50 protein-coding genes (2 of these 50 cut by a window edge) are annotated in these 56,954 nt (G+C 69.1%); 24 read left to right on the top strand and 26 right to left on the bottom strand.

Annotated features, from left to right (window positions below; genetic code table 11):
- The 4 genes from E9232_RS00865 to E9232_RS00850 all read left to right on the top strand — a co-directional run.
- On the top strand, positions 1–459 hold the 3' portion of the coding sequence (locus tag E9232_RS00865) for a response regulator transcription factor (protein ID WP_309791538.1). The gene continues 300 nt to the left of window position 1, outside the view; only the last 459 of its 759 coding nucleotides appear in the window; its start codon lies beyond the left edge, outside the window; it ends in the stop codon at positions 457–459.
- Positions 460–709: 250 nt separating this feature from the next.
- Positions 710–901, top strand: coding sequence for a hypothetical protein (locus E9232_RS00860; RefSeq protein ID WP_309791536.1), 192 nt, complete (start codon positions 710–712; stop codon positions 899–901).
- Positions 902–984: 83 nt separating this feature from the next.
- Positions 985–2,535 carry a calcium-binding protein gene (locus E9232_RS00855; RefSeq protein ID WP_309791535.1) on the top strand — a complete coding sequence of 517 codons (1,551 nt, stop codon included), beginning with the start codon at positions 985–987 and terminating at the stop codon, positions 2,533–2,535.
- A 364-nt stretch (positions 2,536–2,899) separates the two neighbouring features.
- Entirely contained in the window at positions 2,900–4,039 is a 1,140-nt protein-coding gene (locus E9232_RS00850) for a branched-chain amino acid ABC transporter substrate-binding protein (protein WP_309791533.1), read from the top strand.
- Positions 4,040–4,177: 138 nt separating this feature from the next.
- Here the strand turns inward: E9232_RS00850 and E9232_RS00845 are convergent, their stop codons facing one another.
- The 8 genes from E9232_RS00845 to E9232_RS00810 all read right to left on the bottom strand — a co-directional run bounded on the left by E9232_RS00845 (position 4,178) and on the right by E9232_RS00810 (position 12,177).
- Complete coding sequence (locus E9232_RS00845; protein WP_309791532.1) at positions 4,178–4,594, bottom strand: hypothetical protein; 417 nt, start codon at positions 4,592–4,594, stop codon at positions 4,178–4,180.
- A gap of 157 nt (positions 4,595–4,751) precedes the next feature.
- Complete coding sequence (locus E9232_RS00840) at positions 4,752–5,294, bottom strand: hypothetical protein (RefSeq protein WP_309791531.1); 543 nt, start codon at positions 5,292–5,294, stop codon at positions 4,752–4,754.
- 59 nt (positions 5,295–5,353) lie between these two features.
- Positions 5,354–6,121, bottom strand: coding sequence for an ABC transporter ATP-binding protein (locus E9232_RS00835; RefSeq protein ID WP_309792234.1), 768 nt, complete (start codon positions 6,119–6,121; stop codon positions 5,354–5,356).
- An 11-nt stretch (positions 6,122–6,132) separates the two neighbouring features.
- The gene (locus tag E9232_RS00830) at positions 6,133–6,972 is read right to left on the bottom strand and encodes an ABC transporter ATP-binding protein (RefSeq protein ID WP_309791530.1); all 840 of its coding nucleotides are present in this window, start codon (positions 6,970–6,972) and stop codon (positions 6,133–6,135) included.
- On the bottom strand, positions 6,969–7,898 hold the full coding sequence (nikC, locus tag E9232_RS00825) for a nickel transporter permease (RefSeq protein ID WP_309791528.1): 930 nt from the start codon (positions 7,896–7,898) through the stop codon (positions 6,969–6,971). Before nikC ends, E9232_RS00830 begins: the two co-directional genes overlap by 4 nt.
- Positions 7,895–8,893: an ABC transporter permease gene (locus E9232_RS00820; RefSeq protein ID WP_309792233.1), complete on the bottom strand. Its 999-nt coding sequence runs from the start codon at positions 8,891–8,893 to the stop codon at positions 7,895–7,897. The genes nikC and E9232_RS00820 overlap by 4 nt, the downstream gene beginning before the upstream one ends.
- Positions 8,894–8,972: 79 nt before the next feature.
- Positions 8,973–10,562 (bottom strand): ABC transporter substrate-binding protein, encoded by a 1,590-nt coding sequence (locus tag E9232_RS00815; RefSeq protein ID WP_309791526.1) that lies wholly within the window; start codon positions 10,560–10,562, stop codon positions 8,973–8,975.
- 22 nt (positions 10,563–10,584) lie between these two features.
- Positions 10,585–12,177 carry an ABC transporter substrate-binding protein gene (locus tag E9232_RS00810; protein WP_309791524.1) on the bottom strand — a complete coding sequence of 531 codons (1,593 nt, stop codon included), beginning with the start codon at positions 12,175–12,177 and terminating at the stop codon, positions 10,585–10,587.
- A gap of 271 nt (positions 12,178–12,448) precedes the next feature.
- Here E9232_RS00810 and E9232_RS00805 point away from each other — a divergent pair, with 271 nt between their 5' ends.
- Genes E9232_RS00805 through E9232_RS00790 form a run of 4 tightly spaced genes read left to right on the top strand, consistent with a single transcriptional unit; the run spans position 12,449 to position 15,702 of the window.
- On the top strand, positions 12,449–13,051 hold the full coding sequence (locus E9232_RS00805; protein ID WP_309791522.1) for a helix-turn-helix domain-containing protein: 603 nt from the start codon (positions 12,449–12,451) through the stop codon (positions 13,049–13,051).
- Entirely contained in the window at positions 13,048–13,563 is a 516-nt protein-coding gene (locus E9232_RS00800; protein ID WP_309791521.1) for a GAF domain-containing protein, read from the top strand. Before E9232_RS00805 ends, E9232_RS00800 begins: the two co-directional genes overlap by 4 nt.
- A gap of 37 nt (positions 13,564–13,600) precedes the next feature.
- On the top strand, positions 13,601–15,187 hold the full coding sequence (locus E9232_RS00795) for an ABC transporter substrate-binding protein (RefSeq protein ID WP_309791519.1): 1,587 nt from the start codon (positions 13,601–13,603) through the stop codon (positions 15,185–15,187).
- The gene (locus E9232_RS00790) at positions 15,187–15,702 is read left to right on the top strand and encodes a GNAT family N-acetyltransferase (protein WP_309791517.1); all 516 of its coding nucleotides are present in this window, start codon (positions 15,187–15,189) and stop codon (positions 15,700–15,702) included. Before E9232_RS00795 ends, E9232_RS00790 begins: the two co-directional genes overlap by 1 nt.
- Before the next feature lie 40 nt (positions 15,703–15,742).
- Here E9232_RS00790 and E9232_RS00785 read toward each other — a convergent pair whose 3' ends face one another.
- The gene (locus tag E9232_RS00785; RefSeq protein WP_309791516.1) at positions 15,743–18,034 is read right to left on the bottom strand and encodes a TonB-dependent hemoglobin/transferrin/lactoferrin family receptor; all 2,292 of its coding nucleotides are present in this window, start codon (positions 18,032–18,034) and stop codon (positions 15,743–15,745) included.
- Positions 18,035–18,490: 456 nt separating this feature from the next.
- On the opposite strand from E9232_RS00785, the gene E9232_RS00780 reads away from it, so the two are divergent.
- Together E9232_RS00780 and E9232_RS00775 are read left to right on the top strand one after the other, a co-directional pair.
- A complete protein-coding gene (locus tag E9232_RS00780) occupies positions 18,491–20,695 on the top strand; it encodes a phosphocholine-specific phospholipase C (RefSeq protein WP_309791514.1) in 2,205 nt (734 codons plus the stop codon).
- Between the two features lie 399 nt (positions 20,696–21,094).
- Entirely contained in the window at positions 21,095–23,284 is a 2,190-nt protein-coding gene (locus tag E9232_RS00775; RefSeq protein ID WP_309791513.1) for a phosphocholine-specific phospholipase C, read from the top strand.
- A gap of 60 nt (positions 23,285–23,344) precedes the next feature.
- Here E9232_RS00775 and E9232_RS00770 read toward each other — a convergent pair whose 3' ends face one another.
- The 6 genes from E9232_RS00770 to E9232_RS00745 all read right to left on the bottom strand — a co-directional run bounded on the left by E9232_RS00770 (position 23,345) and on the right by E9232_RS00745 (position 30,018).
- Positions 23,345–24,283, bottom strand: a complete 939-nt coding sequence (locus tag E9232_RS00770; protein WP_309791512.1) for a Gfo/Idh/MocA family protein — start codon at positions 24,281–24,283, stop codon at positions 23,345–23,347.
- Between the two features lie 28 nt (positions 24,284–24,311).
- A complete protein-coding gene (locus tag E9232_RS00765; RefSeq protein WP_309791511.1) occupies positions 24,312–25,259 on the bottom strand; it encodes an ABC transporter permease in 948 nt (315 codons plus the stop codon).
- Positions 25,256–26,245, bottom strand: coding sequence for an ABC transporter permease (locus tag E9232_RS00760; RefSeq protein WP_309791509.1), 990 nt, complete (start codon positions 26,243–26,245; stop codon positions 25,256–25,258). Before E9232_RS00760 ends, E9232_RS00765 begins: the two co-directional genes overlap by 4 nt.
- The gene (locus E9232_RS00755) at positions 26,242–27,720 is read right to left on the bottom strand and encodes an ATP-binding cassette domain-containing protein (RefSeq protein WP_309791508.1); all 1,479 of its coding nucleotides are present in this window, start codon (positions 27,718–27,720) and stop codon (positions 26,242–26,244) included. The genes E9232_RS00760 and E9232_RS00755 overlap by 4 nt, the downstream gene beginning before the upstream one ends.
- Positions 27,721–27,859: 139 nt before the next feature.
- Positions 27,860–28,933, bottom strand: a complete 1,074-nt coding sequence (locus tag E9232_RS00750) for an ABC transporter substrate-binding protein (RefSeq protein WP_309791507.1) — start codon at positions 28,931–28,933, stop codon at positions 27,860–27,862.
- Positions 28,934–29,088: 155 nt separating this feature from the next.
- Positions 29,089–30,018 (bottom strand): LysR family transcriptional regulator, encoded by a 930-nt coding sequence (locus E9232_RS00745; RefSeq protein WP_309791505.1) that lies wholly within the window; start codon positions 30,016–30,018, stop codon positions 29,089–29,091.
- A 133-nt stretch (positions 30,019–30,151) separates the two neighbouring features.
- Here E9232_RS00745 and E9232_RS00740 point away from each other — a divergent pair, with 133 nt between their 5' ends.
- The 8 genes from E9232_RS00740 to E9232_RS00705 all read left to right on the top strand — a co-directional run bounded on the left by E9232_RS00740 (position 30,152) and on the right by E9232_RS00705 (position 38,224).
- Positions 30,152–31,006 carry a dimethylarginine dimethylaminohydrolase family protein gene (locus E9232_RS00740; protein ID WP_374710585.1) on the top strand — a complete coding sequence of 285 codons (855 nt, stop codon included), beginning with the start codon at positions 30,152–30,154 and terminating at the stop codon, positions 31,004–31,006.
- A gap of 9 nt (positions 31,007–31,015) precedes the next feature.
- A complete protein-coding gene (locus E9232_RS00735) occupies positions 31,016–32,200 on the top strand; it encodes an aminotransferase (protein ID WP_309791502.1) in 1,185 nt (394 codons plus the stop codon).
- A gap of 34 nt (positions 32,201–32,234) precedes the next feature.
- Complete coding sequence (locus tag E9232_RS00730) at positions 32,235–33,335, top strand: ABC transporter substrate-binding protein (protein WP_309791501.1); 1,101 nt, start codon at positions 32,235–32,237, stop codon at positions 33,333–33,335.
- Between the two features lie 64 nt (positions 33,336–33,399).
- The gene (locus E9232_RS00725; RefSeq protein WP_309791499.1) at positions 33,400–34,452 is read left to right on the top strand and encodes an ABC transporter ATP-binding protein; all 1,053 of its coding nucleotides are present in this window, start codon (positions 33,400–33,402) and stop codon (positions 34,450–34,452) included.
- Positions 34,449–35,354: an ABC transporter permease gene (locus E9232_RS00720; protein WP_309791498.1), complete on the top strand. Its 906-nt coding sequence runs from the start codon at positions 34,449–34,451 to the stop codon at positions 35,352–35,354. Before E9232_RS00725 ends, E9232_RS00720 begins: the two co-directional genes overlap by 4 nt.
- Positions 35,355–35,356: 2 nt before the next feature.
- Positions 35,357–36,154 (top strand): ABC transporter permease, encoded by a 798-nt coding sequence (locus E9232_RS00715; RefSeq protein WP_309791496.1) that lies wholly within the window; start codon positions 35,357–35,359, stop codon positions 36,152–36,154.
- Between the two features lie 45 nt (positions 36,155–36,199).
- On the top strand, positions 36,200–37,180 hold the full coding sequence (locus E9232_RS00710; protein WP_309791495.1) for a heparin lyase I family protein: 981 nt from the start codon (positions 36,200–36,202) through the stop codon (positions 37,178–37,180).
- 63 nt (positions 37,181–37,243) lie between these two features.
- Complete coding sequence (locus E9232_RS00705; RefSeq protein ID WP_309791493.1) at positions 37,244–38,224, top strand: heparin lyase I family protein; 981 nt, start codon at positions 37,244–37,246, stop codon at positions 38,222–38,224.
- Positions 38,225–38,299: 75 nt separating this feature from the next.
- Here E9232_RS00705 and E9232_RS00700 read toward each other — a convergent pair whose 3' ends face one another.
- From E9232_RS00700 to E9232_RS00680, 5 genes are all read right to left on the bottom strand, one after another.
- The gene (locus E9232_RS00700; RefSeq protein WP_309791492.1) at positions 38,300–40,582 is read right to left on the bottom strand and encodes a phosphocholine-specific phospholipase C; all 2,283 of its coding nucleotides are present in this window, start codon (positions 40,580–40,582) and stop codon (positions 38,300–38,302) included.
- A 217-nt stretch (positions 40,583–40,799) separates the two neighbouring features.
- Positions 40,800–41,717, bottom strand: a complete 918-nt coding sequence (gene ppk2, locus E9232_RS00695; protein WP_309791490.1) for a polyphosphate kinase 2 — start codon at positions 41,715–41,717, stop codon at positions 40,800–40,802.
- 439 nt (positions 41,718–42,156) lie between these two features.
- A complete protein-coding gene (locus E9232_RS00690) occupies positions 42,157–42,804 on the bottom strand; it encodes a hypothetical protein (protein ID WP_309791489.1) in 648 nt (215 codons plus the stop codon).
- Between the two features lie 208 nt (positions 42,805–43,012).
- The gene (locus E9232_RS00685) at positions 43,013–44,425 is read right to left on the bottom strand and encodes an adenylate/guanylate cyclase domain-containing protein (protein ID WP_309791488.1); all 1,413 of its coding nucleotides are present in this window, start codon (positions 44,423–44,425) and stop codon (positions 43,013–43,015) included.
- Positions 44,426–44,554: 129 nt separating this feature from the next.
- Entirely contained in the window at positions 44,555–46,075 is a 1,521-nt protein-coding gene (locus E9232_RS00680; RefSeq protein ID WP_309791486.1) for a helicase HerA-like domain-containing protein, read from the bottom strand.
- 80 nt (positions 46,076–46,155) lie between these two features.
- Between E9232_RS00680 and E9232_RS00675 the strand changes: the two genes are divergently transcribed.
- Complete coding sequence (locus E9232_RS00675) at positions 46,156–46,686, top strand: SixA phosphatase family protein (RefSeq protein WP_309791485.1); 531 nt, start codon at positions 46,156–46,158, stop codon at positions 46,684–46,686.
- Between the two features lie 101 nt (positions 46,687–46,787).
- On the top strand, positions 46,788–46,943 hold the full coding sequence (locus E9232_RS00670; protein WP_309791483.1) for a hypothetical protein: 156 nt from the start codon (positions 46,788–46,790) through the stop codon (positions 46,941–46,943).
- A 54-nt stretch (positions 46,944–46,997) separates the two neighbouring features.
- Here E9232_RS00670 and E9232_RS00665 read toward each other — a convergent pair whose 3' ends face one another.
- From E9232_RS00665 to parA, 3 genes are all read right to left on the bottom strand, one after another.
- Entirely contained in the window at positions 46,998–47,447 is a 450-nt protein-coding gene (locus E9232_RS00665) for a nucleoside 2-deoxyribosyltransferase (protein WP_309791480.1), read from the bottom strand.
- Positions 47,447–48,220, bottom strand: a complete 774-nt coding sequence (hisN, locus tag E9232_RS00660) for a histidinol-phosphatase (protein ID WP_309791478.1) — start codon at positions 48,218–48,220, stop codon at positions 47,447–47,449. The genes E9232_RS00665 and hisN overlap by 1 nt, the downstream gene beginning before the upstream one ends.
- An 83-nt stretch (positions 48,221–48,303) precedes the next feature.
- A complete protein-coding gene (gene parA, locus E9232_RS00655) occupies positions 48,304–48,918 on the bottom strand; it encodes a ParA family partition ATPase (RefSeq protein ID WP_309791476.1) in 615 nt (204 codons plus the stop codon).
- Positions 48,919–49,067: 149 nt separating this feature from the next.
- Between parA and E9232_RS00650 the strand changes: the two genes are divergently transcribed.
- Positions 49,068–50,048, top strand: coding sequence for an L-threonylcarbamoyladenylate synthase (locus E9232_RS00650; protein ID WP_309791475.1), 981 nt, complete (start codon positions 49,068–49,070; stop codon positions 50,046–50,048).
- An 11-nt stretch (positions 50,049–50,059) separates the two neighbouring features.
- On the top strand, positions 50,060–51,472 hold the full coding sequence (locus tag E9232_RS00645) for an FAD-binding oxidoreductase (protein WP_309791473.1): 1,413 nt from the start codon (positions 50,060–50,062) through the stop codon (positions 51,470–51,472).
- Between the two features lie 165 nt (positions 51,473–51,637).
- Here E9232_RS00645 and E9232_RS00640 read toward each other — a convergent pair whose 3' ends face one another.
- From E9232_RS00640 to E9232_RS00630, 3 genes are all read right to left on the bottom strand, one after another.
- On the bottom strand, positions 51,638–52,123 hold the full coding sequence (locus tag E9232_RS00640; protein WP_309791471.1) for an RrF2 family transcriptional regulator: 486 nt from the start codon (positions 52,121–52,123) through the stop codon (positions 51,638–51,640).
- Between the two features lie 133 nt (positions 52,124–52,256).
- Positions 52,257–52,673 (bottom strand): cupin domain-containing protein, encoded by a 417-nt coding sequence (locus E9232_RS00635; RefSeq protein ID WP_309791469.1) that lies wholly within the window; start codon positions 52,671–52,673, stop codon positions 52,257–52,259.
- A 359-nt stretch (positions 52,674–53,032) separates the two neighbouring features.
- On the bottom strand, positions 53,033–54,250 hold the full coding sequence (locus E9232_RS00630; RefSeq protein WP_309791468.1) for an OpgC family protein: 1,218 nt from the start codon (positions 54,248–54,250) through the stop codon (positions 53,033–53,035).
- A gap of 189 nt (positions 54,251–54,439) precedes the next feature.
- Here E9232_RS00630 and E9232_RS00625 point away from each other — a divergent pair, with 189 nt between their 5' ends.
- Positions 54,440–55,357 carry a dienelactone hydrolase family protein gene (locus E9232_RS00625; RefSeq protein ID WP_309791466.1) on the top strand — a complete coding sequence of 306 codons (918 nt, stop codon included), beginning with the start codon at positions 54,440–54,442 and terminating at the stop codon, positions 55,355–55,357.
- Positions 55,354–56,954, top strand: the 5' portion of a protein-coding gene (locus E9232_RS00620) for an acyl-CoA dehydrogenase (RefSeq protein ID WP_309791465.1). The gene runs 181 nt beyond the window's last position; 1,601 of the gene's 1,782 nt are visible here — the first part of the coding sequence; it begins with the start codon at positions 55,354–55,356; the stop codon falls past the right edge of the window. The genes E9232_RS00625 and E9232_RS00620 overlap by 4 nt, the downstream gene beginning before the upstream one ends.

The following is a 56,954-nucleotide window of genomic DNA, read 5'->3' as shown; positions in this document are numbered from 1 at the left end:
GTGCCGGAACCGGCCTTCCTGAGGACCGAGTTCTACAACGACTATGTGAAGCCGCAGGGCGGGCACAGCGGCCTCTACTGGGTCGACTTCGACCAGCACGGCCTCAGCGCCCATCTCTCGCTGTGGCGGTCGCGGCGCAAGCCCGACTGGGACGACGAGCAGGTCCGGCTGCTGCGGCATCTCGGCTCGCATATCGGCCGGGCGCTGAAGATCCAGCGCCGCCTCATGGTGATCGCTGCGCACGGCCCCGACGCCCCGGCCCCGTTGCTGGCCCCGCGTGAGCGCGACTGCCTGGCCTGCGTCGCCCGCGGCGCTTCCAGCAAGCAGGCAGCCCAGCGGCTCGCGCTGTCGGTCCACACCGTCAACGACTATGTCGCCTCGGCGATGCGCAAGCTGCAGGCGACCAACCGGACCGAGGCCGTTGCCATGGCGCTCACGCTCGGCCTGCTCGACGCCTGAACCCGGCCTCGGCAATCCCCGATTCCTGGGGGATTGAGACCACCTTCCCATCCCTGGACAATACCATCCACAAGCTTCGCACCGGCCGGACGACGACCAGCAGGATCGTCCCGTGACCGGATACCCCGCGGCCAAGCGGGCTCTCGATCCAGGGAGGCGAGGCAGAACAGGGACCTGCCATTGAATATCGCGCGGACCGCATGCGGCGGCCGGCGGGGCGGTCTGCTTGGCCGCCGGTCAGGAGAACTCAATGCCTGTTCACGTCGGCCCCGGCGGGGCCAGCGACACCGGGTGGATCGACGGCGACGACGCGCTTCGACTGCGTCTGGACCTGTTGCCGGACATCTGGTCCGACACCGGCGACCCGGCGGATGCGATCCCTTGGTTCGAGGATGTGAGATTCGGGCCGGCCGAGGCCTGCCCGACGCCGGAGCCCGCCTGACATCCGGCCCGGCCGCCCCAGCTGAGAGCCGCGGCGCCGGCCAATCCGCGCCGCCCCCTTTTCCCTGATCACAGGAGACATCCATGGCGACCATCACCGGCGATGACGGCGACAATTTCCTCTCCGGCACCGGCGACAACGACTCGATCCACGGCTATGGCGGCAATGACTTCCTTGCCGGCAATGGCGGCGACGACTATCTCGAAGGCGGCACCGGTGCGGACCAGCTCAACGGCGGCGACGGCATCGACACCATCGGCTACACCGGCGAACAGGGTGGGGTCCATGTCGATCTCGGCACCGGGTACGGCTATACCGGCGAGGCAACGGGCGACCTGATCGCCTATGTCGAGAACATCGAGGGCACCGGTTTCGACGACATCCTGGCCGGGTCCTCGGTGGGCAACGTCCTCGGCGGCAATGACGGCAACGACAGCCTCGCCGGCGGCGACGGCGGCGACTGGCTGTATGGCGGCAGCGGCAACGACCATCTCGATGGCGGCACCGGCGACGACTATCTCGGCGGCGGCGATGGCGACGATGTGCTGAATGGCGGCGCCGGCGCCGACTCGTTCGATGCCGGGACGGGCACCGACACCGCGAGCTATGCCGGCAGCAGCGCCGCGGTGTCGATCATGCTCGACGCCGGCGACGGCTACAGCAGCTGCCATGGCGGCGATGCCGAGGGCGACCGCCCGTTCTCGATCGAGAATGTCGACGGCAGCCAATGGAACGACATCCTGGTGGGCGACGCCGGCGCCAATGCCCTGTCCGGAGCCGCCGGCGACGACAGCCTCGCAGGCGCCGCCGGGGCTGACCATCTCGACGGCGGGGCCGGCAACGACACCGTCGTGTACTGGAACACCGGCAGCACGGCAGGGCTGACGATCGACCTGGCCACGGGCGTCGGCCATAACGGCGATGCCGAAGGCGACACCTTCACCGGCATCGAGAATGTCACTGGCGGCCCGGGCAACGACGTCATCAACGGCAATGATGGCGCCAACACCCTCTTCGGCTGGAACGGCAACGACGTGCTCCGCGGAGCCGCCGGGGCCGATCGGCTCGACGGCGGGACCGGCACCGACTCGGTGATGTACTCCGAAAGCGCGGCCGCGGTGACGATCAACCTGACCAGCGGCGCCGGCAGCGGCGGCAACGCCCAGGGCGACGTGCTGGTGGCGATCGAAAACGTCTATGGCAGCAGCCACAACGACGCGCTGATCGGCAATGCCGGCGCCAACGGCCTGGTCGGGAACGCCGGCAACGATGTGCTGGCGGGCATGGGCGGCAAGGACACCCTGGCCGGGGGCGCCGGGGCCGACCGCTTCTACTACGCCGCCCTGTCGGACAGCCCGGTCGGTGTCAATGCCGACCGGATCACCGATTTCAGCCATGCCCAGGGCGACCGCATCGACCTGCACGGCATCGACGCCGACACCACGGCCGCCGGCGACCAGGCCTTCCACTTCATCGGCAGCGCCGCCTTCACCCACCATGCCGGCGAGCTGCGCGAGAACGTGGCCGGCGGCGTGACCACGGTCAGCGGCGACGTCAACGGCGACGGCACGGCGGATTTCAGCGTCACCCTGACCGGCGCGATCACCCTGGTCACGGGCGACTTCCTGCTCTGATTTCCGATGGCAACGCGGACCTCGAGATCCGCTGCAGCGGCGAGATCCACTTCACCGCCGGCGACTTCTACCTGTAGCCACCGCACCAGACCTGCACCTGTCTTCAATCCGCCGACAGTTTCGTTTGTAGCCATCGAGGATGGATTTGACATGGCTTGGTAATCGCAAAAATGAACTCTGCCATCCCTGAGATGCCGGAGATCGCAATTGCCGTCCTTGAGCGTCTGTCGGTGCCGACAGAGAAGGCTCGGGACGGACACGCCATCGCTGTTGGGGGAAGCGGGTTTCAGCGGCTGCGGCCATGGCCCGGACCAACGCGACACCCGGCGGTAGGCGCCGCCGATCCAGACCGAGGAGGGTCACTTTGAGATCACGTTTTGCGAGAATTCTGCTGGCCGCGGCTGCCCTGGGCACGCTGGCCGCCCACGCCCCGGCGATGGCCGATGTGAAGCTCGGCGTCGCCGGGCCGCTGACCGGCCCGAACGCCTCGGTGGGCGAGCAGTTCCGCCGCGGCGCCGAGGCCGCGGTCAGGGTCCTGAACGCCGCCGGCGGCGTCAATGGCGAGCAGGTCACCATCGTCTATGGCGACGACGCCTCGGACCCGCGCCAGGGCGTGGCGGCGGCGAATGAGCTGGTCGACCAGAAGGTCGTGGCCGTGATCGGCCACTACAACTCCTCGGTCTCGATCCCGGCCTCGACCATCTATGCCGAGGAAGGCGTGCTGCAGATCACCCCGGGTTCGACCAACCCGCAGCTGACCGAGCAGGGCATCAAGACGGTGTTCCGCACCTGCGGCCGCGACGACCAGCAGGGCGACGTCGCCGGCAGGTTCCTGGCCACCGCCTACAAGGGCGGCAAGGTCGCGATCCTGCAGGACCAGACCACCTACGGCAAAGGCCTGGCGGACGCGACCAGGGCGCGGATGAACGCCCTGGGCCTGACCGAGGTGCTGTATGAGGGCATCACCGTCGGCGAGCGCGACTTTTCGGCGGTGGTGTCGAAGATGAAGGCGGCGAATGTCGACGCCGTGTTCTTCGGCGGGCTGCACAACGAGGCCGGGCTGATCCTGCGCCAGATGCGCGACCAAGGGCTGAAGGCGCAGTTCCTGTCCGACGACGGCACCGTGTCGCAGGAGTTCTGGGGCATCACCGGCCCGGCCGGCGAGGGCTCGCTGGTCACCTTCGGGCCGGAGCCGCGGGACGTGCCGCAGGCCAAGGACGCGGTCGCCAAGTTCCGCGCCGACGGCTACGAGCCGGAAGGCTACACCCTGTATGCCTACGCCGCGGTCGAGGCCTGGGCCGAGGCGGCGAAGAAGGCCGGTTCGGTCGACGGCACCAAGGTCGCCGCGGCGCTGCATGACGGGTCGGCCTACGACACCGTGATCGGCAAGCTGAGCTTCGACGCCAAGGGCGACCCGGCCGGCAGCAACTACGTCCTCTACGCCTGGAAGGACGGCAAGATGATGCAGCTGTCCGACGAGCAGGTGGCCAAGCTCGGGAAGTAAGCGGCGCCGGAGGCGCGGTCCGCCGCGCCTCCGGACCATCCGATCAGGAACCGCTGTAGCCGAGTGCGTGCCGCAACTCGGCCTTCGCTGGCTCGTATTCGGCGACGAAGTCCGGGCGCTGCAGCAGGTCGTAGGCGATCACGGTGTTGGGGCCCCCTCCGGAGGAGTCGCATCGGGATCGTAACTCTGCGTGAACTCCGCTCCGCCGATCGTCCCGCCCTCGTGGATCGCGATCCGCGAGTGAACGGCCAATCCCGTGCCATCGGCAACCCAGAGGCGGACGTCTCTCACGATATGCCGAAGCGGCATCCGACGCTTGTATGTGTACACCGTCGTCGCGATCCCGCCCCAGTCTTCGGAGCCGACACGCCGGCAGTCGAAGACGGCGGCCTTGCCGTCGACGACGAGCGGCACCAGCTGGCGCGGTCCGGACCGCCAGGAGCCGGCCCCCTTACGGGCATACTCTTTGTCGCCAAACGCCTGCAGATCCGACGAATAGGACTTGCCATCATGGGTCACGGTTCCGTGCTGCTGAAGACGCGGCGCGGCATTCATTCTAGTGATCACATTCAGCACAGGACCGCATGGATCCGCATCGGCCCAAACTAGGTCGGGGACCGTCACCAGCGCAGCCATCACCATCGCGATTGAACGAAGAGTCACGATTCCGAGCCCTCTGCTTTGGGGCGCGCCCCGAGGCTGAGCATCCCGTCTAGCTGCATACCCCAGGGGCGGCAACGATGCGCCGGGCGCGTTGCGACGGGTCGCCGACCGACAGGCACTGCGCGCCATCGGGGATCTTCGCCCCGGCGGGGCATGCCACCATCCTGGCGCTGTCATCGGCCAGGGCAATCCTGGCATCGGCTGCGCTGGCGACGCCCAGCCTGCCGGCCGGGTCGATCCACAGCGGATCGGACTTGCCGGCATAGGCGGCCAGCAGCCAGTCGCCGTCCAGCCCGCTGACGGTGTAGTCCCAGGGCAGGCGCCAGCTGCGGACGACCTCGCCCTTGCCGTTCAGCTCGACCACCGGGACGGTGGCGAACACGCCCGACGGCTTGAAGTCGGGGATGTGGTCGACCCGCAACCGGGCGATGGCGCCGCATGGCCCGTCCTCGACCTTCTCCAGGGCGGGGTGGGCTGGCGTCGCGCCCTCGCGGACCGAGAAACCCAGCGAGACCGGGGCGGTGACCGGCTGGGGCGCGGCCGCCATGACCAGCGGGGCCAAAGCGAGGATCAACCAGTGTCGGACGCGCATGATCGGGGACCTCACCGATTGGACCGGGCCACCAACCATCGGGCAAGACCCCCGGTTCCTCAAGCGGCGAAATCCTCGATCCGGTCGGCGGCGGCACGGTCGTAGCCCTGGCTGGCCTGCAGCAGCTGCGCGGTGTAGGGCTGGGTCACCGTGCCGTCGCGCAGCTGGGCCACGGTCAGGGTCTCGACGATGCGGCCGCGATTCATCACCGCCAGCCGGTCGCACATCACCGACACCACGGCGAGGTTGTGGCTGACCATCAGATAGGTCAGCCCGCGTTCGGCCCTGAGGCGCTTGAGCAGGTTCAGGATCTCGGCCTGCACCGAGACGTCGAGCGCCGAGGTCGGCTCGTCCAGCAGCAGCAGCCGCGGCTCCAGCACCAGGGCGCGGGCGATGGCGACGCGCTGGCGCTGCCCGCCCGACAGCTGGTGCGGATAGCGGAAGCGGAAGCTGGGTCCCAGCCCGACCTCCGCCAGCACCCGCTCGACCCGGCTGTCGCGGTCGTCGAAGCCATGGATCGCCAGCGGCTCCATCAGCGTCGAATCCACCGTCTGGCGCGGATGCAGCGAGCCATAGGGGTCCTGGAACACCATCTGGCACTGCTTGAAGAAGCCCTTCTGACGCCGCCGGCCCTGGGCCTGGCCGTCGACCACGATGCGGCCAGTCCAGTCCGGGTTCAGCCCGCACAGCGCCCGCAGGATGGTGGATTTGCCCGACCCGCTTTCGCCGACCAGGCCGAAGCTTTCGCCCGGCGCCACGGTCAGCGAGGCATCGCGCACCGCATGGGTGTCGCCGAACATGACGTCGAGCCCGGTGATCGCAATCATCGCTTCCATGCTCACGCCTCCAGCCAGGCCGGGTCGCGCCGCAGCACCGGCAGGAATTCGCGAGCGTCGCCGATCTGCGGCAGCGAATCGAGCAGCCCGCGGGTGTAGGGGTGCTTGGCTTGGTGCAGCTCCGCCGCCCGGCAGCTTTCGACCACCCGGCCGGCATACATGATCAGGATGCGGTCGCAGAAGCTGGCCACCAGATTGAGGTCGTGGCTGATGAAGATCAGCCCCATGCCGCGCTGGGTGACGAGGTCGTCGATGATCGCCAGCACCTGCATCTGCACCGTGACGTCCAGCGCCGAGGTCGGCTCGTCCGCGATCAGCAGGTCGGGGTCGGGGATCAGCATCATCGCGATCATGATGCGCTGGCCCATGCCGCCCGAGACCTCGTGCGGGTACAGGCCCCACACCCGCTCCGGGTCGCGGATGCGCACCGCCTCGAACATCTCCAGCACCCGCCGCTTGGCCTCGCGGCGCGAGGCGCGCTTGTGGATGCGGTAGGCCTCGGCCACCTGCTCGCCCACCGTCACGACAGGGTTGAGCGAGAATTTCGGGTCTTGCATCACCATCGAAATGCGGCGGCCGCGGATGTCGCGCATCCGCCGCTCGCTCTGGCGCTGCAGGTCGATGCCATCGAACACCAGCCGGTCGGCCTCGACCCGGCCGGGCGGCGTTACCAGCCGCAGGATCGAGCGGCCGGTCATCGACTTGCCCGACCCGCTCTCGCCGACGATGCCCAGCTTCTCGCGCCCCAGGGCGAAGCTGAGTTTGCGCACCGCCCGCACCTCGCCCTTCGGCGTGTCGAAGGTGACCGAGAGGTTCTCGACCTCCAGCAGCGGGGCGCTCAAGACTGGCCCCCCTGCTTCGGGTCGAGGATGTCGCGCAGCCCGTCGCCCAGCAGGTTGAAGCCCAGGCTGACCACGAAGATGGCGATGCCGGGCATGGTGGCGACCCACCATTGGTCGAGGATGAAGCTGCGGCCCTTGGAGATCATCGCCCCCCATTCCGGCAGCGGCGGCTGGGCGCCGAGGCCGAGGAAGCCGAGGCCGGCCGCGGTCAGGATGATGCCGGCCATGTCGAGCGTGACCCGGACGATCACCGAGGACAGGCACAGCGGCACCACATGCCGGGCGACGATGCGGGCGCTGGAGGCGCCCTGCAGCCGCACCGCGCTGATGAAGTCGGCGTTGCGGATGGTCAGCGTCTCGGCCCGGGCGATGCGGGCATAGGGGGGCCAGGAGGTGATGGCGATGGCGATGATCGCGTTCTCGATGCCGGGCCCGAGGGCGGCGACGAAGGCCAGCGCCAGGATCAGCTTGGGGAAGGCCAGGAAGATGTCGGTGATGCGCATCAGCACCGCATCGACCCAGCCGCCGAGATAGCCGGAGACCGTGCCGATCAGCAGGCCGACCGGCGCCGCGGTGATGGCGACCAGGACCACGATCAGCAGGGTCAGCCGCGCGCCGTAGATGATGCGCGACCAGATGTCCCGGCCGAGCTCGTCGGTGCCCAGCCAATGGGCGGCGCTGAAGGATTGCAGCCGGTTGGCCAAGTCCTGTTCGATCGGCGACTGGTGGGCCAGCAGCGGTGCCGCGGCGGCCGCGACCAGCAGCAGCAGGACGATGACCAGGCCGACCATCGCCAGCTTGTTGCGGGCCAGGCCGAGCCACAGCAGGTACAGCCGGCCGAGCCGGGCCTGGCCGCGCGACCGCGGGGTGTCGCTGAGCAGCCAGCCGCGCCAGGTGTCGGGCCGGGGGGAAGCCAGATCGGTCATCGCGCCCTCGGGTCCAGCATGCGGTACATCAGGTCGGACAGCATGTTCAGCCCGATATAGACGACACCGACGACGATGGTGCCGCCGAGCACCGCGTTCATGTCGGCGTTCAGCAGCGAATTGGTGATGTACTGGCCGAGGCCCGGCCAGGCGAACACCGTCTCGGTCAGCACCGCGCCTTCCAGCAGCCCGGCATAGGACAGGGCGATGACGGTCAGCAGCGGCACCTGGATGTTGCGGAAGGCGTGGCGCCAGATCACCGCCCGTTCCGACACGCCCTTGACCCGCGCGGTGACGACGTATTCCTGGCGCAGCTGGTCGAGCATGAAGGACCGCGTCATCCGGCTGATATAGGCCAGGCTGTAGTAGCCGAGAAGCGCCGCCGGCAGGATCAGATGGTCCAGCGCGTTCCAGAACACGTCCCATTCGCCGGCCAGGATGGCGTCGACTGTGATCACCCCGGTCACCGGGTCGACCAGCCCGTCATAGAACACGTCAAGCCGCCCCGGCCCGGCCACCCAGCTGAGCTTGGCGTAGAACAGCAGCAGCCCGACCAGGCCGAGCCAGAAGATCGGCACGGAATAGCCGATCAGCCCGACCACCCTGACCAGGTGGTCCGGCCATCGGTCGCGATGGACCGCCGCCATCACCCCGGCCGGCACCCCCGCCAGGATGCCGATCAGCACGCCCAGCGTCGCCAGTTCCAGCGTCGCCGGGAACACCCGCTCGATGTCCTCGAGCACCGGCCGCGAGGTCAGCACCGAGGTGCCGAGATCGCCCGACAGCACGTCGCCGACATAGCGGCCGAACTGGGTCCACAGCGGCTGGTCGAGGCCGAGTTCGAGCCGCGCCTTCTCGTAGACGTCGCGCGGCGCCCGGTCGCCGACCACGGCGAGCACCGGGTCGATCGGCACCACCCGGCCGATGAAGAAGGTGACGAGGAGCAGGCCGAAGAACGTCGTCACCACCGAGGTGACGACGCCGGCGACCCGCATGGCGAGGCTGCGGCGGAACCGGCGGCGCATGCCGCCGGGCCGGGTCGGGACCGGCTGGAGGTTGGTGGCTGTCACGGGATCAGGGCTTCCTGCCGGTCCAATACTGATTCCTGTCATAGGTCGCCGACCAGGTGAGGCCCTCGACCGTCTTGCGGCTGGCGATCACCTCGGAGAGCTGGAACATGAAGGCGAAGGGCGATGCCTGCTGGTGGCGGCGCTGCAGATCGGCATAGATCTGCGCCCGCTTGGCGCTGTCGCGCTCGAGCACGGCCTGCTGGGCCTCGGCGGTCAGCGCCGCATCCTGCCAGCCATTGGCCCAGGCCGTGGTCTTCGACGCCGGGTTGTCGCCATTGTCGGTGTTGATGGCAAAGGTCCCGGCATTGGAATCCGGATCCTCATAATCGGGCCCCCAGCGGCCGATATAGACGTCGTGGTTGCGGGCGCGCTGCTTGGTCAGGACCTGCCTGGCGTCGCCCGGGATCAGCTCCAGCGTCACGCCGGCCCGGGCGAAGCTGGCCTGGACCGCCTGGGCGATGTCGATGTAGGGCGACTGGTTGATCACATCCATCGTGGTCTTGAAGCCGTCCGGCAGGCCGGCCTGGGCCAGCAGCGCCTTGGCCTTGGCGACGTCGAGGGTGAAGGGCGCGTCGTCGATCGCGCCCAGCATGCCCGCCGGCACCAGGGTCTGATGGACGGTGGCGAGGCCATGCATGATGGTCCCGACGATGCCGTCATAGTCGATCAGATACTTCAGGGCCTGCCGCACCTCCGGCTTGTCGAAGGGCGGGTGCAGGACGTTGAGGCTGACATAGAAGATCGACATCTTCTGCACCGGCTCGAGCGTGATGTCGGCATTGCCCTGCAACGACTTCAGCTGGTCCGGGGTCAGGTTGCGGGCGACGTCGACATCGCCCTTCTGCAGCAGCAGCAGCCGGGTCGAGGCATCCGGGACATGGCGGATGAAGACCCGGCGGAAACCGGGCTGGCCCTGCCAATAGCCGTCGTTCCGGTCGAGCGCCAGCAGCTCGCTGGGCTTCCAGGACGCCAGCTTGAACGGGCCGGAGCCGGCCGACGCCGTCTTCAGCCAGCCATGACCGAAATCGCCATTCGCCTCATGCGCCTTGACCAGCTTGCTGTCGACCACGGCGGTGACGGTGGAGGTCAGGCAGTTCAGCACGAAGGTCGGCGCATAGGCCTTGTCGGTCTTGAACACCAATGTCCGGTCGTCCGGCGCCGTGACCATGCGGTCGACATTGTCCGCGGTCAGGCCGAACTGGCTGACGATATAGGCCGGCGGCAGGTTCAGCTTGATCGCGCGCTGCAGCGACCAGGCCGCGTCCTGCGCGGTCAGCGGATTGCCGGAGTGGAACTTCACCCCATCGCGGATCTTGAAGGTGTAGGTCACGCCGTCGTCGGAGACGGCCCAGCTTTCGGCCAGCAGCGGCACGATCCTGCTGGCGTCCTTGTGGTCGTACCCGATCAGCCGGTCATAGACCTGGGCCAGGTATTCGGTCGAGGAGGCCTCGAAGATCTCGGCCGGGTCGAGCGAGACGAGGTCGTCGATCACCCAGGCTTCGACCAGCGTGTCGGGCGGCGTGCCTGCCCTGGCCGTGAGGCCAGAGCAGGCGATCATCGCCGCGAGGATGCCGCAGGCGAACAGCTTCAGCACGGTTCCGGATCCTCGCTGCGGCTCAGGACTTCTTGCCGGTCCAGTAGAAGTTGCTGTCGAAGGCCGGGCCCCAGGTGATGCCGGAGATGTTCTTGCGGCTGGCCGGCACCTCGGTCTGCTGGAACATCACCGCGAAGGGCGACACCTCCATATGCTTGCGCTGCAGGTCGGCATAGGTCTGCGCCCGCTTGGCGCCGTCGCGCTCGGTGACAGCACCCTGGGCCTCGGCCGTCATCGCCGCATCCTGCCAGCCGTTGCGCCAGGCCAGCGTCTTCGATTTGGCACCGTCGCTGTTGTCGACATTGATGGCGAAGGTCTCGGCGTTCGAGTTCGGATCCTGATAGTCGGTGCCCCAGCGGCCGATATAGATGTCGTGGTTGCGGGCCCGGTACTTGGTCAGGGTCTGCTTGTTGTCGCCGGGGATCAGCTCGACCTGAACGCCGGCCTGGGCGAAGGTCGACTGGATCGACTGCGCCATGTCGGTCGACGGCGAGGCGTTCCAGACGTCGAAGGTGGTCTTGAATCCGTCCGGCAGCCCGGCCTTGGCCAGCAGCTCCTTGGCCTTGGCGACGTCGAGCTTGAACGGCGCGTCGTCGATCTCGCCCAGCATGCCCTTGGGAATGAAGCTCTCATGCTTCACGGCGATGCCGCGCATGAAGCTGTTGGCCATGCCGTCATAGTCGATCAGGTACTTCAGGGCCTGCCGCACCTCGGGCTTGTCGAAGGGCGGGTGCCGTGTGTTGAAGCTGATGTACCAGACCGAGCCCTTCGGCGAGTCCTCGAGCTCGATGTCGGGGTTGCCGTCGAGTGACTTCAGCTGCTCGGCGCTGAGGTTGCGGGCGACGTCGACATCGCCCTTCTGCAGCAGCAGCATCTGGGTCGCGGCCTCGGCCACATGGCGGATGAAGACGCGGCGGAAGCCCGCCTTGCCCTGCCAGTAGTCGTCGTTGCGGTCGAGCACCAGGGATTCGTTCGGCTTCCAGGCCGACAGCTTGAACGGGCCGGAGCCGGCGGAATGGGTCTTCAGCCACTCATGGCCGAAATCGCCGTTCGCGGCATGCTCCATCGCCAGCTTGCTGTCGATCACCGAGGCGACGCCGGAGGTCAGGCAGTTCAGCACGAAGGTCGGGGCGTAGGCCTTGTCGGTCTTGAACACCAGGGTGCGGGCATCCGGCGCCGTCACCGTCTGCTCGACATTCTCCGGGGTCAGCCCGAACTGTCCGAGGATGAAGGCCGGCGACAGGTTCAGCTTCACCGCGCGCTGCAGCGACCAGGCCGCGTCCTGCGCGGTCAGCGGATTGCCGGAGTGGAACTTCACCCCGTCGCGGATCTTGAAGGTGTAGGTCAGGCCGTCATCGGAGACGGTCCAGCTTTCCGCCACGCCGGGCAGGATCTTGCTGACGTCCTTGACGTCGTAGCCGATCAGCCGCTCATAGACCTGGGCCTGGTATTCGGCCGCCGAGAACTCGAAGATCTCGGCCGGGTCGAGCGAGATGATGTCGTCGATCTGCCACGCTTCGACCAGCGTGTCCTTCGGTGTCTCGGCCATGGCCGGAAGGCTGGCGCAGGCCAGGATTGTCGCTGCGAGTAGATTGCGGGTGAAACGCTTGATCACGTTGTCCCCCTCCCTGTTGTTTTTTCCACGACCACGGAACGAAGACCGGGTGCCGCGCGGACTTCCGCCGGAAAACCATCCGTCGCGGAGGAGGCAGCGGCGCCCGAGGTCGGACCATCTTCCGGGCCGCATCGAACCGGAGTCAAGCCGCTCCCCCGGCCGCCCCGGGTAACGTTCCCTGTGGGACCATCCTGCCATCAAAAAAATTTTGATGGCAGCAAAATTCCGTCTAGGCTTCCGGTCACAGCAAGGGGGCGGCGCGACGGACAGCATGGCGGAACAGGCAGCCGACACACGGCCCGCGGCGCCGCATCTGGGCCGGGCGATCCGCGCCCGCCGCCGCGCCCTGGACCTGACCCTGAAGGACCTCGGCGAACGCAGCGGCCTGTCGGTCGGCTTCCTGTCGCAGCTCGAACGCGACCTCGCCACGCCTTCGCTCAGCGCCCTGTCCGGCATCGCCGCGGCGCTCGGAGTCGCGCTCGATTCCTTCCTGGCGGCGCCGCGGCCCGCCAGCGGCCTGACCCGGCGGGGCGAGCGGCCGCTGTTCTCGACCGGTGCCGCCGGAATCGACCAGATCCGGTACGAGCGGCTGAGCACCGCCTTCCCCGGCCAGTCGCTGAACGCGGTGCTGGTCCATGTCCCGCCCGGCTACGAATCCGAGGCGGTGCGGCATGAGGGCGAGGAGATCGCCTATGTGCTGGAGGGGTCGCTGATCGTCGGCATCGCCGGCGAGACCATCCGCCTCGACGCCGGCGACAGCCTGCACTACGCCGCCGGCCAGGCCCATCGCTGGACCAACGCCCAGGACGGCTGGACCCGGGTGCTGTGGACCGGGACCGCCCCGATTTTCGATCGCATGCGAGAGGACAGATGACGGATCCGACGAAACCGGCCGGGCTGGGCGACCCCGCCGTGGCCGCCGCGGTGGCGGCGCTGATCGCCGCCCAGGCCGCCCCCGGCCAGCCCGGCACGCTGTTCCGCACCGCGGACGACGCCTACCGCGCCGTGGTCGGGCACCGGCTGTTCACCATCATGGCGCTGCGCGCGGAGACGGCGGAGGCCGAGCGGATCTACACCAACGACCCCGTGGCCTATCCCGTCACCGGCCGCAAGCCGATGCATCAGGACCGCTGGTCGGCCCAGGTGATCGGCCGGCGCGAGGTCTTCCTTGGCCGCACCCTGGCCGAGATCGCCGAGGTGTTCCCGGACTATGAACTGATCGCCTCGCTCGGCTGCGGCGCGGTGCTGAACTTCCCGATCGTCTATGACGACCGGGTGCTCGGCACCATCAACGTGCTCGACGCCGAAGGCCACTACGACGAGGCCGCGATCGACCGTGGCCGCTGGCTGGCGCCATTCCTGGCCCCGGCGCTGCTGACCGACTGACCCGGACCACCAACACCAAACAGGGAGACAAAAAACGATGCGAAGCCTGCCCTTCTTCCTCCTCGCCGCGGCGCTGCTGGCGCCGCTGGCCCCGGCCGTCGCGGCGACGCCGGCCGATGCGCTGGTGGTGGCCAAGAACATCGACGACATTGTCAGCCTCGACCCCGCCCAGGCCTACGAGTTCACCTCCGGCGAGATCGTCACCAACACCTATGACCGGCTGGTGCAGTACGAGGCCGAGGACATGCAGAAGCTGGTCGGCGGGCTGGCCGAAAGCTGGACCGTGTCCGACGACGGCAAGAGCCTGGCCTTCAAGCTGCGCCCCGGCGTGACCTTCCAGGGTGGCGCCCCCCTGCGGCCGGAGGATGTGGTGTACTCGCTGGCCCGCGTGGTCAAGCTGAACAAGGCGCCGGCCTTCATCCTGACCCAGCTGGGCTGGACCCCGGAGAATGTCGGGCAGCTGGTGCGCAAGACCGGCGACGCCGAGGTGACGGTCACCACCACCGGCAGCTTCGCCCCCAGCTTCATCCTCAACATCCTGGCCTCGCGCCCTGCCTCGATCGTCGACGAGAAGACGGTGGCGGCGCATGCCAAGGACGGTGATTTCGGCAATGCCTGGCTGGGCCAGAACTCGGCCGGCACCGGCCCGTTCTCGCTGCGCGCCTACAAGCCGAACGAATCGATCGCGCTGCGCGCCAACCCCGCCTATTTCCGCGGCGCGCCGGCGATGAAGTCGGTGATCTACCGCCATGTGTCGGAGCCGGCGACCCAGCGCCTGCTGCTGGAGGCCGGCGACGCCGACCTGGCGCGCGACCTGACGCCGGACCAGGTGGCGGCGATCGAGGGCAAGGACGGCATCGCCGTCGGCACCTATCCGCAGGCCGCGGTGCATTTCTTCAGCCTGAACCAGAAGGTGCCGGCGCTGCAGAACCCCAAGGTTTGGGAGGCGGTGCGCTACCTCGTCGACTATGACGGCATGACCAAGAGCTTCCTGCGCGGCCAGATGAAGGTGCACCAGGCGTTCTGGCCGGAGGGCTTCCCCGGCGCGCTGAACGACACGCCGTTCAAGCTGGACGTCGCCAAGGCCAAGGCCCTGCTGGCCGAGGCCGGGATCAAGGACGGGCTGACCATCAAGATGGATGTGATCTCCAGCCCGCCCTTCACCGAGATCGCGCAGTCGCTGCAGTCGACCTTCGCCCAGGCCGGCATCACGCTGGACCTGGTGCCCGGCACCGGCAGCCAGGTCATCACCAAGTACCGCGCCCGCAACCACGAGGCGGTGCTGCTGTACTGGGGCCCCGACTTCATGGACCCGCATTCCAACGCCGGCGCCTTCTCCTACAACATCGACAACAGCGACGGGTCGCCGCAAAGTACCACCACCTGGCGCAATTCCTGGCTGGTGCCGGAGCTGAGCGCCGAGACCGAGGCGGCGCTGCAGGAGCGCGACGCCGCCAAGCGCGACGCCCTGTACATCGACCTGCAGCGCAAGGTGCAGGAGTCCTCGCCGATCGTGATCATGTTCCAGGCGGTCGCCCAGGTGGCGATGCGCAGCACCGTCCATGGCTACGTCAACGGCGCCACCACCGACCAGATCTACTACCGGCTGGTGACCAAGCAGTGATGCCCGACAATACCATCGAGACCGAGCGCCTGATCCTCCGCCCCCACCGGGCGGAGGATTTCGACGACCTCGCCGCGATGTGGGCGGAGCCGGAGGTGACCCGCTTCATCGGCGGCCGCCCCTCGACCGCTGAGGAGAGCTGGGCCCGGCTGCTGCGCTATGGCGGGCTGTGGGGACTGCTCGGCTTCGGCTACTGGGCGGTGCGCGAGCGCGCCACCGGCCGCTTCGTCGGCGATGTCGGCTTCGCCGATTTCCACCGAGGCCTGGGGTTCGACGGCGTGCCGGAAGCCGGCTGGGTCCTGGCGCCCTGGTCCCATGGGCGCGGCCTGGCCGGCGAGGCCGTGCGCGCCGCCCTGGGCTGGGTCGATGCGCAAGGCTGGACCCGCAGCGTCTGCATCATCGACCCGGACAACACCCCGTCGCTGCGCCTGGGCGGCGCCTGCGGCTACCGGGAGGTCAACCGCATGACCTACAAGGACCACCCGGTCATCCTGATGGAGCGGCTGAAGGGCTAGGGCGCGCCAGGCGCCCCGCCCCTCGGAACCTGCCCGCCCCTCAGAACTTGTAGGTCAGGTTCAGCCGCACGCTGCGGCCCGGCTCGGTGTAATAGCGCAGCGGCTGGGTCGGGGCGTCCGGCACGTTCAGGGCGTCGTAGTATTTCGTGTCGAACAGGTTGAACAGCCCGGCCTGGACGCGCAGGCCGTTCGCCCCTTCCGGCTCCCACCAGCCGGTCATGTCGAAGACGGCGTAGCCCGGCGCCTTGAACTGCAGGTCGGGATCCTCGACCTTGTCGCGCCGCGTCGCCATGGTCACCGAGGCGTCGGCGCCCCAGCTGGCGGCGTCGTAGCCGAGGCCGAGGATGGCGCGCAGCGGCGGCACCGAGTTGAGATAGGTCTCCGCCCCCTCGTCGCGGCCGACCGACCAGGCCAGCGACGCCCAGCTGCGCCAGCCGTCGCCGAAGCGCCAATGGGCCGCGGCCTCGACGCCGTAGATCCGCACCCGGGCGCGGTTCTGGTAGGAGGTGACGCCGAGCGGGTAGCTGCCCGACGGCACCCCGACGCTGGCCGGGTCGACGCTGAGGGTGTCGATGAAGTTGTTGTACCAGGTGTCGAAGAAGGTCAGCGACCCGCCGAGGTCGTCGTCGCCGAGCCGCGCCCCGATCTCGTAGCCGCTGCTGGTCTCGGGCTTCAGGTCGGGGTTGCCGAGGCTGAGATAGGTGCCCGGGCCGCCATAGTTCAGGTACAGCTGATAGGCGGTCGGCGCCTTGAAGCCCTTGGCCCATTGGGCATAGAAGGTCACCTCCTCCACCGCCTGCCAGGACACCATCACCTTCGGCGACAGCGCGCTGTCGGAGGAGGAGTTCGGCAGCCCGCCGGCCGCATTCGGGTTGTCGCGATAGGCGGCGGTCTCCTGCGGGGTCAGCTCGTACCAGTCGAAGCGCAGTCCCGGGGTCACCTTCACCCGGTCCTCGAACAGGGCGATCTCGTCCTCGGCATAGAGCCCGACGGTGTTGCCGTTCACCTCCGGCATGTCGGCCTGGTTGGTGTGCAGGAAGCTGCACAGCCGCGGGCCGAAGATCGCCGGCCGGGTGGTCGGCGTCGCCGGGCAGTTGTCGGCGCCGCCCGAATGCTGCTCGATCCCGAGATGGTAGTATTCGCCGCCGACGGTCAGGCGGTTGGGCAGCGTCGCCAGCTCGACCGTCTTCTCGGCCTCGCCGTTGAGGCCCCACAGGGTCTCTTCGATGCGGTTGTTCCTGGTGTAGCGGCCGCTGGGATAGCCGTACTGGAACGGGTCCCCCGGAATGATGAAGGCGCGGGCGTCGGTGCTGCGCAGGCCGCTGTTCTCGTCGGTCCGCTCCGACTGCTGCCAGTACAGCGTCAGATGCGCCCGGTCGAGCAGCCCGCCCGGCTCCGGCGCGACATAGTCGTAGCCGAGCGAGGCGCGCTTGCGTTCGCTGCGCTCGATGCCGTCGTCATGGCCGATCAGGTAGCTTTCGCCCGGCCCCTGGTCGGTCTTGATGTCGAGATTGTCCTGGCGGCGGAAATACTCGCCGGTGAAGCTGAGGCGGTGGCCGCCCTCGAAATGATGCGCCAGCTTCACCAGCAGGCTTTGCTGGTCGTAGTCGTCGGGGTTGTTCTTGGTGCGGTCGGCGCCATAGCCGCCGACATTGCCGCGATTGTCCAGCTCATGGCCGTAGCGCAGCCCGGCCTGCAGCATCAGATAGGTGTCGCCGACCCGGCCGGCGACCGCGGTGGTGCCGCCGACGCTGTCGTCGTCGCCCTGATAGCCGAACTTGCCGATGCCGCCGAAGTCGCGGCCGTCGGCCAGCAGATCCTCGGGGTCGAAGGTCCGCAGCGCCAGCACGCCGCCGAGCGCGCCCGAGCCGTAGCGGCTGGAATCGGCGCCCTTGACGATGTCGATCTGCGACAGCGAGTCGAAGTCGAAGCTGCGCAGCCCGCCCCGCACCTGGCGGGCGCCGTCGTCGAGATAGGGCAGCCGGATGCCGTCGATCGTGGTCAGCACCCGGTCGCCGTCGAGGCCGCGGATGTTGATGCTGTCGTTCTGCCGGTTGAAGTTCACCCCGGCGTCGACGCGGCGGCCGAGATCCTCCCAGCTGCGGACGAAGCGCCGGTCCAGCTCCTGCCGGTCGGTGCTGTCGGTCCAGGCCGGCTGCTCCTCCACCGCGGCGCCGGTGACCGGGATCGGCGCCAGCTGCAGGACGGGCTGCAGCTCCGTCGCGGCCGACGCCGTCTGCCCCAGGGCGCCCCCGGCGAAGGCCGGGCAGCCCAACGTCAAGGCGCCAAGCGCCACCCCCAGGCGCAACGCGCCCCGATGCGAACAGACCATGGTGATTCCCCCATCCCGCGAAAACGAATCCGGCGGCTGGGGTGTGATCCGACCTGGCGAAACCGGGTGTGCGACGGCGCGGCGGTTGACTGGCCCCGGCACCGCGCGATCCGGCCGTGAGTTACCGGCAAGGGCAGGCGGCCGTCAACAATCTTCTGCAAATCATTCTTAATATCATCGCAATATCGCTGCCGTTCCGGACACGAAAGCATCTGCATCGCCTGCGATGGCGTCCGGAAAGAGAAATCATCCACAACATTGTTGGGAAGCCGCTACGACCGACATCGGCCTGCAACACATCTTGTCTAGGGTCCCGGCGTCGTTTGAACGGCGTCGGCCCGGGGGTTCGAATCCCAGTGATTCGAGACGGGTGCCGGCGCCCTTCTTTTGCGAATTCCTGGAAACAGCGGCCCCGGTGCTGGAACAGCGCCGGCCTCTCCTGGGGGCATCCTGGCGATGACGTCCGAAAGCAGGCGCGACTTCCTGAAGGCGGCCGGTGCGCTGGCCGGTGCGACCACGGCGATGTCGGTGTTCCCGCCGGTGATCCGCGAGGCGCTGGCGATCCCGGCGAACAACGCCACCCGCTCGATTAGGGATGTCGAGCATGTGGTGATCCTGATGCAGGAGAACCGGTCCTTCGACCATTACTTCGGGACCTTCCCCGGCGTCCGCGGCTTCGGCGACCGCTTCACCATCCCCCTGCCCGGCGGCCGCTCGGTGTTCCAGCAGTCCAACGGCACCCGGGTGGTGATGCCCTATCACCTGGACCAGCGCCGCGGCAACGCCCAGCGGGTGACCGGCACGCCGCACACCTGGAGCGACGCGCACCAGGCCTGGGCCGACGGCCGGCTGTTCGAATGGCCGCGCTACAAGCAGAACCAGTCGATGGGCTACTACACGGGGACCGAGCTGGACTTCCAGTTCGCGCTCGCCAACGCCTTCACCCTCTGCGACGCCTATCACTGCTCGCTGCATGGCGGCACCAACCCGAACCGTCTGTTCCACTGGACCGGCACCAACGGCCCGACCGGCGCCGGCGTCGCCGCGGTGCTGAACGAATGGACCGATCTCGGCCCGTCCAGCCAGGGCTACACCTGGACCACCTATCCCGAGCGGCTGCAGGCCGCCGGCGTGACCTGGAAGGTCTACCAGAACCTGCCGGACAATTTCGGCGACGACCCGCTGGCCGGGTTCAAGCAGTACCGCCGGGCCAACGAAGCGATCGGCAACCTGCCCAACGGCTTCCCCTTCCTGCCCTGGCGCCCGGCGCAGGACCAGGCACAGCCCCTGTACAAGGGCGTCGCCAACACCGCGCCGACCAGCGCACTCTCGCTGCTGAGCAACCGGCTGAACGAGTTCCGGGCCGACATCCAGGCCGGCAAGCTGCCGCAGGTGTCCTGGCTGGTGGCGCCGGCCGCCTATTCCGAGCATCCCAGCCCGTCGAGCCCGGTCCAGGGCGGCTGGTACGTGCAGGAGGCCCTGGCCGCCCTGGTCGCCAACCCCGAGGTCTGGAGCAAGACGGTCCTGATCGTCAATTTCGACGAGAATGACGGCTTCTTCGACCATATGCCGGCGCCGGCCGCCGCCTCGCGCAATCCCGACGGCACCGTGGCCGGCGGCTCGACCCTGTCGGATGCGGCCCTGGCGCCGGAATACTTCACCCACCCCAAGCCGCCCGGCAGCACGGCGCAGCCGCAGCCGGACGGCCGGGTCTACGGCCCCGGCCCGCGGGTGCCCTGCTACGCCGTCTCGCCCTGGAGCCGCGGCGGCTGGGTCAATTCCGAGGTGTTCGACCACACCTCGGTGCTGCGCTTCCTGGAGCGGCGCTTCGGCGTGCAGGAGCCAAACATCGGCGCCCATCGCCGCGCCGTCTGCGGCGACCTGACCTCGGCCTTCGACTTCGTCACCCCGAACCTCGACCGCCCGCCGGAGCTGCCGAACCGAAGCAAGGTCGCCGCCGACCTGATCAGCCTGACCCAGGGGCTGCTGCCGCAGGTGGCGGTGCCCGGCGTGTCGGCGCAGCAGCCGCCGCAGCAGTCGCCCGGCCTGCGCCTGTCCCGCGCCCTGCCCTACGAGCTGACCGCCGACGGGCAGGCGGATGGCGCCGGGAACCGGTTCCAGCTGCAGTTCATCAACACCGGTGCCGCCGGCGCCGTGTTCCACGTCTATGACCGGCTGCACCTGGACCGGGTGCCGCGTCGCTATACGGTCGAGACCGGCAAGCAGCTGGCCGGCGAATGGGCGACCGGCCCCGATTTCGGCCAGTACGACCTGTGGGTGCTGGGGCCGAACGGCTTCCACCGCCACTTCACCGGCAGCGTCGCCGCGCTGGGCGCGGGAAAGGCGGCGCCGGAGGTCACGGCCGCCTACGACAAGACGGCCGGCAAGCTGGCGCTGCAGATGTCCAATCGCGGCAGCCGGGCCTGCACCTTCGTCGTCACCGCCAACGCCTATCAGGCGGTCGGGGGATCGCCGCGCCATCCGATCGCGGCGGGCGGCCAGGCCACGCTGCGCCTGCCGCTGCTGGCGCAGGGCCGCTGGTACGACATCACCGTCCGGGTGGAGGGCGACGCCCTGTTCTCCCGCCGCTTCGCCGGACGCATGGAGGACGGAACCCCGAGCGTCTCCGACCCGGCCTTCGGCCAGGCCAGCGCGACCTGATAGAGGCGGGCTCGAACGTCGAGGCGGCTGGCTGGCCTCGGCGCCGTGCAATCCGGCCATGAGTCATCGGCGGAACCGGGTGAGCACCGGCAAGTTCTTGCGAGTTATTATCAACATCAGAACATTATAGTTGTCGTTCCGGACCTGAAAGCATCCGCATAACTTCGGATTGCCGTCGGCAAATGAAATCACCGACCTTATTGTTAAGAAACCGCTACGAACGACATCTTTCTGAAACACATCTTGTCTAGGGTCCCGGCATTCCCGGTCGCACCGCCTCGGAATGCTGGAATCGATGCGATTCCACGAGGGGAAAATGGTGTCAGAAAGCTCGAATTTTACGCAATCACGGTCCAGACGCCACAGAAGCAATCGCTTCTCTCTGGGGGAACAAGACTCATGACTTCCGAAAGCAGACGCGACTTCCTGAAGATGGCCGGGACGGCGGCCGGCGGCGCCGCTGCGCTGTCGATGTTCCCGCCGGTGATCCGCGACGCGTTGGCCATCCCGGCGCACAACGCCACCCGCTCGATCAAGGATGTCGAGCACATCGTGGTGCTGATGCAGGAAAACCGGTCCTTCGACAGCTATTTCGGCACGATGGCCGGTGTCCGCGGCTATGGCGACCGCTTCACCATTCCGCAGGCCGGCGGTGGCAGCGTGTTCCAGCAGTCCAACGGCAGCCGCGTGGTGATGCCCTATCACCTGGACGAGAAGAAGGGCAACGCCCAGCGCGTCAACGGCACGCCACATGGCTGGAGCGACACGCACAACGCCTGGGCCGACGGCGTGATGAGCCACTGGCCGCAGTTCAAGCAGAACCAGTCGATGGGCTACTACACGGAAGAGGAACTGCCCTTCCAGTTCGCCCTCGCCAATGCCTTCACCATCTGCGACCAGTATCACAACTCGATCCTGAGCAGCACCAACCCGAACCGGCTGTTCCTGTGGACCGGCACCAACGGCCCGACCGGCGCCGGCGTCGCGTCGGTGGTCAACGAGTGGGATGATTTCGGCCCGTCGAGCGAGGGCTACACCTGGACGACCTATCCGGAGCGGCTGCAGAAGGCCGGCATCTCCTGGAAGGTCTACCAGAACCTGCCGAACAATTTCACCGACAACTCCCTGGTCGGCTTCAAGCCGTACCGCCGCGCCAGCGAGGCGATCGGCAACGGCCCGAGCGGCGCGCCCTACATCCCCTGGCAGCAGTCCCAGGATGCGAAGCAGCCGCTGTACAAGGGCGTCGGCAACACCATGCCGACCAGCGGTCTGCTGGAGGAGTTCAAGGCCGACATCCTGGCCGGCAAGCTGCCGCAGATCACCTGGGTGGTCGCCCCGGACACCTATTCCGAGCATCCCGGCCCGTCCAGCCCGGTCCAGGGCGGCTGGTACACCCAGGAGGTGCTGGCAGCCCTGGTCGCCAACCCGGAGGTCTGGAGCAAGACGGTCCTGATCGTCAATTTCGACGAGAATGACGGCTTCTTCGACCATGCCCCGCCGCCGGCGCCGCATTCCTTCAACCCCGACGGCACCCCGGCCGGCGCCTCCACCCTGTCGGACAAGGACTTGGCCTACGAGCGCTACGGCTGGCCGGTTCCCCCCGGCACCCGGGGCCAGCCGACGCCGGACGGCAAGGTGATCGGCCCGGGCACCCGCGTGCCCTGCTATATGGTCTCGCCCTGGAGCCGCGGCGGCTGGGTCAATTCCCAGGTGTTCGACCACACCTCGGTGCTGCGCTTCATGGAAGAGCGCTTCGGGGTGAAGGAGACCAACATCAGCCCCTATCGCCGGGCGATCTGCGGCGACCTGACCTCGGCCTTCAACTTCCGCGACCCCAACACCGAGCGGCTGCCGCGCCTGCCGAGCACGACCAAGACCGCGGCCGACGCCTTGCGGGCGCAGCAGGAAACTCTGCCCCAGGTGCCCCTGCCGGACCCGACCGCCCAGCGCGCGCCGGTCCAGGCCCGCGGCATCAAGCCGTCCCGCGCCCTGCCCTACGAGCTGACGGTGACCGGCGAGGCCCATGGCTCGGCCAACCGGATGCAGCTGCACTTCGTCAACACCGGCGACGTCGGCGCCGTGTTCCAGGTCTATGACCGGCTGCATCTCGACCGGATCCCCCGCCGCTATTCGGTGGAGGCCGGCAAGCAGCTGACCGGCGACTGGAACACCGCCGCCGATTTCGGCAAGTACGACCTGTGGGTGCTGGGGCCGAACGGCTTCCACCGGCACTTCACCGGCACCGTCACCCCGGGCGGCCACAGCCGTTCGCCGGTGGGGGAGATCGCGGTGTCCTACGACAAGCGGGCCAGTGGCCTGATCGTGCGCCTGACCAACAGCGGCGACGGCCTCGGCTTCTTCAGCATCAAGGCCAACGCCTACCAGCTGATCAACATCCCCTGGCGCCAGATCGTGCTGCCGCACGGCCAGGCGACCGCCTATCTGCCGCTCCTGCTGCAGGGCCGGTGGTACGACTTCACCGTCCGGGTCGATGGCGACGCCCTGTTCACCCGACGCTTCGCCGGGCGCATGGAGGACGGCAACCCCAGCGTGTCCGACCCCGCCATGGGCGACACGAAGTCGGTCTGATCGAACGACAACAGGGACCGGCCCGGGATCATTCCGGGCCGGTCCTTCCTTTTTCCGGACTTACCAGTCGAACGCGTCGGTGGTCAGGCGCCGCCCGACCAGCATGGCGTCGGCGACTAGGCGCAGCGGCGCGCCGTCGACATCGCTGCGGCGCGCATCCAGCAGCCCGGCGAAGTGGCGGTAGATGTGCTGGTACTCCTCGCTTGGCGCCTCGACCGTGACGCGGCCGTCGACCTCCAGCGCCGCGCCGCCCTTGAACAGCCGGGCCGACCGGCCGTCCGCCGTCTCGATCAGCATGTGCCAGGTCTCGCCGCCGGTCTCGCGCCAGTCGAAATCCGCGGTCAGCGCCGGCGCCGCCGGATCGGCGCTGGCGAAGACCAGCTTGGCCGCGATCGGCGTCTGCCGGTTCGACGGATAGGTCAGCTCGGCGCTCCGGACGAAGGGGATGGCCGGCAGGATCCGGGTGAAGATCGACAGGGCGTTGATGCCGGGGTCGAACACGCCGAAGCCGCCCGGCTCCCACACCCAATCCTGGCCCGGATGCCATTTCTTGACGTTCTCGCGCCATTCGATGCGCAGCGAGCGCAGGCCGGCCTCGGCCAGCAGCGTCCGCGCCGCCTCGACCGCCGGGTTGAAGCGCGAATGCCAGGTCGCGAACAGCACCCGCTTCTTCGCCTCGGCCAGCGCCTCGAGGTCGGCGAGTTCGGTCAGCGTCGCCGCCGGCGGCTTCTCCAGCAGCACGTCCTTGCCGGCCGCCAGCGCCTCGCGCGCGATGGCGTGGCGGACATCCGGCGGGGTGTTGACCGCGACGATGCCGATCTCCGGCATGGCCCGATACAGCTCCGCCGGGGTGCGGAAGCTGGGCACGCCGCCCTGGCTGAGGCCGCGGGTGCTGACCACGGCCGCGAGTTCGAATTCGCCGCTGGCGTCGATCACCGGCAGGTGCTGGTCCTGTGAGATCTTGCCGAGGCCGATGACGGCGATCCTGTGCTTGGCCATGTGCGTTCTCCGTCGTCTCTCTCGCGCCTCAGCGCGTCTTCTCGCCGCCGGCGGCGACGATCACGGCGATGATGATCAGCCCGGTCAGCACCAGCCTGAGGCCGGTGCCGACGCCGAGCGTGTTCAGCATCGTCACCAGCAGGAACAGGAACAGCGCCGCGCCCCACAGCCCGGGCAGGTTGGCCCGGCCGCCGGCGACGCTGGTGCCGCCGATCACCACCACCGCGATCGAGTTCAGCAGATAGTCCTTGCCCATGTCGAGCGAGGCGCCGCCGAAATACCCCGCCATCAGCGCCCCGGCCAGGCCGGCGAAGGCGCCGGAGCCGGCATAGGTCAGGAACCGGGTGCGTTCGACCTTGACCCCGGCGAGATGCGCGGCGCGCGGGTTCTGCCCCACCGCCAGCACCGACCGGCCATAGACCGTGCGCTGCAGCACCACCGCCATCACCGCGGCCAGCACGAAGCCGGCGATCGCCATCAGCGGCACGCCCAGGATCTTGTCGGTGGTGAAGCCGGCGAAGCCGTCCGGCGGCGACACCCGCAGGCCGCGGCCATAGGCGATGGCGACCGACTGGAACACCAGGCTGGAAGACAGGGTGGCGATGATCGGCGGCATCGCGAAGCCGCGGATCAGCGCCCAGTTGGCGATGCCGACCACCAGCCCGGCCACCAGCGCCGCGGCCAAGCCGGGCAGGATCATCGAATCCTGGCCCGCCATGACGATCATGGCGATCGACCCGGACAGGGCGATGTTGGACGGGATCGACAGGTCGATGTTGCCCGGCCCCATCGCGATCACGAACATCTGGCCGATGGCGACGACGACGAAGAAGACGCCGAAGCTGAGCGCGGCGCTGAGCACCTGCCCCGCCCCCTCGCCCTGGGCGATGGCGACGATCGCCAGCCATAGCAGCACGGCGCCGACCCAGGACCACAGCCAGGGACGGTCGCCGGTCCAAGTTGAAATCCGGGTCATCGTGCCCGCCTCCGGCCGGTCAGGGCCCTGAGCGCCAGGACGATGATCAGGATCGCGCCCTGGGCGCCGATCTGCCAGTCCGGCGAGATGTTCAGAAAGGTGAGGAGCGAGGCGGCGAGCGCCAGCACCAGGGCGCCGGTCACCGCGCCGATCGGCGACACCCGGCCGCCGACGAAGTCGCAGCCGCCGAGGATGGCCCCGGCGATCGACAGCAGTGTGTAGCGCTGGGCGATGTTGCTGTCGCCCGAGGTCGACAGGCCCAGCAGCGACAGCCCGGCCAGCAGGCCGAACACCCCGGCCAGGGCGTAGAGGCCGATGCGGATGCGCAGCAGCGACCAGCCGGCCCGGGTGATCGCCTTGGGGTTGCCGCCGGCGCCGCGCAGCACCGCGCCGAGGGCGGAGCGCATCAGGAACAGGTGGACGACCACGGCGAGGACCACGGCCACCAGGATCGGCAGCGGCACGAAGGGCGGCTTCCAGGTCATCGCCGCGCGCAGCCAGGCCGGGCTGCTGCCGCCCGGCGACGGCAGCACCAGGATGGCGAGGCCGAGCCAGACGAAGCTCATACCCAAAGTCACCACCAGCGACGGCACGTTGCGCAGGTGGATCAGGGCACCGGCCGCGGCATAGGCCAGGATTGCGGCCAGCAGCACGGCGATGCCCAGCCAGGGCTGGTCGACCAGCCAGGTGGCAGCGACGCAGGTGACGAAGCCGACATAGGCGCCGATGCCGAGGTCGAGGTCGTTGACCGTCAGCATGCACATCTGCGCCAGGGTCGCGAACATGATCGGGATCGCCAGGCCGAGCATCAGGTTCAGCCCGAGATAGCTCATGGTCCGCGGGTTGATCAGGAAGATCGGCACCAGGATCGCGACCAGCGACAGGAAGGGCAGCAGCGCCCGCCAGGTCGAGGCCCGGGTGAACGGCGCCCACCAATTGGGCCTGGGGCGGGACAGGGACGGGCGGGGCACGGACAGTTCGGTCATGACGCGCGGCGCTCTTCATCCTCGAAGGAAGCCTGGAGGACCGCGGCCTCGGTCAGCTCCGACCGGCTGAGATCCGCGACGATGCGGTTGTTGCGGAAGACATAGACATGGTCGCAGTGCTCCAGCTCCTCCATCTCGGTGGTGTACCAGAGGAAGCTGCGGCCCTGCGCCGCCTGGGCCCGGATCAGGCCGTAGACTTCGTGCTTGGTGCCGACGTCGACGCCGCGCATCGGGTCGTCCATCAGCACAATCTCGGCGTCGCTGCCCAGGGCCCGGGCGAACAGCGCCTTCTGCTGGTTGCCACCCGACAGCGTCAGAATCCCGTTGCCGAGGTCCGGGGCGCGGATGCCTATGCGCTCCTTCCACTCCTGCCCAAGCGCGACCTCGGCCGGCCGGTCGATCAGCCCGCCCCGGCACAGCGCCCGCAGCGAGCGGACCGAGATGTTGCGTTCGATCGACCACAGCGGGAACACGCCCTCGCTCTGGCGGTCGCCGGCGACGAAGGCGACGCGGCCCCGCACCTCGGCGCCGCCGCGGCGGAAGCCGAAGCGGGACCCCACCGCGGTGTCGTGGACCCGGTGCAGCAGCCGGCTCTGGCCATGGCCGGCGAGGCCGGCCAGGCCGATGATCTCGCCCTCGCGCGCCATCAGCTCCAGCCCGCGCCCGGCGGCGGCCGGCACGCGGACCCGGACCGGCGCCGACCGGTCGGCGGCAGCCACCGCCTCGGTCGCCGTGGCGGCGGCATGGCCCATCGCCGCCACCAGGCCGGGCTTGTCGATCGCGCCCTTCGCCCAGGCGCCGACCACCCTTCCGTCGCGCATCACCACGATGCGGCCGGCGGTGGACAGGATCTCGCCCAGGATATGGGTGATCAGGATGACCGACAGGCCCTCGGCGACGCGCCGGCGCACGAAGTCGAGCAGCTGCCCGGCCGCGATGGCGTCGAGCGACGAGGTCGGCTCGTCCAGGATGACCAGGTGCAGCGGCGCGTCGCTGACGCTGAAGGCGCGCGCGATCTCGACCATCTGGCGTCGGCCGATCGACAGGTCCGCCACCTCGGCCTCCGGCGCGATGCCGTGACCGGGGAAGATGCGGTCGAGCATGCCGATGATCAGGTCACCCGCCCGGCGGCGCCAGCCCGGGCCGGTGATGCCCGGATGGGTGATCCGGGCATTCTCCGCGACGGTCAGGTTGGGACAGAGCGACAGCTCCTGGAACACGCAGCGGATGCCGAGCGCCTGGGCCGGGCCGATGGCGTAGCGGCCGGTGCGGTCCTCGCCCAGCACGGTCAGCCGGCCCTGGTCGGGCGCCAGCGTCCCGGCCAGGACGTTCATCAGGGTCGACTTGCCGGCGCCGTTGTGCCCGGCCAGGCCGAGGCATTCGCCGGGTGCGACGGACAGGTCGACCCCGCCCAGCGCCCGCACCGCGCCAAAGCTCTTGGCCACGCCGATGAAGTCGACGATCGGTGATGTCATGCGGGGTTCCTGCGGATTTCGGGATCTCCGAGTTTCCACGTCATTCCCGCGAAAGCGGGAATCTCTTCACCGTTGAGGCCGCACCGAGATCCCCGCTTTCGCGGGGATGACGGCTGACAGGAGGGAGTCACTCCTATCCTCACCCCTCGGTCGGGGTCGCGGGCAGGTCCTTCCCCGCGGCGATGGCGTCGATCAGCTTGACCACCCAATCCTGCGGGTAGGTGGCGTTGGTGACGCCGCCCTCGGGCGTGTGGGCCAGCCAGTAGTCGAGCTTGGCCTGCTCCACCACCACGGTCGGCAGGCGCAGGTCCTTCGGCACGTCCTTGCCGGCCAGGATCTGCTGCGCCACCCAGAAGGCGACCTGGGCCGAGCCGGGAGCGATCGACAGGCTCATCGTCTCATAGCCGCTGGCGGTCTGCTCCTTCCACCACTTCAGCTCCTCGTAGCGGTTGCCCATGATGATCAGCGGCTGCTTGCGCCCGGCCGCGGCGAATGCCTGGGCCACGCCGTAGCCGTCGCCGCCCTGGGTCACCACCGCGTCGACCTGCGGCAGGGTCGGCAGGATGCCGGCGACCTCACGCTGCGCCACGGTCTGGGTCCAGTCGCCATGCACCGAACCGACGATGGAGAAGCCGGGATGGGCCTTCACCCCGTCCTCGATGCCCTTGTGGATCTCGTCGTCGACGAAGACGCCGGCCAGGCCGCGGACCTCCAGCAGCTTGCCGCCCTTCATCCGGCCGGAGAGGTAGTCCATCTGGGCCTTGCCCATGCCAGCGAAGTCGATGGCGATGCGCCAGGCGCAGGGCTCGGTGACGATGCCGTCGAAGGAGACGACCACGATGCCGGCGTCGCAGGCCTCCTTGACCGCGCCGTTGACCGCGGTCGGCGACGCCGCGTCGATCACGATCGCGTCATAGCCCTGCAGGATCATGTTCTGGATCTGCGACGCCTGGTCGGTCGGCGAGTTGTCGGCGGTGGTGAAGGCCGGCGCCTCGGCCACCAGCTTCTTCTCGACCGCGGCCTTGCCGACCTCGTCCCAGCTCTTCAGCATCGCCTGGCGCCAGGAGTTGCCGGCGTAGTTGTTGCTGAGCGCGATCTTCTTGCCCGAGGTGTCGCCGGTGGCCGCGCCGTCGGCCGCCTGGGCGAGGCCCGAGACCGCGGCGACGCCGCAGCTCAGGATCGCCGCGAGGGCGAGGGATGTGGCGGTACGCATATGAGGGGTCCTCCCTGGAAACTTCTGCCCGGCGCTTCGGCCTGGGCCGGCAATATCCTATTTATCGGACAAATTGACAATGACCTGAGATGATTAACAAATGTGCATGTTTGGCGCAGTCATAGGACTCTTTTCTGGCCCTGACGGTTGCGGCCCTAAACCCGCGTGGTCGGGCTTGACGGGGGCCGCCGCGCCTCCAGCAGGTCCTTGGCCAGGAGTTGCGCCGCCCGCGACCCGGTGGCGCCCTTGCGGGCCACGATCTCGAACGGCGCATCATAGTCCAGGATGTCCGGCAGCAGCGGCCGCAGCCGCCCCGCGGCCACCCAGGGTGCGGCGTAATGCACCGGCAGGAAGCCGAGATAGCCGCCCGACAGGATCAGCACCGCCTGCGCCTCCATGGCGTCGACCGTGGCCGCGGCCGAGGCCTCGGACAGGCCGAGCCGGGTCAGGTCGCTGAGGTTCCAGTAGCCGCGGGTGATCAGCCGTTCGCGCCGGATCTCGGGCAGCGTCTCCGGCGTGTCGGGCACCGCGAACAGGCGGTGTCCGGCGCCGCAGTAGAAGCGGTGCCGCTCCTGGTACAGCGGCGTGTAGGTCAGGCCGGCGACACGGCGCGGGAAGCTGCCGACCGCGAGGTCCAGCTGGCCGTCGAGCAGCCGCTTCTCCAGCATCGGGGGGGTGTCGATGGTCAGGTGCAGGTGCACCCGGTGGTCGCGGCCGCCGAAGCGGCGCAGCGCCGGGATCAGCGGCGACCCCGGATCGCCGGCGGTGGCGTCGAGCAGCCCGACCCTGAGGTCGCCGGCCAGCCGGGCGTCCAGCGCAGAGGCCTCGCCGCGGAACGCCTCGACCGCGTCGAGCAGCCGCCGTGCAGCCTCGTAGACCGCCCGGCCCTTCTCGGTCAGGCGAAAGCCGGCCCGGCCGCGTTCGCACAGCCGGGCGCCCAGCCGCCGCTCCAACTGCGCCATCTGGGTCGAGACGGTCGAGGCGCCGAGGTTCAGCGCCGCCTGGGCCGCGGCGAAGCCACCGGCATCGACCACGGTCACGAAGATCCGCAAGAGCCGCAGCTCGACGTCCGTGACGTTCTTCATGGGGTCACGTTCTTCATGCGGACGAGATTACATCGAGAATCTACGAAGTGAACGTCGTGTCAGCGCTATTTTTCGGCGGCGCAACATGCGCCATCCTTCCGGCAACGAAACAGTGCGAACAGCGAGGCTTCGAGTGCCCTGGACCTTGGATTCCGAGACCGGCGTGCTGCGCGACGTGCTGCTGGCGACCCCGGACCACTATTCGTGGCAGCCGACCAACAGCATCGCCCGGGCCACGCTGGAGGCCGGGTCGGCCTATGACCACCAGCGCGTCCAGGGCCAGTACCGCCAGATGGTCGACGCGCTCGAAGGTGCCGGCGTCGCCTGCCATTACCTCAAGGTCGAGCCGCACCTGCCCTACCAGGTCTACACCCGGGATTCGAGCCAGGTGACGCCCTGGGGCCCGGTGGTCACCCAGCTGTTCCGGCCGCAGCGCCGCGGCGAATACGCGGCGGTGATCGAGTTCTACCAGCAGCATGGCGGCATCTGGCGCTATTCCACCGACGGCACGCTGGAGGGCGGCGACATCCACATCATCCGCCCCGGGCTGGTGCTGATCGGCAGTTCCGGGGAGCGCACCAACGAGGCCGGCGCGCGGCAGTTCGCGCGCTGGTTCGAGGCCGAGGGCTGGGAGGCCCGGGTCGAGCCGTTCCCCGAGCATTTCCTGCATCTCGACGTGATCTTCTGCATGGCCGCGGACGGGCTGGCCGTGGCCTGCACCGAGGTGCTGGACGACGGGCTGCTGGACTGGCTGAAGGCACACCGCATCAAGCTGGTCCCGGTCACCTACAAGGAGGTCATGGCGATGGGCTGCAACCTGCTGGCGCTGGGCCGCGACCGGGTGCTGTCGCCGAAGCACAGCAGCCGGGTGAACGCCCTGCTGCGGGCCGAGGGCATCACCGTGCTGGAGCCCGAGTTGGACCTGCTGGCCGCCGGCGGCGGCAGCATCCATTGCATGACCATGCCGCTGCGCCGCGATCCGGTGTAAGCAGAAACCATGACGACGCTCAACCCGCTCCTCGCCGCCGTGGCGGCCCCCCCGATCGCCGAAGCCCAGCGCTGGATCCAGGGCCGCAGCTTCCCTGCCGACCGGCCGTTGGTCGACCTGGCCCAGGCCGTCCCCGGCTACGCCCCGCCGGATAGCCTGATCGCGCATCTCGCCGATCGATTGCGCGACCCCGCGATGCACCGCTACACCGAGATCCTGGGCGTGCCCGCCCTGCGCGCGGCGCTGGCGGCGCGCTTCGCCCGGTTCTACGGCGGCACCATCGACGCCGCCCATGTGGCGATCACCGCCGGCTGCAACCAGGCCTTCTGCCTGGCGATGACGGCGCTGGCGCAGCCTGGCGACCGGGTGATCCTGCCGCTGCCGCACTACTTCAACCACAAGATGTGGCTGGACACGCTGGGCATCGAGGCCGCGCCCCTGGCCTTCCGGCCCGAGTCCGGCGGCGTGCCGGATGTCGAGGAGGCGGCGGCCCTGATCACCGACCGCACCCGCGCCATCGTGCTGGTGACGCCGAACAACCCGACCGGCGCAATCTACCCGGCGGCGACGCTGCGCGCCTTCTACGACCTGGCGAAACGCCGCGGCATCGCCCTGGTGCTGGACGAGACCTATATCGACTTCCTGCCGACCGACGCCCGGCCGCACGACCTGTTCGAGGACCCGGACTGGGCCTCGACCCTGATCCACCTCTACAGCTTCTCCAAGGTCTTCGCGATCACCGGCCACCGCGTCGGCGCCCTGACCGCCGGCCCGGCGCTGATGGCCCAGGTCGAGAAGGCGATGGACTGCGTCGCCATCTGCGCCCCACGCATCGGGCAGGAGGCGGCGCTGTTCGGGCTGGAGCAGCTGGGCGGCTGGGTCGCGGCCAACACCGCGGCGATGCGCCGCCGCGCGACCGTGTTCCGCGACGCCCTGTCGGGGCTGGAGGGCTGGCGGCTGGTCAGCCTGGGCGCCTTCTTCGCCTATCTCGAGCACCCCTTCCCCGGCCGCGGCGCGGTCGAGGTAGCCCGCGACCTGGCGCTGCGGCACAATCTCTTGACCCTGCCGGGCAGCATGTTCGGGCCGGGCCAGGACCGGTTCCTGCGCGCCGCCTTCGCCAATGTCGGCGACGACGTTGCGCCGGTCGTCGCGGCCCGGCTGACGGATGCGCTGTCGTCCCGCGACGCTGCGTAAGAAAACACCGCACAAGAAGACATCAGGAGGCTTCATGACCCGCGAGATCTATCGCTTCTCCCCGAGTCGGCGGACGCTGCTCAAGCTGTCCGCCGCCGGCGCCGCCCTGGCCGTCGCCGGCCGGGCGCCCTTCGTGCATGCGCAGGAGCGCAGCATCAAGATCGGCACCTATGGCGGCTATTTCGAAGAGAGCTTCGGCAAGCACGTCTTCCCGGAATTCACCAAGGCGACCGGCATCAAGGTCGAGGGCGTCGGCGAGCCGACCGGCGAGGCCTGGCTGGTGCAGCTGCAGACCGCGGCCAATGCCGGCGAGGCCCCGGCCGACGTGTCGATGATGGCCCAGGTCGCGATGCTGCGCGGCATCAAGTCCGGGCTGTGGCAGGCGCTGGACCCGGCGAAGATGCCGGGCGCTGCGAAGGTGTTCCCGGAGTTCCTCAACAAATACGACGATGGCCGTATCGCCGGCGTCGCAGCGGTGGCTTGGTTCATCACCCTCGTCACCAACACCGAGACCTACAAGGACGCGCCGACCAGCTGGGCCGCCCTGTGGGACAAGGCGAATGAGGGCAAGCTGGGGCTGATGGCGCTGGCCAGCAACTCGTTCCTGCTGGAGATCGCCGCCCACACCCATTTCGGCGGCAACAGCGACATCCTGGCGACCAATGAGGGTGTCGAGAAGGTGCTGGCCAAGCTGGCGGAGCTGAAGCCGAACGTGTCGTTGTGGTACCGCGACGAGGGCCAGTTCCAGAACGCCCTGCAGTCGGGCGAGATCCCGATGGGCGAGTACTATCACGACGTCACCGGCCTCGCGATCAAGGACGGCTTCCCGGTGCGCTCGACTTTCCCGAAGGAAGGCGGCGTGTCCGACCGCGGCTCCTGGGCCGTCACCAAGGCGTCGAAGAAGCTGGAGGAGGCGCATGTCTTCATCGACTACATGTGCCAGCCAGCCCAGCAGGAAACGCTGTCGCGCAAGGTCGGCACCGCACCGATCGTGCCACGCGAGATTTTGAGCCTGTCGGCGGAGGAGTTCGCCGCCGTCTCCAGCGACGTCAAGCCGATCATCCCGGACTACAAGCTGTACACCGAACGCGGCGACTGGGTCGCGGAGAAGTGGACGGGTATGATCACCGGCTGATCGAGCCCCGCCCCGGCCGGACCGCTGGCCGGGGCCTTTACCTCCGAGACAGGACCCGCGCCGCATGCACGAGCTCCGCCTCCAGGGCATCGCCAAGGATTACGGCCGGGTCACCGCCGTCACCGACGTCGACCTGGCCGTCCCGGCCGGTAAGCTGGTCTGCTTCCTGGGCCCGTCGGGCTGCGGCAAGACCACGCTGCTGCGCATCATCGCCGGCCTGGAATCGCCGACCAAAGGCCAGCTGCTGCTGGACGGGCGCGATGTCACTCCGGTGCCGACGCATCAGCGCAACTTCGGCATGGTGTTCCAGTCGCTGGCGCTGTTCGACCACCTGACGGTTGGCGAGAACATCGCCTACGCCCTGCGCATCCGCGGCGCCGACAAGGCTACCCAGCGCAAGCGGGCGGAGGAGCTGCTGGCCCTGGTGCAGCTGCCGGGCGTGGCCGACCGTCATGTCTCGCAGCTGTCCGGCGGCCAGCGCCAGCGCGTGGCCATCGCCCGCGCCCTGGCGATCGACCCCCGCCTGTTCCTGCTGGACGAGCCGCTGTCGGCGCTGGACGCCAAGCTGCGCGAGGCGATGCAGATCGAGCTGCGGCAGCTGCAGCAGCGCCTGGGCGTCACCACCATCCTGGTCACCCACGACCAGCGCGAGGCCATGACCATGGCCGACATCATCGTCGTCATGGGCAAGGGCCGGATCCAGCAATCCGGCGCGCCGCTGGAGATCTATCGCCGCCCGGCCAATGCCTTCGTCGCCGACTTCATCGGCACCGGCAACCTGCTGCCGGTCCGGGTCGACGGCGGGACCTTACGCCTCGGCGACACCGTGCTGACCGCGAGCGAGGGGCTGGGCGGTCTCGCTTCCGGCGCCGGCGCCACCCTCCTGGTGCGGCCGGAGGAGGTGCAACTGCGCCCGGCCGGCGAGGCGGGCCCGAACCGGGTCGCGGGCACGGTCGATTTCGTGCGCGATGTCGGCAATTCGGTCGAGGTCTATGTCGACTGCGCCGGCACCCGGCTGGTCGCCGCCGCCGCGCGCAAAGACTTGCCGCCGATCGCGGCCGGCCAGAGCATCACGGTCGAGCTGCCGCCCGAATCCTGCGTGGTGCTGGCGGCATGACCGCACCGGCCATGACCACGGCCTCGGCCGCCCCGGCGACAACCCATAACGCCCCTCATGGCCTGGTCGCCCGGTTGCCGGCGTTGTGGCCGGCGGCGATGCTGTGCGTGTTCTTCCTGGTCCCGTTCCTGATCATGGTGGCGTTCAGCTTCTACCACCGGGTCGAGGGCGGGCTGTACGAGCCGGCCTTCGAGCTCGACAACTATGCCCGGTTCTGGACGCCACTGTTCACCCGGGTGCTGGGCTTCTCGCTGATGATCTGCGGTCTGGCCGCCGTGGTCTGCGTCGTCGCGGCGGTACCCTTCACCTGGTGCCTCAGCCGCACGCCCCGTCGGGCGCAGGTGGCCTGGCTGGTCTGCATCCTGTCGATCCTGTCGCTGTCCGAGGTCATCATGGGCTTCGCCTGGTCGATCCTGCTGTCGCGGTCGGCCGGGCTGTCCAACCTGCTGGTCACGCTCGGCATCCTTGATACACCCGAGGCCTGGACGCCCAGCTTCGGCGCCCTGCTGATGGGGCTGTGCTTCATCGGCTTCCCCTATTCGGTGCTGATGCTGTACCCGGCGGTGAACCGCCTCGACCCCGAGATCACCGAGGCCGCCCGCACTCTGGGCGCCTCGCCGCTGCGCGGCTTCTTCACCGTGGTGATCCCGTCGCTGCGCCAGGCGATCCTGGCCACCGCCATCCTGGTGTTCGTCTTCACCCTCGGCTGCTATGTGCTGCCGCAGGTGCTGGGCAAGCCGGAGCACTGGACCCTGTCGGTGCTGATCACCGACCAGGCGATCTACCAGTCGAACATCCCCTTCGCCGCGGCGCTGGCGGTGTTCCTGGTGCTGGTCAGCCTGGCCCTGATCGGGCTGACCCTGCTGCTGGGCCAGGGCCGCAAGCCGGCCGGGGGGCGCTGACCATGGGCCGCGTCCTCTCCCGCCTCTATATGGGCCTGATCGGGGCCATCCTGCTGGCGCCGATCATCGTCATCATCGGCGTGTCGCTGAACGAGAAGAAGCGCCTGCTGTTTCCGCCGCAGGGCCTGTCGGTCGCCTGGTACGGCGAGATGCTGCGGGACCCGGAATGGGTCGGCGCGCTGGGCCACAGCGTGATCATCGCCGTGCTGGCCGCCGCCCTGTCGGTGTCGATCGCGCTGCCGATGGCCTGGTATCTGTGGCGCTGGAACCCGCGCTGGGGCCGCGCCCTCTACACCCTCGGCATCGCCCCCTTCATCCTGCCGCCGGTGGTCTCGGCCCTGGGCTTCCTGATCTTCTGGCAGATCGTCGGCCTGTACGGGCACATCGCCGCCACCATCGTCTCGCACGGCATCTTCTTCGTCACCCTGCCGCTGGTGAACATCGCCCTGGGCCTGGCCTCGATCGACCGCGCGGCGGTGGAGGCGGCGCGCACGCTGGGCGCCGACGAGCGCACGGTGTTCCGCACCATCGTACTGCCCTCGGTCAGGCCTTACATCATCTCCGGCTACGCCTTCGCCTTCGTGCTGAGCCTGAACGAGTACATCATCGCCTACATGGTGGCGGGGTCGACCGTGGAGACGCTGCCGATCAAGATCTTCAACGCCCTGCGCTACGGCTACACCCCCGTGATGGCAGCGGTGACGGCGCTGTTCGTGGTGGTGGCGGCGCTGGTGTTCTCGCTGGTGGCGTGGCGCGGCGACCTGCCGCGGCTGTTGGGCGCCAGCCGGCCACCGCGCTGAACTATCCTGCCGTTTCCCTTCCGATTCGGCGGTTGCGACAGATCCATGCCTTTTGCCTTGCTGCAGCGCCTCCTGCTGCCGATCGCCCTTGTGCTGGGCGCCGCCGCCCCGGCGGCCGCCATGGACGTCAAGAACAGCTTCAGCGACGGCTTCGAGGGCGGCCGGATCATGTCGCAGGTCTGGGCCCCCTGCCAGCGCGACGAGGGCTACTTCTTCATCGAGCAGTCGCAGGTCCGCTCCGGCAGCTATGCCGCCGGCATGGCCCTGCTGCCGACGCCGGACCTGCCGCCGGCGATCGAGCCGCTGGACATCGACCACAGCCGCAGCGGCTGCCGGGACCCGATGCCGATGGTGGAGTTCGACCCCGGCCATGACCAGCGGGCCGAGCTGTGGCTGCAGCCGACCGCGCCGAAGGGCACCGACCTGTGGTACGGCTTCAGCTTCCGCGTCGACGCGCCGCCGTCGCCCGAGGCCGATGCTAGGCGCCTGGTGGTCGGCCAATGGAAGCAGAGCGGCCCGTACAGCCCGATCCTGGGGCAGCGCTTCCGCAACCGGAAATTCTACCTGACAGTCGAGCAGGACGGCCCGGCGCCGTTCCAGCAGTGCCGGGTGCCGATCGCCTGGGAGGACGGCTACGACTTCTCGGAATTCCCCGGCCGCCGCCCCTTCCTGCATGACGGCTTCGACGGCGACGGCAACAAGCTGCCGCCCGACTACAGCGCCGACTGCACCCGTGGCCTGACCATCGACCGCAAGGCACCGCTGCCGCAGGCCTTCGGCGCCTGGGTCGACATGGTGGTGCACATGCGCATTTCCGCGACGCCCGACGACATCGTTGAGGTGTGGGCCAACGGCCAGCCGATCGTCACCGTCCGCGGCCCGCTGGGCTACCGCAACAGCGGCAAGCAGTACTTCAAGATCGGGCCATATCGCGACCCGGCGGACACGCCGGTCGTCGTCCGCCTCGACAATTTCGGCCTGGGCCACAGCTTCGACGAGGTCGATCCGCGGCGTTTCGACAAATAGGCCCGGCGCGGCTTGGCGGCACCCGGGCGGGCCCCTATCGTGCGTGGCCCGACACCAACCGCGATGATCATGCTCGCAGCCCTGTTGCGGCAGCCGATGCTGCCGGTCGTCCTGCTCCTGGCCAGCCTGCTCCCGACCGCCGCGCCGGCGATGGCGGCCGAGATCTCGGACGGCTTCGAATCGGGGCGCATCGACCCGAAGGTCTGGGCCCCCTGCCCGCGCCAGGAGAACCGCTTCTTCATCGACGACACGGTGGTCCGGTCCGGCCGCTACGCCGCCGGCATGGCCTTGCTGCCGGGGGATGCGGTGCCGGCCGCGATCCCGCCGATGGAGGCCAGGCGGCGGCGCAGCGGCTGCATGGACACCATGCCGGGCGCGGTGTTCGCGCCGGAGCGCGACCAGCGCGCCGAGCTGTGGCTGCAGCCGGCCGAGCCGAACGGCGCCGACCGCTGGTTCGGCTTCAGCTTCCGCATCGACGAGCCGGTGCGGACCGACGGCAACCGCCTGATCATCGGCCAGTGGAAGCAGAGCGGCGGCCACAGCCCGATCCTGGCGCAGCGCTTCAAGAACGGCGCCTTCCACATCACGGTCGAGCAGGAGGGCCCGACGCCGGGACAGCAATGCCGGGTGCTGGTGGCCTGGCAGGACGGCTACGACTTCTCGGACTTCCCGGGCTATCCCAGCTTCCTGCATGGCGGCGAGGACACCGTCGGCGGCAGGCTGCCGACCGACCGCCGCGGCGACTGCAGCCATGGGCTGACCATCGACCGCAAGGGGCCGCTGCCGTCGCCCTTCGGCGCCTGGGTCGACATGGTGGTGCATCTGCGCGTCGCCGCCGGGCCCGACGACCTCATCGAGATCTGGGCCGACGGCCGTCCGATCGTCACCATCCGCGGCCCGGTCGGCTTCCGCGATGGCGGCGCCCAGTACTTCAAGTTCGGGCCCTATCGCGACCCGTCGCCCAACCCGCTGGTGGTGAGGTTCGACGACTTCTCCCGTGGCGGCAGCTTCGCCGAGGTCGACCCGCGGCGCTTCGACCAGTAGCGCCGCGGCCGTGGCTGCTTTCGAGGCAGGCCTCGCCGCCGCGATGGAGGACGGCGAGGCCGGGCCGGCAATCCGCTAGGCCGGCTGGGGTTTCCCGATGGCCGGGTCGCTCCAGGCTTCGTCCGCGGTCTGGACACGGCCGCTGAAGCGCCGCAGGAAGCCCGGTTCCGACTTCAGCCGGACGCTCACGTCAAACCAGGACAACGACCTCGACACTGAAAAATGCAGTTCCTCTGTGGACCGGGCCCTGACGGACTGCGTTCTGGTCAGGGAATTGTAGGCCTCGGACACTTCGAATTCACACGGCCGGTCGTCGGAATTCCGCAACGTCACCCGAACCCCCCTGCCATCCCGGTCGTAGTCGAGCCGGACTTCGGGCTTGCGACGCCGATTGGGCTGATCCGCGATGCCCTTGAACTCCGCGAGATAGCCATCCGGGCCGAAGACGCTCCAGTGATACTGGCCGTCCACGTCGTCGGGCTGCAGGGTGGCGGTGAGCGATCTCCCGCCTTCGACCGTGTAGTGGTAGGCCGCCTGGCGATCCTGCCCCGGGTTCCGGTAGGCGATGAAGTGGGCGCCGACCTTTCCGAGATTGTCGAAATCGATGCCGAACTCGCCGTCGCGCGTGACGTTCTCGTGGACGAAGAAACGATATGGCAGCGGGCAGGCCGCCCGCTTGAACGGATAGGTGACGCTGGGGAGGGCCTGAGGGTTCGGCACCGCCAGGGGGCCAGTGCCATTTTTCAGCGGGGTCGGCACGGTCTTCACCGCCGCCGGCCAATTCTTCCCGCCGCTGAAGTCGAAGGCCGATGTCAGGTCGCCGCACACCGTCCGGCGCCACGGGGAGATGTTCGGGCACCGGATCTTGCGGGGATCGGCGCCCTTGGCGATCTGCCATTCCTCGAGGAAGCGCAGCACCGAGGTGTGGTCGAACAGCTGGGAACACACCCGCCCGCCCACGCTCCAGGGCGAGATCACCAGCATCGGCACGCGCGGCCCCAGGCCGACCGGGGTCGTCCCGGTCATGATTTCATCCGCGCCGCATTGCGCCAGCGTGGTCTGGCCATAGGCGTTGGTGATCGGCGGGATGGGAGCCGGGACGTGGTCGAAATAGCCGTCGTTCTCGTCATACATGATTAGGAAGACGGTCTTGGCCCACACCTTCGGGTTCTGGACGAGGGCGTTCAGGATGGCCGCGGTGAAGTTCTCCCCATCCCCCGGAGCCGCCGACGGATGCTCGCAATATTTGTAGGGCGCCACGATCCAGGACACCTGCGGCAGGCCCTCGGGCGATTCCATCGCCTTCTGGAATTGGTCGATCACACTCTCTCCCAGCACCGTGCTCGAAGCGGCGAAGGTCCGGCCGTGCTCATAGAGGCCCTTGAATCTGTCGTCCCGCGATTGACTGATCGGCTTTCCGGTGCTGTCGATGCGGAAATTCTTGAAGTACTGCAGATAGTTGTCGCCGTAATTGTCGTATTCCTGGAACACCTTCCAGCTGACGTCGTTCTTCTCCAGCACCTCGGCATAAGTCAGCCAATCCGCCACGCCGGCGGCGACTGCCGTCTTCTTGGCGGTCGGCGAATCGCCATACATGGCAGGGGTGATCTTGGAATTGTTGTCGTTGCGGATATCGGCGACGTAGACCTCATTGCCCTTGTCGTCCCGGCTGTAGTTGTCCGGGAAATTCATCGGCGGAGGACAGGTGCCGGACCAGAGATAGAGCCGATTGGGGTCCGTCGCAGCAAAGACGGAGCAATGGTAGGCGTCGCAGACCGTGAAGTTGTTCGCCAGCAGAGTGTAGAACGGCAGATCCTCCGGGGTGAGATACCCCATCGTCTGCTTGCTCTTGAGCGGGACCCAGACGTCCCAATCCTGCCAGATGTCCTGGGATGCCTTCCAGCTGTGGTCCAGGTCGCCGGCGTATTGGAAGTTGGCGGTTCCGGCCGTGCCGCTGAGTGCGAACGGCAGGACGTAGCGGGATTGCCGCTTGCTGCGATCCGGCTGATACCACGTGTCCTTCGCGGTCCATTTGTCATGCGAGACGTGGTCGCTGATCTTGACGGTGGGATTGGTGCCTTCGGGCTGGTACCAGACCGGCTTGCCGCTCGGCAGCGGAACCGGCCGCGGGTCACCGAATCCCCGCACGCCCGGCAGCATGCCGAAGTAATGGTCGAACGACCGGTTCTCCTGCATGAAGATGACGACGTGTTCGACATCCCGGATGTCGTTGTGGACGCGATGAGGTTCGGTGGCCAGTGCCCGCTGGACGAGGTCCAGCCAGGCGGAACCGCCCGCGGCGACGCCCACCGAGGCGGCGCTCATGCGAAGGAAATCACGGCGTTTCTGTGTGACCATGGGGTGCGACCTCGGGGAGATGTCAGCGCGAGAGAATGGGGGGCTGATAGTTGCGCGCGCCACGGTTACACAAAGACTGTTACCCTTTTACGTCAAGATTCGAAGCCGAATCCAATATTGATCGGCACACCGAAATCCATTTGCGCAACGTCCTTATCGATGAATGCTTCCCTGAGGCTTCCACGTCCGCGGTGTCGCCGCGCCCGGCTCTTGTGCCTCAGTAGCGGTGGGGCACGTAGAGTTCCTCCGGCAGCGTGCGGCGCTCGTAGTTCGGGTCGAACACCCGCTCCGGCAGCGCGATCTCCTCATGCGGCACCTCCTCATAGGGGACCACCGACAGCAGGTGCGACATGCAGTTCAGGCGCGCCCGCTTCTTGTCGTTGCCTTCGACGATGTGCCAGGGCGCCTCGGGAATGCTGGTGCGTTCGAACATGGCCTCCTTGGCCTTGGTGTACTGTTCCCAGCGCACGCGGGACTGCAGGTCCATGGGCGACAGCTTCCACTGCTTGATCGGGTCGTGGATGCGCATCAGGAAGCGCAGCTGCTGCTCCTCGTCGGTGATGGAGAACCAGTACTTCACCAGGATGATGCCGGAGCGCAGCAGCATGCGCTCGAACTCCGGCACGTCGCGGAAGAAGTCCTCGACCTGGCCTTCGCTGGCGAAACCCATGACGCGCTCGACGCCGGCGCGGTTGTACCAGCTGCGGTCGAACAGCACGATCTCGCCGGCCGCCGGCAGGTGCGGCACATAGCGCTGGAAGTACCACTGGGTCTTCTCGCGGTCGGAGGGGGCGGGCAGCGCCACCACCCGGCAGGTGCGCGGATTGACGCGCTGGGTGATGCGCTTGATGGCGCCGCCCTTGCCGGCGCTGTCGCGGCCCTCGAACAGGACCACCATCTTGAGGCCCTTGTATTGCACCCAGTCCTGCAGCTTCACGAGTTCGCTCTGAAGCCGCAGCAGCTCGTTGAAATAGGTGTGGCGGTCGAGGCTGTTCTTCTTGCGCGTCGCCAGCAGGGCGCGCAGCTCGGGCGCGATGCGGGCGTCGTCGACCGCCTGCTCGAGCTCCTCGTCCATGTCGTCCTCGAGCTCGATCTCGAGCCAGCTGCGGGTCCCGGTGTCTTTCAGCTCGGTCATGTGCCTGTCTCCTGCTGCTCACCCCCCATGTACCTGGAAGGTTATGCAGTTTGGTGACAGCCGTCGCCGGTCGGGCCGGTCCGGCCGATGAAATGATGGGCCGACGTCCTTTTCCGACCCGAGAGGAAAGGCGCGGCGCCTCTCCCGCCACCCCTCCCTCGTCATTGCGAGCGCAGCGAAGCAATCCATCGGGCCGCTCGTACCGGCGCCATGGATTGCTTCGTCGGCTTCGCCTCCTCGCAATGACGATTGGGGGGGCGGGTGAGGCGACTCAGTCAGCTCTTCGCGTTGCCTCTCCCGCCTGACGGGAGAGGCCGGGCGTCCGCAGGACGACCGGGTGAGGGCGGGCCCAGGCCTCGACAAAGAGCCCTCACCCGGAGCCGCTTCGCGTCTCCGACCTCTCCCGAAAGCGGGAGAGGCAACGCGAACGGAGCGCCCCTCAACTGCTATCTGGCTTGCGGGCCGGCGGGGCGGGCTCGCCGGGCTCGGGCGCTTCGGGAGGCGGATCGGTGAGCGCCTCGTCCAGCGGCTCGGCCGCCTCGTCCCCGGCGATGACCTCGTCCCAGCCCTGGGGCAGCCGGCCCGGCTCGCGGCCGAGGCGGCGGCAAATGCGCCGCACGATCTCGTCGATCGGCAGGGTGTCGAGTTCGACGTCCAGCGGCTCGGTCTCGGTCAGGCTCTCCCGCGGTGCGGCGGCCGCCTTGGCACCGGCCGGCCGCTCGGGCCCAAGCTCCTCGGCCACGGCGCGGGCGACCTGCGCCCGCCGCCGCTGCCGGCGCTCCTGGACCTCGGCGGCGGCTTTCTCCGCCGCGTCCTTGCGGGTCCGGTAGGCCTCGCGGATGCGCTCGGTCATGGCGATGGTCAGGCGCACCGCACGGGCGATGCGGGCCTGCGACAGCGCGAAATCGATCACCGGCGGCTCGAACCGGTTCCCGGCCACGATGTGCTGGCCCTCGAGCCGGCGGGCGGTGCGCATGTCGATGTCGACCAGCTCGCGCAGCGTGCCCAGCGCCCACACCGTCCACTCCCGGTCGGGATCGACCGGTTGGGTCTCGGCAGGGGCGGCGTCGATCGGCGCGGTGTCCATGGAACATATCATGAACAAACTGAACCGCTTGCGCAATGAACAAAGTGTTTACGGGACGACGGGCGCGCCGCCCCTCCCCCTCCGTCATTGCGAGGAGGCGAAGCCGACGAAGCAATCCACGGCGCCGCCTGGCATGGATTGCTTCGCTGCGCTCGCAATGACGATGAGGGGGCGAAAAGGCGACGCGATCCGGACGCAACCGCCCCCGTCAGGTCATCGCGAACACCGGCACGCGGTCGCCGACGCCGCGGAGGGTCAGGGCCTGCAGCGTGGCGTCCACCCCGCGCGCGGACAGCAGCCGGGCCGAATCCGCGTCCCGGACGATCGCCTGGGTGGCGAAGATGCTGTCCTCGGTGGCCAGCGCCTGCACCCGCGACGCGATGTTGACGGTCTGGCCGAAATAGTCCTGGCGATCGTTGAGGTTCACCGCGAGGCACGGCCCCTCATGGATGCCGATCTTCAGGATCAGCTCCTCCGCCCCCCGCCGCGCGTTGAGCTGGCGCATCGAGTCGCGCATGCGCAGCGCGGCCGAGACGGCGCGGCGCGGCTCCGGGAAGGTCGCCATCACGGCATCGCCGATGGTCTTGACCACGGCGCCGGCTTCGGACGCCACGATCTCGTGCAGGACCTGGAAGTGGGAGCGCACCAAGTCGTAGGCGACGAGGTCGCCGACCCGCTCGTACAGGTCGGTCGACCCCTTCAGATCGGTGAACAGGAAGGTCAGGCTCATGATCTTGAGCCGCTGTTCGACGTCGAGCGTCTCGGTGCGGTAGAGGTCGCGGAAGGTCTGGTTGGTCAGCAGCCGCTTGGCGGTCAGGAACGGGCGGCGGCCGCCGATCAGGCTGCACATCTCCGGGCCCGCGACATAGACGCCGACCAGGGCCCGGCGCTCGGTGCGGTTGTCCAACAGGAGGCGGAGCGGCCCCGGGGCCAGGGTGGTGCGGCCGACTTCGGCACGGGCGCTGGTGAAGATCATCGTGATCTCGCGACGGTCCGCCGTCGGCTCGCCCGCGCTCTCGACCAGATGCGCCGTGTGGGTCACCGGGTCGAAGATGATGACGGTCTCGGCCGGAAGCTGCAGGGCCAGGATCATGCGTTCGCCGGCCTTCAGCTCGACGGCCTCCAGCAGGGCCTTGCGGCTGAGCGCGTCGAACATGCCCGGCTCGGGGAAGGCCAGGCCGGACCCGTAGAACACCTGCCGGTGGTAGTCCCAGAAGCCGAGGCTGTCGGGGTCGTGGGCACCGATGCTGCGGATGCGGGGGCTGACGGTGAAGCTGACCTCGACCGTGTCGTCGAGCGTCGGCTCGCTGTCCAGCGCGCAGAACGCGCAATGATAATCCTGCTGCCGCACGCTCTTCAGCGTGGCGTTGGCGCCGAGCACGCCGCCGCAGCTGGGGCACAGGATGTTCCAGGACATCTCGAACAGGCCCAGCCGCGACGCGTGCAGCAGGGCCGCGATCACCTTCTCCTCATCCAGGCCGCGGGCAGTGGCGAGGCCCAGGGCGTTGAGGCGCGCGAGCTCCTCGTCGCGGCCGTTGCGGACGAGGTCCTCGATGGCGTCGACCACGCCGGCGTCGGCCGAGCGGCGCAGGGCGTCGAACAGGGCGTCGTTGTCGTGCATGGCCGGAGCATACCCCTCCTCAATCGTCATTGCGAGGAGGCGAAGCCGACGAAGCAATCCATGGTGCCGCCTGGCATGGATTGCTTCGCTGCGCTCGCAATGACGATGTTTAGGAGTCCTGAAAGGTCCCTACCGCCGTCCGCCGAACAGCGAGCCGAGCACGCCGCGCACCAAAGCGCGGCCGATCGAGCTGCCGAAGGTGCCGCCGGCGGTGCCGCCGACGCTGCGCCCCAGGCTGCGGCCGAGCTGGGTGCCGACCGAGCTGCCGGCGCTGCGCACCACGTCCTTGAAGATCGATTCCACCATGCTGGGCCCGGCCTTCGCCTGGGCCTTGGCCTCGGCGGCGGTCGTGGCCTGCTGCTGGGTCTCGGCCGCCCGCGCCGTCAGCTTCTCATAGGCCGACTCGCGGTCGATGGCGGTGGCGTATTTGAGGTCCAGCCCGCCGGCCGCGATCGCCGTGCGGCGCTCGGCATCGGTGATCGGGCCGATGCGCGACACCGGCGGGCAGACCAGCGCCCGCTCGACCACCTCGGGGATGCCCTTGCCGTCGAGGAACGAGACCAGCGCCTCGCCCACCGCCAGCTCCTGCAGCGCCTTGACGACGTCGAGCTTGCCTTCGGTGCGGAAGGTGTCGGCGCTGGCCTTCAGCGCCTTCTGGTCGCGCGGGGTGAAGGCGCGCAGCGCGTGCTGGGCGCGGTTGCCCAGCTGGGCCAGCACCTTGTCCGGCACGTCGATCGGGTTCTGGGTGACGAAGTAGACGCCGACGCCCTTGGAGCGGATCAGCCGCACCACCTGCTCGACCTTCTCGACCAGCGGCTTGGGCGCGTCGTCGAACAGCAGGTGCGCCTCGTCGAAGAAGAACACCAGCTTCGGCTTGTCGGGATCGCCGACCTCGGGCAGGCGCTCGAACAGCTCAGATAGCAGCCACAGCAGGAAGGTGGCGTAGAGCCGCGGCGCCTGGATCAGGGTCTCGGCCGCCAGCACGTTGACCACGCCGCGCCCGTCCGACCCGGTGCGGATCAGGTCCATCAGGTCGAGCGCGGGCTCGCCGAAGAACGCCTCCGCCCCCTGCTGCTCCAGCACCAGCAGCTGGCGCTGGATGCTGCCGACCGAGGCCTTGGAGACGTTGCCGTAGGTGCCGGTGAAGGTCGACGCGTTCTCGGCGACGAAGGCCAGCAGCGCCTGCAGATCCTTGAGGTCGAGCAGCAGTAGCCCGTTCTCGTCCGCCGCCTTGAAGGCGATGTTGAGCACGCCCTCCTGGGTGTCGTTCAACTGCAGCAGGCGCGACAGCAGCAGCGGCCCCATCTCCGCCACCGTGGCGCGGATCGGGTAGCCCTGCTTGCCGTAGAGGTCCCAGAACACGGTCGGGAATGCCTGGAAGGCGAGGTCGCCGAGGCCGAGCGTTCTGGCCCGTTCGGCCAGCTTCGGGTTGGCGGTGCCGGGCTGGCAGATGCCGGCGATGTCGCCCTTCACATCGGCGACGAAGACCGGCACGCCGGCCTTGCTGAAGCCCTCGGCCAGCACCTTCAGCGACACGGTCTTGCCGGTGCCGGTGGCGCCGGCGATCAGCCCGTGCCGGTTGCCGAGGCCGAGCAGCAGCTGGTGCTCGCGCTGGCCCTTGGCGAAATACAGCCCGGTCTGGTCGCTCATCCTGTCTCCCACGGCCATGCGGCCGACATGTCTGGACGATCGGTCGCCCCTCACGCAGGGTATGACGGCTGGGAGGCGCAATGAAGACCCTGATCCTGCTGCGGCACGCGAAATCCGACTGGGACGACCCCGAGTTGGCCGACCACGACCGGCCGCTGGCGGCGCGCGGCCGCGAGGCGGCGCCGAAGATGGGCGAATGGCTGAAGACGCATGGCCCGGTGCCCGACCTGGTGCTGTGCTCGACCGCCACCCGCGCCCGGCAGACCCTGGCTTTGGCGCTGGAGGCCTGGGGCATCGCGCCGGAGACGGTGTTCGACCGCGGCCTCTATCTGGTCGGCGGCGCCGGGGTGCTGGCCCGGCTGCGCCAGGCGCCGGATACGGCGGCGGTGGTGATGGTGGTCGGCCACAACCCCGACACCGAGCAGCTGGCGCGCCGGCTGTCGACCAAGGGCGAATCGGCGGCCCTGGCCCGGCTGGCCGGCAAGGTGCCGACCACCGGGCTGGCGGTGATCGAGCTGCCGATCGACCGCTGGGCCGAGGCCGGCGGCAGCGGCCGGCTGGTGGCCTTCGAGACGCCGAAGACGGTCGGCGCCGTTCCGGAGGACGATTAACTCCTTGTAAGGAATGGATCTTTTCGACGGACACGACGTTATCCGGCGTGAAGTCCATGCACCCCCGATCGGGTGTGGACCGCAACCGGAGAACCCTCGTGATGTCGCCCACGCCTGCACGTCTGCTCAAGCTCGCCGCCGCCCTGGCCGCGGCCGCTTCCCTGGCCGGCTGTGTCGTCTATCCCGTGCGGCCCGCCTACTACGCCCGGCCGGCCGTGGTCTATGCCCATCCTGCCCCGTATGGCTACTACCGCTGAGCTTCCGGCTAGGGCCGCGGCACGGAGAGCGGCGGCCCGGCCGGGGACCAGCCTTCAGCGGATGCCGGCGAGATATCCCAACAGCGCGTCGGCATCCTCGAACACGACGTCGAGCGCGCCCGCCAGCATCGGGTTCAGCCGGGCGCCGAGGAAGGCGGCCCGCGAATCGGTGTGCAGCCCGACCAGGCGGCGCCCCGGCTTGGTCAGCTGACGATGGGCATAGGCCATGCCGAGCTCGATCGCGGCACCCTCGTCCGGCACCCGTCCGTCGAGCACATACAGCAGCACGTCGCAGGCGAAGACCTGGTCGCGGTCGGTGTCGAACAGGACGCGGCGGCGGTCTTCCGGCGTCATCGAGGCCCAGGGCTCGCGGCGGCTCTCGACCCCATCGCGCTGCGGCAGGAACACGTCGAAGCCCAGCGCCTCGATGCGCTCGACCAGCACGGCGTTGAACACCAGCTCGGCCGCCGAGAACAGCGGCGCGGCGAAATACAGGCGCGGCATCAGGCGGCTCCGATCATGGCAAGGGCGGCGCGGTGCAGCGCCGGGGTGGCGGCGGCCAGCACCTCGCCGGTCGAATTGAGCCCCAGCGGCTTGCCCTGCCAGTCGGTGATGACCCCGCCGGCGCCCTCGATCACCGGCACCAGCGCCATGTAGTCATAGGGCTGCAGGTCGCGCTCCATCACCAGGTCGATGCAGCCCAGCGCCACCAGGGCGAAGGCGTAGCAGTCGAGGCCGTAGCGGCGGTGCTTCACCGCCCTGGCCAGCCGGCCGAAGGCCTCGGCGCTGGCGCCCGAGAACATCTCCGGCGAGGTGGCGGACAGGATGGCGTGGTCCAGCCCGCCGCAGTCGCGGGTGTGGCACACCTTCCCGTCGGCCAGGGTCGGGTGGCCGGCATGGCCGGTAAAGCGTTCGCCCAGCGCCGGCATCTCGATCACCCCGACCACCGGGGTTCCGTTCCGGACCAGGGCGATCAGGCTGCCGAACATCGGCACCCCGGCGATGAAGGCGCGGGTGCCGTCGATCGGGTCCAGCACCCAGACCAGGTCGCGGTCGATGCCCTCGCCGCCCTGCTCCTCGCCCAGGATGCCGTGCTCGGGATAGCGCTCGCCGATCATCTGGCGCAGCTGGCGCTCGACCGCGCGGTCGGCCAGGGTCACCGGCGAGGCGTCGGCCTTGTCCTCGACCGCGATGCCAGTGCGGAACCAGCGCATCGCCACCGGGCGCGCGGCGTCGGCGAGGCTTTCGGCGAAGGCGACGAAGGGATCGGCGGTCATCGGACGGACTCGTTCAGCGACGGGCGGGCGGGAGGGCCGCAGCCTCGCCGGAAACGACGGATGGGGCAAGCCTTGACCGGACGTCAGCCCCTGAGCGCGTGCGCCAGGGCCAGGATCTCGTCCGCCCCCTTGGTGCTGGGCGCGGTCTCGACCAAAGTGCGGCCGGTCAGCATCGCCGCGGCGAAGCCGGTGCGGTTGCCGATGCGCTCGGCCAGCACCGGAATCCCGAGCTTGGCGATCTCGACCTCCAGCGCATCCGCCATGCTGGACCGCGCCGGCACCCGGTTCAGCACGATCAGGGCCGGCACCTTCTCCGCCGCCGCCAGGGCCAGGGTCGGCTGGGTCGCCCACAGATCCATCGGGCTGGGCTGGACCGGCACCAGCAGCAGCTGCGCCGCGCGCACCGCGATGCGGGCGTCGGAGGAGGCGTGCGGCGGGCTGTCGATCAGCACCACGTCGTGGCTGGCGCGGGCCTTGTCGACCTCGGCCGGCACGCGCCAGCCGGTGATGTGCTGGTGGCTGAAGCCGGGATTGGCGCCGCGCGCCTCGACCCAGCGGCTGAGGCTGGCCTGCGGGTCGATGTCGATCACCGCGACCGTGAGGCCGGACCGGACGAAGGCGACGGCGAGATGGGCGACCAGCGTGGTCTTGCCGGCCCCGCCCTTCTGCTGCGCCACGGTGATGGTTCGACCGGCCATTCTTGTTCTCCTGCTGTGGAAGCACTGTCGCGCGACTTTTGTTGCAGTGCAACATGATATCACCACAGGCCTTCGGCCCTGCGTCGGGGATGTCCGATTCACTGTCTGCGCATGGCCCCCCGGCGCCGGATCGGGCTATAGAACGGGGGATGAGCACCCCCGAAACCCCTTCGGCCAAGACCGAGATCGTCGATGACGGCCCCAGCGGCATCGCGCGCGCCGCCGCGCTGCTGCGCGAGGGCCGGCTGGTGGCCTTCCCGACCGAGACCGTCTACGGCCTGGGCGGCGACGCCACCGACGACCGCGCCGTGGCCGCGATCTTCGAGGCCAAGCGGCGGCCCAGCTTCAACCCGCTGATCAGCCACCTCGCCGAGGCCGAGCAGGCCGAGGACCTGGTGCTGTTCGACGCCCGCGCCCGGCGCGTGGCCGAGACGCTGTGGCCGGGGCCGCTGACCCTGGTGCTGCCGCGGCGCGCGGACGCGCGCGTGTCGCTGCTGGCCTCGGCCGGGCTGGACAGCCTGGCCATCCGGGTGCCGGCGCATCCGGCGGCGCGCAAGCTGCTGGCCGCGGTCGGCCGCCCGGTGGCGGCGCCCAGCGCCAATGTCTCGGGCGCGGTCAGCCCGACCACGCCGCAGCATGTCCTGGACGGGCTGTCCGGCCGGGTGGCGATGGTGGTGGCCGGCGGCCGCTGCGAGGTCGGGCTGGAATCGACCGTGCTGGACCTGACCGGCGACCAGCCGGTGCTGCTGCGCCCCGGCGGTGTGACGGTGGAGGAGCTGACCGCCCTGCTGGGCCCGATCGCGGTGCCGGAGAAGGATCCCGACCGCCCGGCCTCGCCCGGCCAGCTGGCCAGCCACTACGCCCCGCGGGCGCAGGTGCGGCTGAACGCCGGCGCCATCGGCCCGGGCGAAGTGCTGCTGACCTTCGGCCCCGACCTGCGCAGCGGCCCGAAGGTGATGAACCTGAGCGACAAGGGCAACCTGGCCGAAGCGGCGGCAAACCTGTTCGCCATGCTGCGGGCGCTGGACAAGACCGGAGCCGGCACCATCGCGGTGGTACCGATCCCGGAGACCGGCCTGGGCGCCGCGATCAACGACCGCCTGCGCCGCGCCGCGGCCCCCCGCCCGTAGGGAACCGGACCATGAACGATGCCGCGCTGATCGACCAGCTGATCGCCCTCATCGGCCCCCAGGCCGTGCTGCGCGATGCTGCTGACCTGGAACCCTATCTGCAGGAATGGCGCGGCAACTACCGCGGCACTGCCGGGGTCGTGGTGCGGCCGGGGTCGACCGCCGAGGTCGCGGCGGTGGTCAAGCTGTGCGCCGGCCGCGGCATCGGCATCGTGCCGCAGGGTGGCAACACCGGGATGGTCGGCGGCGCCGTGGCCGAGGCCGGCCAGATCATCCTGGCCACCGACCGGCTGACCGCGATCCGCGAGCTGGACGCCGAGGGCGACCACATCACGGTCGAGGCCGGGGTGGTCCTGGCCCAGGTCCAGGCGGCGGCGGAGGCGGCCGACCGGCTGTTCCCGCTGAGCCTGGGCGCCGAGGGCAGCTGCCGCATCGGCGGCAACCTGTCGACCAACGCCGGCGGCACCGCGGTGCTGCGCTACGGCAGCATGCGCAACCTGGTGCTGGGGCTGGAGGTGGTGCTGCCCGACGGCCGGGTCTGGGATGGGCTGCGGGCCCTGCGCAAGGACAACACCGGCTATGATTTGAAGCAGATCTTCATCGGCGCCGAGGGCACGCTGGGCGTCATCACCGCGGCGGTGCTGAAGCTGTTTCCGCGCCCGCGCAGCGTGGCTGCGGCGCTGGTGGCGGTGCCCGACCCGGCGGCGGCCGTGGCCCTGTTCGGCCGCGCCCGGGCCGAGGCCGGCGGCGCGGTGACCGGGGTCGAGCTGATGCCGCGCCTGGCGATCGACTTCGCCCTGCGCCACGTGCCCGGCGTCATCGACCCGCTGGCCGAACCCCACCCCTGGTACGTGCTGCTGGAGCTGTCCTCCACCGCCGCCGACGCGCCGCTGGCGCAGCAGCTGGAATCGATCCTGGCCCACGCCCTGGAGGCCGGTCTGGTGGACGACGCCGTCATCGCCGCCAGCGAGGCCCAGCGCCGCACCTTCTGGCACCTGCGCGAAGCGATCGTCGAGGGCCAGCGCCACGAGGGCGGGTCGATCAAGCACGACATCGCGGTGCCGGTGGCGCGGGTGCCGGCGTTCCTGGAGCGGGCCACGGCGGCGGTCGAGGCCGCGATTCCCGGTGCGCGGGTGGTGCCATTCGGCCATCTCGGCGACGGCAACATCCATTTCAACCTGAACCAGCCTGAGGGCGCCGACCGTGCCGCCTTCATGGGGCGCGGGGCGGAGATCAACCACCGGGTGCACGACATCGTCGCCGCGATGGGTGGGTCGATCAGCGCCGAGCACGGCGTCGGCCTGCTGAAGCGCGACGAGGTCGCGGAGCGCAAGCCGGCGATCGAGATCGAGCTGATGCGCCGGATCAAGCAGGCGATCGATCCGGCCGGGATCATGAACCCGGGCAAGGTGGTCCGGGCCTGAGCATACCGCCTTTGCTTGTCATGCCACGGCTTGACCGTGGCATCCAGGGGCGGCCAGAGCGGCTCTTCGTGGCCCCTGGATTGCCCGGTCAAGCCGGGCAATGACAATGAAGGGGGTGGCTTTGCACCCCCGGTGTAAGCCTGCGCCGCAGCACCTGGCCGGCCATCAGGCCCGCGCCAGCACCCATTCGAAGCTTTTCCGGTAGAGATCGGCCGGGATGTCCGTCTCGAGCATCTTGCCCAGATCGGACAGCAGCACGCCTTTCAGCGAATTCCGCCAGGCCTGGTCCGCCTGCCACATCACCCGGGCGATGGAGCAGGCCTTGGTCTCGCAATGTCCCGTGGGCCGGCAGGGGTTGTTCTTCCGGATCTCGCTGCAGACGAAGGTGGAGCTTTTGCCCTCCACCGCCTCGACGATGTCGAGGAAGCTGATCCGGTCCGGCCCCCTGGCCAGGCGGTAGCCCCCGGCTGGACCCAGGGTGCTTTCGACGATCTTGGCCTGAGACAGGCCCTGCAGCGCCTTGGACAGGTATTCCTTCGGCACGCCGTGGAATTCCGCGAGGACCTTGGTCGCCAGGTACCGGCCGGCCGGGAGCCCTGAGAGTATGGCGCAGCAGTGCAGCGCCCACTCGACCTGGCTTTTCAACTGCATGCGCTGGGTCCTGCCTTATCCGGTCCGACCGATGCGTCGGATGAGCCCGGTGCGGTCGCGCGGCCGATGGTGATGCAATTCCCCGCAGCGATCAACGGAACCACGATCCGGGCCCGGGACGTGGCCGCCTGCCCTACTTGTCGTCGGTGGTCAGCACCGTCTCGTCGGTGTCGACCACGAACACGGCCAGCAGGCTCGCCGGCTCGGTCGCGCTGGCATTGGCGCTGACGCCGTGATGCGCGCCCGGCTCTTCGTAGAAATTCTCGCCGGCGTGATAGACCTTCTCCGGCGCGCCGTTGACGCTGCTGCGGATCGCCCCCTGCAGCACCGTGGCGTAGATGAAGGCGGAGTGGGCATGGGTGTGCCCGGGCGACGCGCCCCCCGGCTGGTACTCGACCAGCACGCCCTTCATGCTCTTGCCCGGCACGTTCGGCAGCGCGCGGTCGAACACCACCGACACCTTGGCCTTCTCGGCCGCCCAGCCATCGGCCGAGGCCACGGTGACGAGGAGGCCTGCGAAAGCGAGGCCGCAGAGGATTCTGGTGAACATTCTCGATCTCCCGGGTGGCACGCAGGGCCGGCAGGGCCCGGGCGAACGGGGGCCGTCGGCCAAAGTCATTAAGGATATGAAGAATCCTTAAGGATCTTAAGTATCCTTAATTGGCGGCGGCGTAAAGCGCCTTGTCGGCGGTCCGCTATGTTCGGGGTCAGGGGACGGCCGGAGCGGACGGGCGGCAGCAGAATCCGGAGCGACGTCGCCCCCCTCACTCGTCATGCCACGGCTTGACCGTGGCATCCAGGGGCGGCGAGAGCGCTCTTCGTGGCCCCTGGATTGCCCGGTCAAGCCGGGCAATGACATGGAAAGCCAGGTTCAGGCCGGCGACGGCACAAGGACAGCTCCGCCGCAGCCTACAACCCCCGCCGCGGCGCCAGGCGCAGCCGGGCCATGGCCGGGGCCGGCATCGGGGCGGTGCGGGCGGGCCGCATCCGAGTGGCCGGGACCGGCCGGGCCGGCAGGTCGCGGCCACGCTTCCAGGGCTGGCCGTTGAACCAGGCGGCGCCGCGGGCCCAGGCCCACAGCAGGCCGATGCCGCCGAGATTGACCGCGAGATGCGGCAGGATCCCGGTGCCGGCCTGGTCGAACACGATGCCGCCGACAAAGGACAGGGCCATGCCGAGCAGGAACACCGACAGCGAATGCCGCCCCATCAGCGCCACCGGCTCGGCCCGCCGCGGCGTGATCAGGTCCGGCGCGGCGCGCAGCAGCGACACCACGAGATAGGCCAGGGCGAAGAAGTGCAGCAGGCGCAGCGGGCCGACATCGGTCTTCCGCGCCATCGGCTCCAGGATGTCGCGCATGCCGGCGAACAGGCCGCCGTCCAGCCGCACCAGCGACAGCGCCAACACGGCGCAGAACACCATGTAGACCAGCGCCGCGGTGATGCGCGCCCGCGTCGCCTGCGGCACCTCGAACCAGCCGGCGCCGTAGCCGTAGCCGGCGACGAACAGCACCTGCCAGGCGAATGGGTTGAAGAACCAGCCGCGGCCCTCGGTGGTGTCGGCCACCAGGTTCCAGCCCTCGACCACCGCGCCGACATAGAGCAGGGCCGAGGCCAGCACCACCAGCACCGGCGAGATCCGCGCCAGCAGCACCATCACCGGCACCGCCGTCAGCAGCAGGATGTAGAGCGGCAGGATGTCGAAATAATGCGGCACGTAGTGCAGCGACAGCAGGGCGACCAGCGACCCGCCCGGATCCTGGAAGAACCGGTCGAGGCCGAGCTGAGAGACGTAGTTCGGCGTGACGAAGATGCGGTCGGCGGTGACGATGATGCCGCAGATCAGGATGAACAGGCCGATATGGGCGCGGTAGAGTTGCCACACGCGCAGGGCCACCCGGCCCAGCCCGGCCAGGAATCCGGCCCGGCCGAAGCTGCGGCCGAAGGCCATGGCCGAGGACAGGCCGGCGAGGAAGATGAAGATCTCCGCCGCATCGCTCAACCCATACATCCGCGGCGTGAAATATCCGACGATATTTCCCGGCGTATGGTTGATGAAGATGATGATCAGCGCGAGACCACGGAAGAAATCGATCCGAACGTCCCGCACCGGCTTCTGTGCGGTCATTTCACCACTCCGGCCTGCATCGCGCGACATGACGATGCATTGAGGGAACGCTTCATCGCAGGCGAGGTTCCCTGGGAAATGAATGCCGCAAATCCCCGGAAAATTCGTCATTTCCCGGGGACAACGAATCCGTTGTTCCCCGGAAGAACGAACTCGTGGAACACTCCCGCCTGGAGGGTTGGATCGACCGTGTTTCGTCTCTGCATCGCCATCCTGCTGCTGACGGCCTCGGTCGTCCGGATCCCCGCCGCCCAGGCCCAGGGCGTCGCACCGGCCGAAACCGTCATGTTCAAGAGCCTGTCCGGCGAGGTCATCACCGGACGCCTGTTCCTGCCCCAGGGCGCCGGCCCCTTCCCGGCCGTGGTCGGGCTGCACGGGTCGGGCGGCTACGCCCCGGCGCATGACCGCTGGGCGACCCGGCTGACCGCCAGCGGCTACGCCATGTTCCTGGTCGACAGCTACACCGCGCGCGGCTACCGCGAGATCATCTCGGTCGGGCTGCAAACCGTCCCGGTCGAGCTGCGGGTCAAGGACGCGGTCGGGGCGCTGGAATACCTGCAGACCCGCAAGGAAATCAACCCGAAGGAGATCGCCGTTCTCGGCTGGTCTCAAGGTGCGACCACCGCCGTCGCCGCCACCGCGACGATGCGCCAGTCCCTGATCGCCAAGACCGCCCCGCATTTCGCCGCGGCGATCGCGCTATACCCGCGCTGCGACCAGTACATGACCAACACCCAGCCGGTCGGCGACACGCCGCTCTTGGTGCTGATGGGGTCGGCCGACACGGTGACGCCGGCCGCCGCCTGCGGCACGCTGTTCGGCGCCTGGCTGTCGAAGGGTGCTGCGGTCAGCCTGATCGTCTATCCCGGCCAGCAGCACAATTTCGACTTCACTGCCCCGACCACGGCGCTGCTGGACCGCACCACGCCGATCGCCGATCCGCCGGCCCTGAGCCCGAGCTGGACCCCGGTCGACGACGCCGAGCGGCGGACGCTGGGCTTCCTCGACCGGCGACTGGGACTTGATTCCGTCGCCGCTTCGGGGAAATCTCCCGTTTACGTAAACGGAAATCCCAACCAAAACGGAAGCCAAGGAATCGTCCAATGACCGCCTATGCCGCGCCGCTGGCCGACATGCGCTTCGTGCTGCGGCACCTGGTCGGGCTGGACCGCATCGCCGCCCTGCCCGGCAAGGGGGAGACCACGGCGGAGCTGGTCGAGGCGGTGCTGGACGAGGCCGGGCGGCTGGCCGGCGAGGTGATCGCGCCCCTGAACGCCGGCGGCGACCGGGTCGGCGCCACGCTGGAGAACGGGGTGGTGCGCACCGCCCCCGGCTTCCGCGAGGCCTATGCCCAGTACCGCGACGGCGGCTGGAACGCCCTGCCCTTCGAGGCGGAATGGGGCGGGCAGGAACTGCCCTGGGCGGTAGCGATGGCGGTGTCGGAGATGTGGCAGTCGGCCAGCATGGCCTTCGGCCTGTGCCCGGTCCTGAACCAGGGCGCGGTCGAGGCGCTGCAGGCCCATGGTTCGGACGAGCAGAAGAAGACCTACCTGCCCAAGCTGGTCTCCGGCGTGTGGACCGGCACCATGAACCTGACCGAGCCGCAGGCCGGCTCCGACGTCGGCGCGGTGCGGACCCGCGCGGAGAAGCAGGCGGACGGCACCTGGCGCATCACCGGCCAGAAGATCTTCATCACCTATGGCGACCACGACATGGCCGAGAACATCGTCCATCTCGTGCTGGCCCGCACCCCGCAGGCGCCGGCCGGGATCAAGGGCATCAGCCTATTCCTGGTGCCGAAGCTGCTGCCCGATGCCGACGGCAACCCCGGCGCCCGCAACGATTTGCGCTGCGTCAGCCTCGAGCACAAGCTGGGCATCCATGCCAGCCCGACCTGCGTCATGGCCTATGGCGACGGCGGCGGCGCCACCGGCTTCCTGATCGGGCAGGAGAACCGCGGCATCGAATACATGTTCACGATGATGAACAACGCCCGGCTGACCGTCGGGCTGCAGGGCGTGGCGATCGCCGAGCGCGCCACCCAGGCCGCCGAGGCCTATGCCGCCACCCGGGTCCAGGGCAAGCCGATCGGGCTCGATGCTCCGGCCCCCATCGCCGCCCACCCCGATGTCCGCCGCATGCTGCTGTCGATGCGCAGCCAGACCGAGGCGATGCGGGCCCTGGCCTATGCCGCCGGCGCCGCGCTGGACCTCGCCCGAGGCCATCCCGACCCGATCGAGCGAGCGAAGGCGCAGGCGCGGGTCGACCTGCTGACCCCGGTCGTGAAGGGCTGGTGCACCGACACCGGCTGCGAGGTCGCCTCGACCGGAATCCAGGTCCATGGCGGCATGGGCTATATCGAGGAGACCGGCGCCGCCCAGCACCTGCGCGACGCCCGGATCACGCCGATCTACGAGGGCACCAACGGCATCCAGGCCAACGACCTGGTGTTCCGCAAGGTGGCGCGCGACGGCGGCGTCGCCGCCCGGGTGCTGTTCGACGAGATGGCGCGGACCCAGGCCGAGCTGGCCGGCGCCCGCCACCCCGCGGCGGCGGCGATCCGCGACCGGCTGATCGAAAGCCTGGCGGCGCTGATGGCGGCGACCGATTGGGTCGTCGAGACCGCGCCGGAGGATCCGGCGGCGGTGGCGGCCAGCGCGGTCCATTACCTCCGCATGTTCGGGCTGGTCGCCGGCGGCTGGCT

The sequence above is a fragment of the Inquilinus ginsengisoli genome (assembly GCF_031453975.1).
Taxonomy (GTDB): domain Bacteria; phylum Pseudomonadota; class Alphaproteobacteria; order DSM-16000; family Inquilinaceae; genus Inquilinus; species Inquilinus ginsengisoli_A.
Note: the sequence above shows the minus strand (reverse complement) of the source record. Positions and strands in the feature narration are given on the sequence as shown.

Bases quoted from the DNA above. Each gene is read 5' to 3' on its own strand.
- E9232_RS00860 (WP_309791536.1), top strand. From the start codon at position 710: ATGCCTGTTCACGTCGGCCCCGGCGGGGCCAGCGACACCGGGTGGATC.
- E9232_RS00855 (WP_309791535.1), top strand. From the start codon at position 985: ATGGCGACCATCACCGGCGATGACGGCGACAATTTCCTCTCCGGCACC.
- E9232_RS00845 (WP_309791532.1), bottom strand. From the start codon at position 4,594: ATGAATGCCGCGCCGCGTCTTCAGCAGCACGGAACCGTGACCCATGAT.
- E9232_RS00840 (WP_309791531.1), bottom strand. From the start codon at position 5,294: ATGCGCGTCCGACACTGGTTGATCCTCGCTTTGGCCCCGCTGGTCATG.
- E9232_RS00835 (WP_309792234.1), bottom strand. From the start codon at position 6,121: ATGATTGCGATCACCGGGCTCGACGTCATGTTCGGCGACACCCATGCG.
- nikC (WP_309791528.1), bottom strand. From the start codon at position 7,898: ATGACCGATCTGGCTTCCCCCCGGCCCGACACCTGGCGCGGCTGGCTG.
- E9232_RS00820 (WP_309792233.1), bottom strand. From the start codon at position 8,893: ATGCGGGTCGCCGGCGTCGTCACCTCGGTGGTGACGACGTTCTTCGGC.
- E9232_RS00805 (WP_309791522.1), top strand. From the start codon at position 12,449: ATGGCGGAACAGGCAGCCGACACACGGCCCGCGGCGCCGCATCTGGGC.
- E9232_RS00800 (WP_309791521.1), top strand. From the start codon at position 13,048: ATGACGGATCCGACGAAACCGGCCGGGCTGGGCGACCCCGCCGTGGCC.
- E9232_RS00795 (WP_309791519.1), top strand. From the start codon at position 13,601: ATGCGAAGCCTGCCCTTCTTCCTCCTCGCCGCGGCGCTGCTGGCGCCG.
- E9232_RS00790 (WP_309791517.1), top strand. From the start codon at position 15,187: ATGCCCGACAATACCATCGAGACCGAGCGCCTGATCCTCCGCCCCCAC.
- E9232_RS00785 (WP_309791516.1), bottom strand. From the start codon at position 18,034: ATGGTCTGTTCGCATCGGGGCGCGTTGCGCCTGGGGGTGGCGCTTGGC.
- E9232_RS00780 (WP_309791514.1), top strand. From the start codon at position 18,491: ATGACGTCCGAAAGCAGGCGCGACTTCCTGAAGGCGGCCGGTGCGCTG.
- E9232_RS00775 (WP_309791513.1), top strand. From the start codon at position 21,095: ATGACTTCCGAAAGCAGACGCGACTTCCTGAAGATGGCCGGGACGGCG.
- E9232_RS00770 (WP_309791512.1), bottom strand. From the start codon at position 24,283: ATGGCCAAGCACAGGATCGCCGTCATCGGCCTCGGCAAGATCTCACAG.
- E9232_RS00765 (WP_309791511.1), bottom strand. From the start codon at position 25,259: ATGACCCGGATTTCAACTTGGACCGGCGACCGTCCCTGGCTGTGGTCC.
- E9232_RS00760 (WP_309791509.1), bottom strand. From the start codon at position 26,245: ATGACCGAACTGTCCGTGCCCCGCCCGTCCCTGTCCCGCCCCAGGCCC.
- E9232_RS00755 (WP_309791508.1), bottom strand. From the start codon at position 27,720: ATGACATCACCGATCGTCGACTTCATCGGCGTGGCCAAGAGCTTTGGC.
- E9232_RS00750 (WP_309791507.1), bottom strand. From the start codon at position 28,933: ATGCGTACCGCCACATCCCTCGCCCTCGCGGCGATCCTGAGCTGCGGC.
- E9232_RS00745 (WP_309791505.1), bottom strand. From the start codon at position 30,018: ATGAAGAACGTCACGGACGTCGAGCTGCGGCTCTTGCGGATCTTCGTG.
- E9232_RS00735 (WP_309791502.1), top strand. From the start codon at position 31,016: ATGACGACGCTCAACCCGCTCCTCGCCGCCGTGGCGGCCCCCCCGATC.
- E9232_RS00730 (WP_309791501.1), top strand. From the start codon at position 32,235: ATGACCCGCGAGATCTATCGCTTCTCCCCGAGTCGGCGGACGCTGCTC.
- E9232_RS00725 (WP_309791499.1), top strand. From the start codon at position 33,400: ATGCACGAGCTCCGCCTCCAGGGCATCGCCAAGGATTACGGCCGGGTC.
- E9232_RS00720 (WP_309791498.1), top strand. From the start codon at position 34,449: ATGACCGCACCGGCCATGACCACGGCCTCGGCCGCCCCGGCGACAACC.
- E9232_RS00715 (WP_309791496.1), top strand. From the start codon at position 35,357: ATGGGCCGCGTCCTCTCCCGCCTCTATATGGGCCTGATCGGGGCCATC.
- E9232_RS00710 (WP_309791495.1), top strand. From the start codon at position 36,200: ATGCCTTTTGCCTTGCTGCAGCGCCTCCTGCTGCCGATCGCCCTTGTG.
- E9232_RS00705 (WP_309791493.1), top strand. From the start codon at position 37,244: ATGATCATGCTCGCAGCCCTGTTGCGGCAGCCGATGCTGCCGGTCGTC.
- E9232_RS00700 (WP_309791492.1), bottom strand. From the start codon at position 40,582: ATGGTCACACAGAAACGCCGTGATTTCCTTCGCATGAGCGCCGCCTCG.
- ppk2 (WP_309791490.1), bottom strand. From the start codon at position 41,717: ATGACCGAGCTGAAAGACACCGGGACCCGCAGCTGGCTCGAGATCGAG.
- E9232_RS00690 (WP_309791489.1), bottom strand. From the start codon at position 42,804: ATGGACACCGCGCCGATCGACGCCGCCCCTGCCGAGACCCAACCGGTC.
- E9232_RS00685 (WP_309791488.1), bottom strand. From the start codon at position 44,425: ATGCACGACAACGACGCCCTGTTCGACGCCCTGCGCCGCTCGGCCGAC.
- E9232_RS00680 (WP_309791486.1), bottom strand. From the start codon at position 46,075: ATGAGCGACCAGACCGGGCTGTATTTCGCCAAGGGCCAGCGCGAGCAC.
- E9232_RS00675 (WP_309791485.1), top strand. From the start codon at position 46,156: ATGAAGACCCTGATCCTGCTGCGGCACGCGAAATCCGACTGGGACGAC.
- E9232_RS00670 (WP_309791483.1), top strand. From the start codon at position 46,788: ATGTCGCCCACGCCTGCACGTCTGCTCAAGCTCGCCGCCGCCCTGGCC.
- E9232_RS00665 (WP_309791480.1), bottom strand. From the start codon at position 47,447: ATGCCGCGCCTGTATTTCGCCGCGCCGCTGTTCTCGGCGGCCGAGCTG.
- hisN (WP_309791478.1), bottom strand. From the start codon at position 48,220: ATGACCGCCGATCCCTTCGTCGCCTTCGCCGAAAGCCTCGCCGACGCC.
- parA (WP_309791476.1), bottom strand. From the start codon at position 48,918: ATGGCCGGTCGAACCATCACCGTGGCGCAGCAGAAGGGCGGGGCCGGC.
- E9232_RS00650 (WP_309791475.1), top strand. From the start codon at position 49,068: ATGAGCACCCCCGAAACCCCTTCGGCCAAGACCGAGATCGTCGATGAC.
- E9232_RS00645 (WP_309791473.1), top strand. From the start codon at position 50,060: ATGAACGATGCCGCGCTGATCGACCAGCTGATCGCCCTCATCGGCCCC.
- E9232_RS00640 (WP_309791471.1), bottom strand. From the start codon at position 52,123: ATGCAGTTGAAAAGCCAGGTCGAGTGGGCGCTGCACTGCTGCGCCATA.
- E9232_RS00635 (WP_309791469.1), bottom strand. From the start codon at position 52,673: ATGTTCACCAGAATCCTCTGCGGCCTCGCTTTCGCAGGCCTCCTCGTC.
- E9232_RS00630 (WP_309791468.1), bottom strand. From the start codon at position 54,250: ATGACCGCACAGAAGCCGGTGCGGGACGTTCGGATCGATTTCTTCCGT.